Origin of the sequence: Cyclobacterium salsum (assembly GCF_010119245.1) — a bacterium.
Classification (GTDB): domain Bacteria; phylum Bacteroidota; class Bacteroidia; order Cytophagales; family Cyclobacteriaceae; genus Cyclobacterium; species Cyclobacterium salsum.
Window position 1 is genome coordinate 1 of the sequence record NZ_WNKG01000013.1, and the last position, 57,671, is coordinate 57,671.

The window sequence follows — 57,671 nt, forward strand, 5'->3', positions numbered from 1 at the left end:
GGTCAGGTTAGCGGACAACAGGTTCTCTGCTCCTATGGCCCGTGTCGTTTCCGTTTCGATGGCCGCTTCCAGTACGCCTTCTGCAGCCAGAGCTCGGTCAATTTCTTCATTCAATGCGGTCTGATTGCCAGCCGAAGAAGCGTCCACGTAATCCTTTACCGCTTTGGCACTGGTGTATTTGGTGTCCGATTCGCCGTCGGTGGTAATGTCGGTGCTTTTGTTGGAAAGATCTTCTTTTTCGGCTTCCACGGCCAGGGCACGGGCGGTTTCAGTGGCAATGGAGGTTTCCAGACTAGCATCATTGGCGATTCTTTCAGCCGTTTCGGTGGTCAGATCGGCATTAATCGTTGCCTCTGCTCCCTCTGCACGAGTTGTTTCGGAAGCAATCGCTGTTTCCAGAGCCGTATCTGCGGCTTGTCTTTCGGTAACTTCAGTATCCAGATCGGCCAAAATACCGGCTTCTGCCAATTCAGCCCGGTCGCTTTCGGTGGTAATGGCCAGCTCCAAATTGGTATCGACTGTCTGCCGGGCGCTGCTTTCGCTGGCCAGGTCAGCGGACAACTGATTCTCTACTCCTTCCGCACGGCTCGTTTCCGTTGCGATGGCGGCTTCCAGTACGCCCTCTGCAGTAATGGCACGATCAATTTCTTCATTTAGTGCGGTCTGATTGCCGGATGCCGATGCGTCCACGTAATCCTTTACCGCTTTGGCACTGGTGTATTTGGTATCCGATTCGCCGTCGGTGGTAATGTCGGTGCTTTTGTTGGAAAGGTCTTCTTTTTCGGCTTCCGCAGCCTGGGCACGGGCGGTTTCGGTGGCAATGGCAGTTTCCAGGGTAGCGTCACTGGCGGTTCTTTCGGTCGTTTCAGTATCCAGCGCGGTTGAAAGCGTGATATCTGCAGATTTTCGTTCGGCCGTTTCATTGGTCAGCGCCGTTTCCAAGGTGGCATCTCCGGATACTCGTGCCGCCGTTTCGGTGGTTAGGTCGGCCATAATAGTTGCTTCGGCTCCTTCCGCACGGGAGGTTTCTGTCGCAATCGCTGTTTCCAGTGCAGTATCTGCGGCTTGTCTTTCGGTCGACTCGGTGGCCAGGTCGGCTACAATACCGGCTTCTGCCAACTCAGCCCGGTCGGTTTCAGCTGTAATAGCTAGTTCTAAATTGGCATCGGCTGCCTGCCTGGCGCTGCTTTCGCTGGCCAGGTCAGCGGACAACTGATTTTCTGCTCCTTCCGCACGGCTCGTTTCCGTTGCGATGGCTGTTTCCAGTATTCCTTCCGCAGTAATGGCACGATCAATTTCTTCATTCAATGCGGTCTGATTGCCAGCCGAAGAAGCGTCCACGTAATCCTTTACTGCTTTCGCACTGGTGTATTTGGTATCCGATTCGCCGTCGGTGGTAATGTCTGTGGACTTATTGGCGAGGTCTTCTTTTAATGCTTCTACTGCCTGGGCACGGGCAGTTTCGGTTGCGATGGCCGTTTCCAGGGTAGCGTCACTGGCGGTTCTTTCGGTCGTTTCAGTGGTCAGCGCGGTTTCTAAGGTGGCATCTGCGGATACTCGTGCCGCCGTTTCCGTGGTCAGATCGGAAATGATCGTTGCTTCGGCTCCTTCCGCACGGGAGGTTTCTGTCGCAATCGCTGTTTCCAGCGCGGTATCTGCCACTTGTCTTTCGGTAACTTCAGTATCCAGATCGGCCAAAATACCGGCTTCTGCAGCCTCAGCCCGGTCGGTTTCGGCGGTTATGGCCGCGTCCAAACTGGTATCGGCTGCCTGCCTGGCACTGCTTTCGCTGGCCAGGTCAGTGGACAACTGGTTCTCTGCTCCCATGGCCCGGATCGTTTCCGTTTCGATGGCCGCTTCCAGTACGCCTTCTGCAGCCAGAGCTCGGTCAATTTCTTCATTCAATGCGGTCTGATTGCCAGCCGAAGAAGCGTCCACGTAATCCTTTACCGCTTTGGCACTGGTGTATTTGGTGTCCGATTCGCCGTCGGTGGTAATGTCGGTGCTTTTGTTGGAAAGATCTTCTTTTTCGGCTTCCACGGCCAGGGCACGGGCGGTTTCAGTGGCAATGGCAGTTTCCAGGGTAGCGTCACTGGCGGTTCTTTCGGTCGTTTCAGTATCCAGCGCGGTTGAAAGCGTGATATCTGCAGATTTTCGTTCGGCCGTTTCTTGAGTTAAATCATTAATAGCTACCTTATCATTAAGGAGAGAAGCTATTTTAGGTAAGGTTACGTAGGGTAATAACATGGATGCCGTGTCTTCCACGGTCAAATAGTCCGGAACATTTTCCAAATCTTCAAATTGCCCGGAAAGGGCAATGGCAGCCAAATCAGGTTTGTTTAGAATGGCAGCAGCACCGGCATTGGCCTCCCAATCGGGATTTACATTTTCTCCTGCTTTTAATAATACCCAGGATACCCCATCAAAATAATAGAAACCGGATTCCTTATCCGTTTGAAATATCAATAAACCCGTTGCCGGACTTAGCAATCCATTTCGTTGAGCTTCGATTAAGCGGGGAATAAGCAAGCCCTTTTCAGTGGATTGAATTTCCAAAGCGGCAGAGGTATGAGGATTTTCTGTACCAATCCCAACCTGGGCAAAGCCGAATTGCAAATTCGTTGCCAGTAGAAAAAATGCCAATAAAATTCGTTTCATTTTATCCGTATTTAATAGCGTTATTAAAAAGTGATTGCCCACAAACTAAAAATGAAAGCTTGCACTCATGTACAAATGAGATGATTTAAATATCCCTAAGCAAAAAAGAAATGTCTCAACTTGTCAATATGAAACAACAAGACAATAAGTAGCTTTTTAAAGGAAGTATAATACAAAAATCCGACTTTAAAATATTTGTAGAATAAAGTTTTTTCCGGGTAACTTTATTATTGAGTAGGGAAAAGAACTATTTTTTTGAATTCGTTTTTTGAATATGGGTTAATTAACTGTCAAAAGATAGTATGGTAGATCTCCTTATTGATCAAAAAAACCTAACGATTGTAGCACACACTAATTCCGACCCAGCAACGGAAAAGTGAAAGTGGCGATTCTGAATGGCCCTAATTTCGTAGGTTTTTACCCTTCCATTAATGACTACTATCGCTTCAATGCTTCGAATAAAATTTCCACCGGATGCAGGGCTTTTCTTCCCGTGCCATCTGCAATTTGATGCCGGCAACTGGTACCCGGGGCAGCGATCAGGGTGTCTTCCCCCGTGTCCCGTACTGCCGGAAACAACACCATTTCACCTATCTGCATGCTTAGTTTATAATGCTCTTTTTCGTACCCGAAAGACCCGGCCATTCCGCAACAGCCGGACGGGATGATATTTACCTGATAGTTGACAGGCAGTTCGAGTATCTTTTTTGAGTAATTGACCGATGAAAGTGCCTTTTGATGGCAATGCCCATGCAGATGAACTTGTTTGGATTCCGAGGTAAAATCTTCGGGACGAATATTTCCAGCAATGATTTCCTTGGCCAAAAACTCATCCACCATTTCACAGTGAAATTTAAGCGATTTGGCTTTTTCCCGAAGACTTTTAGTTACCAGCCGGGGATATTCATCCCGGAAACTCAAAATCGCTGAGGGCTCCAAGCCGATCAGGGGACTATCGGCACTAACTAGTTTGGAAAACATCGAGACATTCCTTTCGGCCATTTTCTGGGCGTAATCCAGCAACCCTTTGGAAATGGCTCCCCTGCCACTTTCTGCGTGATCTACCAGTTTCACCTCATAGCCCAAATGTCGTAATAAGGTAATGGCCTTAATTCCGGTAGCCGTATCGTTATGATTGGTAAACTCATCACAGAAAAAATACAGGGATTTGATAATAGGTTTACCGGATAACTTGCGGTATTCCTTTTTATACCAATTTCTTAGCGACTGTTGGCTGATGGTCGGCAGGTTGCGCTCGGAAGCCACCCCTAGAAATTTCTTCAGTCCTCCTCCAAAAATGGCATTGGTCAGGAAGAAATTTGAAATTCCCGGAATGTTGCTTCCCAGGCCATTCAATTTATTGATATACGCAAAAGCCCTGGACCGCAAGGGCACCCCGTTTGCTTTTTGGTATTGGTATTGAAACTCCGCTTTTAAGGTAGACATATCCACATTTGAAGGACATTCTGAGGTACAGCCCTTGCAGGAAAGACAGAGGTCCATGACCTCTTTAATTTCCGGGTGATCAAAGGGGTTTTTCTTATGGCTGTTGGTCAAAAATTCACGTAAGGTATTGGCCCGGCCCCGGGTGGTGTCTTTTTCATAGCGGGTAGCCTGGTAACTGGGGCACATGGTGCCTCCTCCGGAATTAGGTAATTTCCGGCAATCCCCCGAACCATTGCATTTTTCTGCCATGCGCAAAATACCTCCCACGTTACTGAAATCAAACTTTGTAGGAAAATCCGGTGTTTTCATTTCCGGTTCGTAGCGCAGGGAAGTATTCATAGGTGGCGCGTCCACGATCTTTCCGGGATTAAAAATTCCCTTGGGATCCCAGGTAGCCTTTACTCTTTTAAACAGGTCGTAATTTTCCTGTCCGACCATCATGGGAATAAAAGCAGCTCTAACCCTGCCATCACCATGTTCACCGCTCAGCGATCCACGGTATTTTTTGACCAGTTTGGCACTTGCTTCGCTAATTTGATAAAATTCTTCCACATCTTTGGCCTTCTTTAGGTCGAGAATGGGTCGAAGATGGATCTCTCCGGCACCGGCATGGGCATAATATACCGGCTCCTGCCCAAATTCCTTGATGATCTCTGCAAACTCATCAATGTAATCTGCCAGGTCTTCGATAGCCACCGCCGTGTCCTCAATACAGGCAACCGCCTTTTTGTCTCCCGGAATATTGGCTAGTAAGCCCAGGCCGGCACTTCTAAGCTGCCACGCGCTGTCGGTCCGGTCCGGACCTATTACCGGAAAGGCATATCCCAACCCGGCTTGTTTTAAGGCTTCCACAAACACAAGTCCTTTTGCCCTGGCTTCTTCGATATCTTGTCCCCTGAATTCCACCATCAATATGGCTTTGGGGTCGCCTTCGACAAAATCCCGATTCCTGCTTTGCTCCACGTTTTCTTTGGTACAGTCCAGGATAATTTTATCCATCAACTCCACCGCCGTTGGGCTTTTTTTCATCGCCACCTGTGCGGCTTTCATGCTCTCATGGATGCTTTCAAAATGAGCCGCCACGACGATGTCAAACGGTTCAGGCAACCGGTCCAGGTGGATCTTGATTTCAGTAATGATGGCCAATGTTCCTTCCGAGCCGCAAAGCAACTTGCAAAAATCAAAAGGATTACGGGAGTCTGAAAAAAGCTGGGTTTCCAGCAGGTAATCCACTGCATACCCGGTATTTCTACGATGGATACTGGCCTTGGGAAAGTGCTCCCGAATATTCTTCTGGGTCTCAGGCTTCTCAAGTTCCTCCCGAATATGCCGGTACAAGGCTCCCTCCATGTCATCCTGCTTGCACTTTAACTCAAAATCCGAGGGGGTCATGGATTTAAATACCGCCTCACTTCCATCACTGAGTAATACCTTAAGCTCCAGTACATGCTCCCGGGTGCTACCATAGACGATAGAGGTTGTCCCACAACTGTTGTTCCCCACCATTCCCCCTATCATGGCCCGGGTAGCCGTGCTGGTAATGGGGCTAAAAAAATACCCATGCTCTTTGAGGTAATTATTCAATTCGTTCCGTACCACGCCGGGCTGTACACGAATCCACCCCTCCTTTTTATTGAATTCGATGGCTTGATTCATGTATTTGGAAACATCTACTACGATCCCTTCTCCCACGCACTGACCGGCCAAAGAGGTGCCCGCCGTCCGGGGGATCAGGGAAGTTCCCTGCTCAGAGGCAAAGCGAATCAATTTTTTTATGTCACTGGTATTTTTGGGCAAAGCAACTGCCAGGGGTAAGGAACGGTACACAGAAGCATCCGTGGCATATAACGTTTTCATCAAACTGTCAAAATGCAGTTCTCCGTCCAGTTCCCTGGCCAATTCATTCAATAGCGAGGTAAAATCCTTTTTCGTACTACTCATGGCTCAAAAATAGAACAGATAAGGCTAGGAATGAATAGCTGCCTTGGATTTTATTTCAGAATGAATGGCTGCCAAACCGATTATGGTTCTTATTTTTGAAATAGTAAGCAACCATCTAAACCCAGGACCACCTGATATGCTACTAAGCGAACCAATAGATCAATTTCAAACAGACCATCTACGAAAAAAGGGCTTGCTCCATCCGGATGAAGAAATTCTCGGAAGCGAGAAAGCCGGGGAGGGAAACATGAACGTGACGCTGTTGGTAAAAACCGATAAGCGGACCCTGGTTTTGAAACAATCCAGGCCCTTTGTTGCTAAATATCCCCAGGTACCCGCACCCCAAGAGCGAACCGGAATAGAATTCAGGTATTACCAATGTCTGGCCGATAATCAGGTGTTGGAACATTATTCACCGAGGGTCTTAGGGTTTGACAGGGAGCACTGGATTTTGGCCATGGAGTATGTAGAACAGGGGACAGACTTTCTGGGCATCTATCAAAATCCCGCTATGTTCACCGAGGAGTTGGTTGAAGAACTACTTCATTATTTGAAGGAGCTGCACGGTTTGCCAAAACCAGACTTTCCCGGTAACATGGCCATGCGAAACTTAAACCAACAACATATTTTTGAACTGCCATTTCAGAAAGAAAACGGTTTTGATCTGAATGCTATCCAACCTGGCTTGGAGGAATTATCCCTTCTGGTAAAAAAGGATGCTTCCCTGATCACAAAAATCAGTTCCCTGGGTAAGCGGTACCTTTCGCCAGGTAATCACCTGCTCCACGGAGATTTTTATCCCGGAAGCTGGCTCAACAGCCCCAAGGGATTAAAAATCATCGATACGGAATTTGCCTTTTTAGGTGACCCTGAATTTGACCTGGCTATCCTGCTGGCGCATCTGAAAATGGCCAGGGTACCCGAAACCACCGTGGAACAAATTCTCCAACAATACTCGCTGGAAAAAACGTTGCTGGCCGCCTTCACCGGCGTGGAAATTCTCCGCAGGCTTTTTGGCCTGGCCCAATTGCCGCTGAATTTATCCCTGAAAGAAAAAGAAACCTTAGCTAAACACGCCATCCAACTTATCCTCCATGAACAATTTTAATCCAACTTTTTGTCTTTTTTTGATACTATTGATTCAAGCTTGTGCATCTGCTCCGGAAGAAAAAAAGCCTGATCGTGAAAACGATGTATTATCCATCAACCGGGAAGAGCTGGCGGATAAAGTGAAGGGAATGCTGGTGGGCAGTGCCATTGGCGATGCGATGGGTGCCCCGACGGAAATGTGGAGCCGGGAGGCGATCCAAATGGAGTACGGATGGGTAGAAAACCTGGACTCCATGGTACGGGAAGTATCTCCGGAAGGTATCTGGAAAGTAAATTTACCGGCAGGAGGCACCACAGACGATACCCGATGGAAAAAATTAATGTTCGAGTACCTGGAAGAGCAGGATGAATTTGACCTGAACCCCCGGGAATTTTCCTTGCATATCGTCCGTGAATACGAGCAGTACTTTCAGGATTTCAAATCCCTGAAACCCGAAGAAATGGAAGCCTTGGAATTTGCCAATTTAAGGGTCTTATGGTTGCAGGAATGGTATAAGGTGTCCCTACCGATAGGAGAAAATGATTTAATGGCCTACCAGCGGGCACTTGGGAAATTTTACGGGGGAGAAATGGTGTGCGCCGGGTTACTCTATTCCCCGGCCATCGGTATCCGGTATCCCGGGCAACCTGAAAAAGCCTATGAACAGGCCTATCACTTAAGCCTGTACGATATTGGGTATGCCAAGGACATCAGTGCCCTTTCGGCCGCTATGACCGCGTCCGCCATGACCGCTAATGGCGATAAAATGAAATTGCTGGATGTGCTTCGTTCGGTAGACCCGGAATCTTTCTTTAAAAGTCGTCTGGTCGGAAGAAGCAGTTACCGGGCATTGCAAACAGCCCTTTCCATCGCCGAGGAAGTAAATACGGGCAGATCGACGGAAAAGGAATTCTCCGCTGCCGGTTCATCAACGGAAAACGCCATGAAAAGGGCTTTCACATTACTGGACCAGCACCTACAAGACATGCCTTTTCATGCCGGAGAAATCCACCTGCAGGTGTTAACGGCCATGTTGGTTTCCGATTTCGACTTTCAGGACAGTTTGACCTTTCTGGTAAACTATGGAAGGGATAACGATACCACGGCAGCCATTTTGGGAGCGATTCTGGGTGCCTTCCATGGCTACGAGAAGCTTCCTGATGCCATGAAAAATCAGGTGCTGACAGTCAATAAAAACGTGCTGGATATTGATCTAAATGAACTTGCGAAAAAACAAACCGCCCATATCCAGTCCCTTTACGCCTGGCCCGATTAGCATCTCGAAATTAGCTGGTGCTGCCAATCTCCATTCGCTAAAAACTTGTAGCCGCTGGGTTGCCTGTGTCCTACCGAAATCAGCAAGAAAGCAGCCATTCCTTCCTAAAAACCTGTCTTTGCGTTAACCAGACAAACGCATTACCCTCTATCAACTCGATTATAAGTTACATCGAAAAAAGATGTTTTTTCATCTATTACAGAATTAAGATCATTCATAACAAATATTTGTTTTAATAACATAAGGATTAAAATCCTTGATAAAAGAATAAAAATTAATTAGTATGTCATTAACGCTCAAATTCATAGATAAAAATAGTTCTGGTTTTTTTTCCACCGTAAAAGAACGGGTGGAACAATACTTCGAAACCAATGCCCTGTCAAAACGGGCAAACCGGTCCATGGTACTTAAAACCATCACCTATTTAGTCTCATTCGCTGTTTTATATTTCACCATTTTACTGGAAGTATTTCCTACCTGGGTTTCCCTTCTGTTAGCCATTGGGTTGGGAATGAACATGGCATTTATTGGATTTAATATTTGCCATGATGCCCTTCACGGTTCCTATTCATCCAAGCCATGGGTCAATAAAACTCTCGGCTTCCTTTTTAACGTCATCGGTGCCAACGTTTATATTTGGAAAATCACCCACAATAAAATCCATCATACCTACACCAATATAGTGGGCCACGATGGTGACCTCGAGATCGCTCCTGGTGTGGTAAGGGTGTCTGCAAGGGAAACACATCGCCCCATACATCGCTATCAACACATCTACGCCTTTTTCTTATATTCGCTGGCATCCGTGTCCTGGTTTTTTAAGAAAGACTATAAAAAGTTTTTCCAGAAAAAAATCGGCCAACATGAGAACAACCATCCCCGGATAGAATACATCAAGCTATTTTCTTACAAACTGATGTATTACAGCCTTTTCATCATCATTCCCTTGCTGGTAATGAGCATTACCTGGTGGCAATTCCTTATTGGCTTTTTGGCACTAAATCTGGCTATGGGCTTGGTAATAGGCCTGGTATTCCAACTGGCGCATCTAGTGGAACAAACGTCCCTACCGAATCCTGGTAAAAATGAAAATATAGAAGAAGCCTGGGCAGAACATCAGATGAAAACCACCGCTAATTTTGCAAGAAACAGTCGGTTAACCACCTTTCTATGCGGAGGTCTGAACCTACAGGTGGAACATCACCTTTTTCCAAAAATCTGCCACATCCATTACCCTCAAATCTCGGGAATCGTTAAAGATACTTCTCTTGAGTTTGGATTACCCTACCATGAAAATAAGAGCTTCGCTTCAGCCTTGAAATCACATTACAACTTTCTGAAAAAAGCGGGAAGAAAGTGATCGTATTTGAGTGGAGCAGGCTTACACCCAATTGGTGTTCTTATAATAGGGAGTCTTGCTAAATAAGTATATTTCAATACTCCGTTTGCTAACTCTCATGGCCTGATTTGGTTAGGAAGTAGTATACTTCTAAAGAGACCCAAATGGAAAGTAACCTGATAACCACCGCTTTTTTACCCTTAGCCCTGGCATTTATTATGCTGGGGATGGGTCTAAGCTTAAACCTTGGCGATTTTAAAAACATTTTTAGATATCCCAAGGCCATGGTGTTGGGATTGTTTTGTCAGTTGGTACTATTACCGGTACTCGGTTTTTTTTTGATCTTGGGTTTCGGACTGGAAGGAACGATGGCGGTGGGGATTATGATCATCGCTTGCTGCCCCGGTGGGCCCACTTCCAACATGATCACCCACTTAAGTAAAGGAGACACGGCTCTGTCCATTAGCCTGACCGCTATGAGTTCGGTGATAACCATTTTCACCATTCCTCTGTTGGTTAATTTTTCCATTGTTTATTTTGGGGAAGAAGGGAGTGTTTCGCTCCCCTTTATCCCTACCGTACTTCGGATTACTGGAGTAACCTTGGTTCCTGTCGCCATTGGCATGTGGCTAAAACACCGTTTTGCGGCAATGGCACAAAAGGCGGACCGGCCCGTTCGAATTGCTTCCATCTTATTTTTCGTTCTGGTCGTGGGAGGAGCTATCTTAAATGAAAAGGATCAAATAGTTAACTTCTTTGCCGTAGCTGGGCCGGTAACTTTATTGCTGAATGTACTCACGTTTGGACTATCCCTACTATTTTCCCGACTTTTGACACTTCCAGTGCCGCAACAATTGGCGATCAGCATCGAATCCGGCATTCAAAACGGAACCTTAGGTATCATGATTGCTGCTACCTTACTGCAGAATTCAGCCATGGCCATACCGGTAGTTATATATAGCTTGATCATGTTCGTGGCCTCTATCCTGATTGTGTCCATCGCTGGAAGAATGGACAAGGTCCGATTGGTAAAAGCGAAAGGGTAATACCCGTCTTTTCAAGACTTTAAAAAAAATAAATCTTTCTCCTGCGAAACGGTTCCAATGCTGGCGCAATGAAGTTTACCCCTTTTCCATTTATAACCCAAACTGCCTAAGGTGGTGGTCCACATGCAGCCAGACCACCTTCCCCCATTCCTGGGTATTTAGAGGACCAAAAAAAGGATGAGGTGCCGTAAAGCCCTGACCTGGTTCCGCAAATTGCTGTAAACAGGAGACAAAAAGTAATTTCTCCTCCTCAAATACCTCAGGGTCTATTTTCCCTTTGGTTTCAAATGGGGCTGCCGTTTTGACATTTTTAGGAAACCAGGGTAAAATATGGAGGATTAAAAATTTTAAGGCTTTTTGCTTGAAACTTCCTGGTAGAACCGGTTTGTTCCAGGAAAGAATTCTTTGGTTTGCTACATTACAATGGTGCAGCATTTCGGTGGCATTCATCCTACCCCAGGAGGGTTTGGTTTGAGAAGTCAGGGGAGCTACCCGCGCCATTAATCCGGCCACTGCTGAACTATCCAGGACGCTTCGTTGCATGGCTACACCAAAACATCCTTAATTACCCGACCGTGCACATCGGTCAACCTAAAATCCCTGCCTCCAAAGTGATAGGTCAATTGCTTGTGGTCTACTCCTAATAAATGAAGAATGGTCGCGTGCAGGTCGTGAATGCTGACCGGATTTTCTTCCACACGGTACCCGTACTCATCGGTCCTGCCATAGATGGTCCCGCCTTTGATGCCAGCACCAGCCATCCACATACTAAAAGCGGAGGGGTTGTGATCTCGTCCGTCTTTACCTTGAGCAAAGGGAGTTCTGCCAAATTCTCCCGACCAAACGACCAGGGTCTCCTCTAACAATCCCCTGGATTTCAAATCCTTTAAGAGTCCGGCAATGGGTTGATCCACCGCGTGGGCATTTCGTTCATGTCCATCCTTTAGCCCATGATGCTGATCCCAGCGGTCGATGCCTTTCTGATAGGGACAGGTAAGCTCCACAAACCGCACGCCTCTTTCTACCAGCCTCCTGGCCATCAGACATTGTGCCCCATAACTTCGGGTATTGGGATCTTCGTCAAACAAACCGTATAGCTGTTGCGTGGCTCTGGTTTCGGAAGCAAACTCACTGAGCTCTGGTACGGAGGATTGCATGCGGTAGGCCAATTCGTAATTCTTGATCGCCGCTTCAACCTCATCCGATTTTGCCTGGCCCTTTTCATCCATTTTTTGGATAAACGCCAATTTATCCTGCTGGAAAGCTGCCATGCTGCTATCGGGTTGAATATTGGCAACAGGTTTTTCACCTGTTTTCATTATGGAAGCCTGGTAATCGGCAGGTAAAAATCCATTTTTGAAATTATCCACGCCTCCGGGAGGAACCAATCCGCCATCCAAGACCACATAGCCGGGCAAATTGCTATTTTCAGTACCCAACCCATAATTGATCCAGGCCCCCATACTAGGTCTGCCCTGAAGGCCGCTTCCGGTATGTAAAAAATAATTGGCATTGGTATGCTCCGGAAAATTAGAAACCATGGACCGAATCAGTGCTAAATCATCCACACAGCTAGCAATGTGAGGAAATAGTTCACTCACGGCCATCCCCGACTCCCCGTATCGCTTGAATTCCCAGGGGCTCTGCAAAATTTTGCCATTGTCGTTAAATTGCGTCGCATCAATTTTAAAGGTGGGATCCATCCCGTTTTCTTTAGCCAACCGGGGCTTTGGATCAAAGGAATCTACCTGGGAAACCCCACCGTCCATATACAAAAAGATGACATTTTTGGCTTTGGGAAGGTAGTGAGGCGTGGTGGCCAACTGCGAAAGAAAATCAACGGATTGCTTATCCCGGGATTTGCAGGAAGAACCCAACATGCCCATAAAGGCCAGGGAACCAAATCCGCACCGAGTAATATTCAACATTTCCCGGCGGCTAAGCCGCTGATTCAATAGGGGTTTGTGATGATGCATGGGGCTACAATAAATAAATAAACGATTTCATGTTAAATAGGGCATGGCAATATTCTTTCCAAGCCTGGAGGGCAATGGCCTCAGGGTCGGAATCACCGGTTGTTTCTTTATGGATGGGGACCGAAGCCAGAAACTTCTTCCCTGCCTTGATTTCAGATGCCGAAGGAGGTCTGGAAAAAGCTCGTAAATAAGCTTCCCGAATCCTCTCTTCGGTGGATTGCCCCTTACCAGCAAGAATTCGCGCTGCCATTAGGCCAGCCTGTTCGGCTACAAAGGGATCATTCATCAGAAAGAGTGACTGCGCCGGCACATTTGTCACATCCCGTTTACCGAATGTATTAAAGGGTGTGGGCCGGTCAAAGGTGGTCATCATCCGGTCCAGAAAATTTCTACGAACTTCCAGGTAGATGGAACGCCGGCCATTTCCATCCAGCGGTCCTGACTGCCCGGGTCTTCCCCTACCCTGCATAAAATCTGTCAGGTGTACAGGAACCGGCGCTCCGAACAAGGTGCTGTCCAATGCTCCTGATGCAACCAACATGGCATCCCGGATCGCTTCTGCTTCTATCCTTCGAATAGGATAATGGGATATATACTTATTTTCGGGATCCTTTTCACCATTTACTGAGGTCGTGCTTCGGCGAAAAGCATCCGTCATGACCATCGCCTTAATCATGGATTTTAAAGACCAGCCTTCCTCCCTGAATGTAATGGCCAGGTAATCCAGCAGTTCCGGATGACTGGGGAGCTTCCCTTGCAAACCAAAATTATCAACCGTTTCCACAAGGCCTTTTCCATAAACATGGTACCACAGCCGATTGACCATTACCCGGGCGGTAAGTGGATTGTCCGGATGCAGGATTGTTTCCACCATTTCCCTTCTCCCGCTCCCAGCATCGCGAAAGGGATCCTGTGCGTCCAGAATTTCCGGAAGAAAAGCCCTGGGAACTGCCTGCTCTTCAGTTTCCATATGATTTCCGCGGATAAAAATCGGGCTTTCACGTGCAAAACCTTCCGAGACTCCCTGAATAAACACCGTATCCTTGATCGGTGCCAACAGCAGATCCATTCCCAAACGCGTTTTCCTACTTTCCGGAAAACGACGCACAAGCTTACCCGAAGTTAGCTGTTGATTGAGGTAGTCCACATCAGCAGCCGTAGGGTGCCCTTCCTCCCAACGGTAGACTGCCTGCGAAAGGGAATTCACCGGGGAATAACGAGACCTTTCTTCCGGATAAAACCAATCTCTGTCAAATGCAGTCGCATAAGCCACTTCAATATAGGCATCCGGATCCTGCCGGTACGTATGCCGCACATAGGAACCCGGCAGGAACTCCAGGTAAACCTCATGTCCCATCCAGTCACTTACGTCAAAAATATAGTTTTCCCAATCGGACTCATTTACTTTCTGGTCCAAACCTCCGTAAATGGGGTAACTGATCAATTGAAAATTGTCCATGATTACCCGGATACTGCCCCCCTTTCCACGGGCACGAACACCCAGATAGGCATGATCAATTTTAAAGTCAGGTGACCGAAGGGCACCGTAAATTCCCTTTCCCAAAATCCTGCTAGAGGCCATCCCCGTTTTCAGGCCGGTAAGCTCACCTGTTTTTATGTCAAAATCAGGTTCTCCCAGCGTAGTACCCACTCCAAATGCTCCTCCATCGGTCTTCCATCCCTGAAAATCCGGTCCCCTGAAATCCCCTAAAACGATACCGGAATTTCCGTCTTTTGTTGCCTTAACGGGTTGCGATTGGTTAACCAGCAAAACCGGCACCGAGTCGGTGGTAGGTTTTTCCCAGGCCCCTCCCACCATTTCCTTAAGTTGCTCCTTGAGTTGCAGCACCTCCTGCAATGCCTCCTCCTTTTTTTTGAAATTGCCTGCAGGGATGGGGCTAAAACGGGTACTACCCAATACACCGTATAACGCATAGTAATCAGCGGTGGGAATGGGGTCAAATTTATGATCGTGGCATTTGGCACATCCGATCGTAAGCCCCTGAAAACTTTTGCCAATCACATCGGCCATGTTATCTATCCGGTCAGCTTCATCCTTTTTAGTATCCACGGGACTATGCGTCCCCTCTGTCATGGTTAAAAACAGGGTGCCCAGAATGGATTCATTTTGCCCGGTTTCCGGATGAAGCCTGGGGGCTACCATTAGGTCTCCCGAAAGCTGTTCCCGGACCAACTGATCGTAGGGGATGTCTGCATTTAAGGCCCGAATCATGTAATCTCTAAACCGCCAGGCCCCTTGAATCTCATAATCAAACTCATGTCCCTTGGTTTCGGCATACCGCACCACATCCAACCAATGACTGGCCCATTTTTCTCCAAATGCCGGGTCGTTCAGGTAATTGTCCACCAGCAATTCATAAGCTCCCGGTTGATCAGCTTCCAAATAAGCATCTATCTCTTTCTGTCCGGGAGGCAAGCCCGTTAATACATAGGATAGGCGACGTATCAACTGGTACTTTTCTGCCGGTTCAGCCTGCGAAAGCCGCTGCTCCGTCATTTTTTCATCCAGAAAGGCATCAATTTGTTCGGGAATGCTTGACTTGAGGTTTGCGTTGGAAATTTTTGGAGGTAAAAATGCCCAGTGAGGTTGGAATTCCGCACCCTGGTTAATCCATTTTTTTATTAAGCTTATTTCTAAATCAGTCAACTCCAGATTGGACGCAGGCGGAGGCATTTTCAGCTCGGGATCAGAATTGGTAATCCGATGGAATACTGCACTTTTGGACAGGGAACCTGGGACGATGGCAGTCACACCGCTTTCCAGCAGCCGGGTGGCACCTGCTGCCAGATCCAGTCGTAAACCAGCCTCACGGCTGCTGGGATCAGGGCCATGACAGAGGTAGCATTTTTGTACCAGGATTGGTTTGATATGGTAGTTAAAATCAACCCGCTCCGGTAAGCTTGCCCTTTCCTTTGTTTCACAGGAAAGCAGAACTTGTCCGCTAATGATCGCTATTAGGAAAAGTTTTAGGGTCAAAACCTTTCTCATAGCCTTGCCATAGGATCTTATTACATTTTTCACCAATACACCTGTTTTCAGTCAATTTACTTATTAATCCAGGAAATTCAATGGCTGGCTACTAATTTATACAAATAATTGAGGTAAAGACGCGCCAAAAAGGATACTAATGCCTGGAGAACCACTAAAAAATATTGAGCTATTAGTATACTATTATTTCTATTTTAATTTATTTAAAATAAATTATCAAATTTATAAAATCAAATTAAACTATGAATAAATCAATTTATAATCTTAAAATAGGTTTAATTCAATATGATATTACTTATTTGAAAAACAGCGAATCTCAAAAATCAATACCAAATTTTGAATTTCAAGAGAAAAGGTTCATTCGTATTAAAACCTAAATTTTTATTATAAATTTTAAAAAATTTTATTTGGTAAATAATAAATATACTAAATTTTTAATATATAATTTTTCCAAATATTAATTCTTTATACGTATGAAATCGATTGCATGTTATTTTAAATATTCCTATGTTGGACCCGTATTGGTGAAAGGAAGACCTGATTCGTCACCGGTATAGGGAAGTAAAGTGCTTTCCATGTATTAATAATTAAAACCCAAATAAAATGAAAAAAATCTTACTAGCGTATGATTTAAAAGGAGCTAGCCGGATGGGCTACTTTCTTTGGATCAGCCTGTGGATGATTTCGACCGGTTTTGCAAATGCAACGGTGGACCATCCCAACAGGGTATATCCCACAGGCCTGTCCTCCCTTGAGGCAACCGTAGAAGCTGAAGACGTCACCGTCACAGGTATTGTCACTGATGAATCCGGAGAAGGAATTCCGGGTGTTACCGTTTTCATTGCCGGTACTGGGACGGGAACGGTCACAGACATTGATGGAAGCTATTCCATATCAGTAGCTGAAGATGCGGAATTGACCTATTCTTATGTGGGATTTATTTCCCAAACGATTGCGGTAGGAAACCAATCCGAAATCAACGTCACCCTACTTATGGATACTGCTTCTCTGGAAGAAGTAGTTGTCATTGGTTATGGTACGGCAAGAAAAAGAGACTTGACAGGAGCCGTTTCTTCGGTAACTGCCACTCGGCTGGAAAATGAAAACCCCAATTCCGTACAGGATGTACTCCGTGGAAACATTGCCGGTTTGAATGTAGGACTGAACACTTCCGCCAAAGGTGGTGGTAGCCTGGAAGTTAGAGGTAGAACCTCACTGAATGCCGGTTCCAGCCCCCTGATCGTATTGGATGGCGCTATTTATTACGGCCAGCTCGCTGATATCAACCCCAATGATATTGAAAGCATCGACGTATTGAAAGATGCCAGTTCCGCTGCCGTGTTCGGGGCAAAAGCTGCCAACGGTGTCGTGTTGGTCAACACGAAAAAAGGAGCCTTGGGCAAGCCACAGATAAAAATAAACACCAACTGGGGTGTGGCGAGCATGGCCAAGGACGAGCCCGTGTACGGACCGCAAGGCTTTTTGTCCTGGAGAGAAGATGTAATGGAAAGTATCAATGCAGGCGGTTTTGAACCCTACCGCTTTTCAAACCCCAACACCCTTCCTTCAGATATCTCCCTGGAAACCTGGCTGGATTACGATGGATCCGACGGAGACCCGGAAACGGTTTGGTTGCAGCGCCTAAACATGCAACCGCTGGAAATCGCCAATTACAAGGCAGGAGAGAGCGTCAACTGGTACAATATGATGTTTCAGAATGGCTTGCGACAAGACCATACCGTAAGCCTTTCCGGTAGAAACGAGGATTTTAGATACTATTGGTCCATGGGATACCTGGATAACGAAGGCCTGGTCGTCGGAGATAAATTTACCACCATCCGAAGCCGGTTCAACATAGAAGGCAATGTCAACGAATGGTTGACGGTAGGGATGAACACCCAATTTGCGGACAGGGATGAAAGTCAGATCCCTGTAGCCTGGGGAAACATGGTCAATTTATCTCCCTGGGGAGAACCGTTCCTGGAAGATGGGGTAAGCCTCCGTTTCAGACCCAATGAGGAGGTGAGTGGTGGTCGCCATCCTTATTATACGCCCCAATTTACCGATCGCCTTCAAAAAGAGACCACTATCAACTCTACTTTGTATGCGTCCATTGAACTCCCTTTTGGTATCAATTTCAGAACCAATTTTACCCCCCGGTATGAGTTTTACGAGCGGTACAATCACGAAATGGCTGCCCATCAGGATTTTGAAAACATGGGAGGAAGGGCCAGCAGGCAACAAAGGAAAGTATATTTCTGGCAAGTGGATAATATCCTGAGCTGGAATAAAAACTTCAACAACATCCATAATTTTGATGTGACCTTATTGGCAAATGCGGAAAAATTCCAGAGTTGGGACAACAGCATACAAAATGTGGGATTTGAGCCACATGACCGCCTGGGATACCATAACATCGGAGCCGGAATCAACCCCATCATTTCAAGCAATGACCAGCAACATACTGCAGATGCCTTGATGGGAAGGTTGATCTATACCCTTTCTGACAAATACATCACCACCATCTCCGTAAGGAGGGATGGCTATTCTGCTTTTGGACAGAGTAACCCCAGGGCTACCTTTACCTCAGCGGCTTTTGGCTGGGTATTTACGGATGAAGACTTCGTCAACATCCCCTGGCTGGATTATGGTAAATTAAGGGCTTCCTGGGGGGTGAACGGCAACAGAGACATTGGACGATATGCCGCCCTATCCGATCTGCAAACCGGGAAATATTTCTACCAAAGACCCAGTGGAGAGTTGTACTTTGTTAGTCAGTTGTATGTCAACACCATGCAAAACGAAAATCTTCGATGGGAAAAAACCACTTCCACCAACCTGGGACTTGACTTCTCCTTGTTTAACAGCATACTGGACGGTACCATAGAAGTGTACGACATGTCTACTACGGATCTCCTGGTGGAAAGAAGCCTTCCGGATATTCTGGGATTCAATTTTGTGTATGACAACCTGGGTGAAGTGAGAAACCGGGGAGTAGAAGTCAGCTTAAATAGCCTGTTACTCAATCGTTCCAACCTTACCTGGAGAACCAGCCTGAATTTCCAAATGAACCGCAACCGAATTGTAAGCCTTTATGGCGATTTGGATGAAGAGGGTAATGAACTGGATGATATCGGCAACCGCTGGTTTATAGACCGAGCCATAGATGCCGTATGGAATTACAAAACAGACGGTATCTGGCAAACTCCCGAAGCCGATGAGGCCAGTGATTACGGGGTAAAACCAGGCGATTTTAAAATCGAAGATGTCAACGAAGACGGCTTGTACACCAATGCCGACCGGCAGTTTCTGGGATTCTCAGAGCCCAGGTCCCGATGGAGTTTGAGAAATGAATTTAAAGTTTGGAAAAATTTCGATGTGTCTTTTATGATGTATGCCTATTTGGGTCATATCGGAACCTTCAACCAGCGAAAGAACCGACAGGGCTTTTTGGATCGTTCCAATTCCTATATCCTCCCTTATTGGACAGCGGAAAATCCAAGTAATGAGTGGGCCAGGTTGTACTCCAGCGAAGGAGGAGCCGGAGGCTTCAATGTGTATCAAAGCAGGTCCTTCGTACGATTGGAAAATATTTCCATGGCCTATACCGTTCCACAAACCATTTTGGAAAGAGCAAAAATTGAAAATTTGAGGCTCTACATGAATGTTCGAAACGTAGGCTTCTATGCTCCGGAAATGAACTTCTGGGACCCTGAGTCTGGAGGACCAACGCCTAGAATTTTTACACTGGGACTCGATTTGACGCTTTAATGGTTGACTATTTAAAAGAATTAATCATGAAAATTAACATAAAAAGATCTTCATTTTACCTGGGCCTGTTGGCATCAGGTATGATGCTAACGACGACAGGATGCGATGAATCCTGGCTGGAACCCAAACCGCTTTCTTTCTACGCGCCGGAAAACACCTTCAACGCCGCCAGTGGGCTCTGGGGTGCCCTGGTGGCTTGTGAGCGAAACATGCGCCACGAGTATACCGGTGATGGACCTCCTATATTAACCGAACATATATTCACTGAAGTGGCTATAGAAGGTACGACGGATAAATCCGGACCGGCGCAGGACATGAACCTGCTGATTACCCCTGATGCCAACCTGAACAGTACCAACACCAATAAAATTGGCTGGTATTGGTATGAAGGTTTTAAGGGTATCAAATATGCCAATACGGTGATCTCCCGAATCGATGATCCCACAGACTACGAATCAGAAGCAGAGCGTAACCACATTCTCGGGACGGCTTACTTTCACCGGGCCTTGCGCTACTACCGGCTGACCAATCAATTCGGCGATGTTCCTTTAATTCTGGAGGAGATCCTCGAACCCAGACTTGATTTTTATTCCACGGACCGGGAAGTCATTCTCCGGAAGATGAAGGAAGACCTGGAATGGGCCGAACCCTGGGTTCCGGAAGTAATGGACCGGGGACAGGTTCCTAAGGGTGCCATTCAACATCTGCTGACCAAAGTAAACCTTGCCCTGGGAGAATTTGATGATGCCATTGCTTCCGCCAGTCGCTTGATTGACGGAGGCACCCATGCCCTGATGACAGAAAGATTTGGTTCTACCGGTAACGATCCCGACAGAAACCTGATATGGGACTTGCACCGGCCTGAAAACAAATCATCAAATGCCAATACAGAGGCCATACTGATGGTAATGGACCGGTTGGATACGGATGGAAATTCCGGAGGGATGTCATCCATGCGCCAGGCTGTTCCCTTCTGGATCACCAATATTAATACGCCGAATGGAAACAGAGGAACCATTGATCAACCAGGCATCGACATCGACCATGTTACCAGATATGGAAGGGGAATTGGTCGTCTTAGAGGCACCTGGTACCACCAAAGCATGATCTGGGACGATGAAAATGACCTGCGGCATGCCCCCGGAAATTGGATGGACATGACCGACCTGGTCTACAACAATCCCGATTTAATTGGGCTAGATGATGAATATTATGGTCAACCCCTTCAATTCCGAAATGATGAAGGAACGGTATTGGTAGTCGACACCATCCGTAGCTGGTTCTCCTGGCCACACTATAAATTATATATACCTGATCCACAAAATATCAGGCCAAGTGGTGGTCACAGTGACTGGTACATATTCCGACTCGCAGAAACGTATCTTCTCCGGGCTGAAGCCCATGTATGGAAGGGGGATTTGGCCAATGCTGCAGCAGATGTAAATGCGGTTAGGACACGCGCCGAAGCCGCCCCGTATGGTCCTGAAGAGATGAACATAGGGACTATTCTCGATGAAAGAGCTAGAGAACTTTACTATGAAGAACCCAGAAAAACGGAACTGACCCGAATGGCTTTTATTTTTGCCAATACCGGTATTCAGGCTTACAATGGAAAAACCTATTCCATAGATAACTTCTCCGAAGAAAATTTTCTGTATGACAGGATCATGGAATTTACGGATTATTACAACAAAGGTGTTTTTACGCGTCATGGTGATACCTATACCTATAGCCCTTACCATGTGCTATGGCCGATTCCTGCCGATGCCATCAATACCAATACAAAAGGTATCATCAACCAAAATCAAGGCTATTCAGGCTTTGAAAACAATGTGCCCCCCTTAACTACGGTGGATGGTAACCATACCAGCCCTATGGAATAAAATCACCCCCTTTATCATTATAAAAGCCCGGAAATTTCTTCCGGGCTTTTTTTTCTAGGTCCCGGAATTAGGCTTCACCGTTATCATAAACATTTGTCGGGTTCCATTTGCTGTCATACCAGGGACAAGGAGCCTGTTATTGCTTCGGTTCCACCGGGGCGCAGGATCGATGCGAATATCGCCACTATACGCCCCCTTGCTGATCCCCTCAGATCTGGCCCAGGCACCGTCACTGCGCCGTAACACAGTATAATAAGTAAGGGTATCTTTTGAATAGCCGTTGACAAACCAATTGCCATCAGGTGAAAGCGAAATATCTCCTTCCGGATTAGGGAACAAGTTGGAATCACCCAGGTATCCGACAATTTCCATTTTTTCCACGTCGTACATTACCTGTCTTTTCGTACCGGTCTCGTCCGGTGCACTTCCCATGAGTATCGTTCCCTCTCCCCATTCGGGATGTCCACCAATGAAAATGTCGTGGCGAGTCAACCCGGTCCCGTCTGCACGGATCGTGAACGGTACGTTGACACGCTCCCCTTCGTCTCTATTTCCACTCCAACCGGCACGAGCAAAGAAATAAATCAGTTCAGAATCCCTGTCCCAAAGGGTATGATTGATAAACAATCCGGTGTGTTGCAAGTCTGGTTGGGATTCTTTGATTTTTTGATCCAATTGAAAAAAGGAAACCAACAGTCGTTTTTCGCCGGTTGCGGCATTTACGATAAAAATACCGTCGTTTTTTGGTGCCAGGTCATCCTTTGACCAATCCACTGCACCGGAATAACCAGTTACCCGACGCAGCCGGGACATCCTACCATAATTGAGCCCCAACCAGAACGAGCCGTCCGGTGCCACGCCGCCATTTCCGATTGGCGTATCTTTGTACCGAAATTCCTGAACCCTTTTCTTTTCATCCAGGTCGTAAATCACCGTAAACACCTCACCCGTCGCCGTATCTTTGTCATTAAAAAAAAACTGACTTTCGGGATGATTCGGGTTCCAATAGAACATCGTCCCCTGCTGAGGATTCCAGGCATGGGTTTTGTCCAGGTAAATCAACTGGTCATTTGCCTGTCTGTCCCGTACAAAAATCGTTGCGGCTTCATCGGAATGGGGCATGCGGTGAATGGAATCGATTTCCATTCCGAGAACATACTGTTCCGAGGCATTCCAGGGGGTCGTCAGGCATTGCCCGATATAGCCAAAAAAATGATGTTTCGAACCGGAGGTGAGTTGGGTTACCTCCAACGTAAAACTTGTAGCAACCGGTTCTTTTTTCTGTTGGCAGGCCTGGAGAAGGAGAAGAAATATTCCGCTGGCAAACAAGCCAATACGTATTCGGTTCGGGTAAAACGCGGGTTCAGGATGTCTTTTCATGGTTATCTGGTTTTCCTTCCAATATCGGATTTTTTCAGAAAAAAAGGAAAAATCGGAAAAGGCGCATCCTTCCATTCTGCATGCGAACAATAACGATCGTTTCGCTGACGGTTCGACACCGATAGCCCTGGGTAAATGGTTGACATCGAAGAAAAAATTGGCCTTCCCTGTTCATTAACCAAACCCCTCCAATCTTTATCAGGAAAGGACCTTTGATTCCGGAAACAAAAAAACCGCTGGAAACAATGTTCGCAGCGGTTTATGATGAATAAGGGTAAAATTATAATCCAAACAATCCCGGAAGCCAGAGTGTCAACTCCGGAATTAAGGTAATCACGATCAATCCCAGGATCATGGCCAGGAAAAACGGAAGTAAGGGCAAAAATACCTTGGCAATGGTGGTTTTGGCTACTCCCACACCGATAAACAATACCGATCCTACCGGCGGGGTACAGATTCCAATACATAAATTCAGTACCATTATGATTCCAAAATGGACCGGGTCAATACCTATGGTCACCACTGCCGGAAGGAAAATAGGCGTAAAAATCAATACAGCCGGCGTCATGTCCATGAATGTTCCTACAAATAAGAGGATCAAATTAATCATGATCAAAATAACAAATTTGTTATCGCTAAGTGCCAGCAAGGATGAGCTTATAGATTGCGGTATGTTTTCGCTAGACATCGCCCAGGACATGCTCATGGAGGTTGCGATAAGTAACATCACGATGGCCGTAGTTTCTGAAGATTTTAACAAAACTCCCGGTAGGTCTTTTACTTTGATCTCCCCATATATAAAGGAAAGCACCAAGGTATAGATTACCGCTATTGCCGAAGCTTCGGTAGCCGTAAACACCCCTATTACTATTCCTCCAATAACCACCACCAATAACATCAAACTTGGAAACGCAGCCAAAAACTTGGTACCAAGCTCTTTTAAGGTAGTCACCTCTCCTGGCTTGAGATTGTGTTTTTTAATAAAAATAGCTGCCGTTATCATCAGAAACATTCCTACCAACAAGCCGGGAATGTATCCGGCTACGAAGAGTGCAGCTATCGAAACCCCCCCACTCGCCAGGGAATATACGATGAGTACATTGGAAGGAGGAATAATTAATCCCGTCGTAGAGGATGTGATATTGACAGAAGCCCCGAGTTCTCTGGGATAGCCTTCCTTTTCCATGCGAGGACCAAGAATACCACCGATGGCTGATGCGGCAGCGGCTGCGGAACCTGCAATGGCACCGAATAGCATGGCTGCAATTACATTTACATAGAGCAAGCCTCCCGGTAACCTCCCGGTCATGGCTTTTGCCAGATTAATCAGACGGTTGGCAATTCCGCCTTTGTTCATGATTTCTCCTGCCAGAATAAAAAACGGGATGGCTAATAAGGCGAAACTATCCAGTCCCACTCCCATCCGTTGGGCGATGGTGGTTGCTGAGGGAACCGTAGCAATGGTTACGGTAAGCGTGAGAAAACTGGAAAATCCCAGTGCCCAGGCCACCGGCACTCCGATGCCCATAAGAATGATAAAACTGCTTACCAGAATGAGTATGCTTAAATATTCTTCCATTTCGATTTAATTTTGGGAGTCTTGTTTGAACAACAATGATTTCAGGTTTACAAACTGATAAAAAAGCACCAGCAAACCACTAAATGGTATCATCATATAGACATAAGCCAGCGGCAATTGTAAGGTAGCTGACTTTTGTTCCAGGGTATAAGTAATGTAAACCAGGTTAATTCCTCCTATTATCATCACAGGAATAACAAACAGCACAATGACAATACTGATCACGGCCAGCAATTTCCTTTTTGCCTCACCTTTAAGTTTGGTGGGCAATATATCAATGGCCAGGTGATTGTCCTGACCGGCTACATAGGCTGCTCCCAGCATGCCCAACCAGACCAGCAGGTATCTGGAAAGCTCATCCGTAAAAGAACTGGGAGCCTGAAGTACGTATCGGGAAAAAACCTGCCAACTTACATTAAGCACCATGAAAGCCATAATGATCATCAGCATGATTCCGATTACTTTATCCAATTGTAATTTTATAGCACGCATAACTTAATAATTTCTGATTTCCTCGACCAATGAATACATTTCAGGATTCTCGGTTTTCATCAATTCGTACACTTTTTCAGCCTCTTTTCTAAAAGGTTCCTTATCCGGATAGGTTATCTCAACCCCGGCTTCTTCCAGGATGCGCATGGATTCTGCCACCGATTCTTCCCAGAGTTTGAATTGGTAAACGGCAGACTCATCGGCAGCCTCCTGCAACCAAATCCTTTCCTCCTCAGATAAAATGTCCCAAACCTTCGTACTCACAATCATCATATCCGGAATGGCCGTATGTTCGTTCAGCGAATAATAGTTACATACCTCATAGTGTCTTGAAGTAACCAGACTGGGAGGATTATTTTCTGCGCCATCCACGATTCCCTGTTGCAAGGCCGTATACAATTCACCGAAGGAAACGGGCGTAGGGGATCCGCCAAAACTCTGTACCATATTGACGGCAGTAGGACTTTCCATTACACGGATTTTGAGCCCCTGGATATCTTCCGGCTTTTCTACCGGGGTATTGATGGTGTAAAAACTTCTTTTGCCGGCATCGTAAAAACAAAGCCCCTTCAGCCAGTATTTTTCCCCGGCCGCCAGCAACTGCTCCCCAATGGGGCCTTCCAGAACCCTGGCCTGATGTTCATCGTCCCTGAACAAATAGGGCTGTCCCAGGATCTTTATTTCAGGAGCAAAGCCCTCCATGGCTGCGGTGGATACCTTGGTCATGGACAAACTGCCGATTTGCAACAGCTCGACCAATTCCCTTTCCGTACCCAATTGCTGGTTAGGGTACACCTGTACGATCATTTTTCCATCCGATTTTTCCTCGGCCTTTTCTGCCAGGTAAAGCATGGCTTCGTGAACCGGATGGCTGGTATCCAGCCCATGTCCCAATTTTAATATGCGGACACCTCCGGGTTTTGAACAACCGATCAAAATAGCCGCTATAAACAGCAGGCCCAGGTAATTTAGGGATCTAATCCGTGTGGTTTTAAACATGTGTACGATGGTATTATTTTGGTTAATAGTAATTGACTCATCAAATAGTACGCTCTTTCGCAGATCATCGAAGCAATCTGCCAATATTTTCTCCGGAAACCAACTGATTTACCTCCTCCACGGTAACAAAATTCGCATCTCCGGGCACAGAATGCTTTAAAACAGATGCCGCTACTGCAAACTCCAGGGCTTCTGGCTCGGTTTTATGTAACAATCCATAAATTAATCCGGCCATAAAAGCATCCCCTCCTCCGATGCGGTCCACAATGGCCGGCATGTCGTATACCCTGGATCTAATCAGCTTTTCTCCATTCCATAATATCCCGCCCAACCGGTTATGCGAAGCGGAAACCGAATCCCGCTCCGTCGTGGATACCAGTTGGATGGAAGGACTTTGTGCTTTTGCTTTTTCACAGGCCGCCACAAAATTACTTTCGTGAATGTCCATGCAATTTGCAAAATCCGATAATCCCGCGATAATAACCTGGCTGTAGGAAATCAACTCCGGCAGGATATCCAGCGGTTGCTTGCCGTATCGCCATAAATTTCTTCGGTAATTAATATCTCCACTTACCGTTACTCCGTATCTTTTTGCCGCTTTCAGCATCCGAAGACAGAGGGAGGCGGCAGAAGCGGATAGGGCTGGGGTAATTCCTGACCAATGAAACCAATCCACGCCTTTAAACACCTGCTCCCAATCCAGGTCATGCCCGTCATAATGGGAAAAAACAGAATCAAACCGATCGTAAATGATTTTTGAAGATCGCTGCATGGCACCGTTTTCCAAAAAATACAAGCCCATCCTTCCCTCTCCGATGTGGATAAATGAGGTATCTATTCCACCTGTTTTGAGGTAACGAAGGGCGGCGCTACCCAGATCGTTGGACGGCAAGGCACTGATAAGGGCCACGTTCTGTTCCCAATAGGCCAGCGAAACGCCCACATTAGCTTCCGAACCACCCACCTCAGCATTGTAGTTGCCCGCCTGTATAAACCGTTCGTGCCCTGGCGTGGAAAGCCGCATCATTACCTCCCCTAATGTGAGTATTCGTTTACGCATTCGTTTTTTTGATACCGGATGTTAAACTGTCAAATTTAACGGTGATTTAAAAAAAAAGAAGCCCTTCGGCTCTTTTCTTTTAATTTATTTCTAAATTGTGCAATCGATTGCTCAAGATAATCAAATATTTGAAATGATACATAGAGTTTTACGAATTCATCCCGATGATAATGTTTTGGTTGCGTTAACCGATCTCAAAGCGGGTGAAAAAATACTTTTTGAAGGCCTGGAAATCAATTTGGTTAGCAGCGTGCCAGCCAAACATAAATTTACCATGGAATCCATGGAGGAAGGTGCCATTATTTATATGTATGGTATCATCGTCGGAAAAACCACGAGGCTCCTGAAAAAGGGAGAGGTTATTACCACGGAAAATATCGTTCACCAAACCGCGCCTTTTACGGGCAAGCGGACATCCTTCTCTTGGAATCCTCCGGAAGTCAATCGCTGGAAAAACCGGACCTTTGATGGGTTTCATCGCCCGGATGGGCAGGTGGGCACGGCCAATTACTGGCTGGTGGTACCCCTGGTTTTTTGCGAAAATCGCAACGTGGACATCATGAAGCAGGCCTTCGTGGAGGAACTGGGTTTTGCCAGGCCCAACCCCTATAAATCCCTGGTCCGGGAGTTGAAAGAGCGTTACCTGCAGGGAGACAAGGACCGTTTACAGCAGGTAGGCGTGGAAACGCTAGAACAGCCGGGGGAAGAAAAGTTATTTAAAAATATCGACGGTATCAAATTTTTGACCCATAACGGAGGTTGCGGAGGCACCCGGCAAGACTCGGAAGCCTTATGTGCCCTGATAGCGGGTTACATTAATAATCCCAATGTAGCCGGAGCTACCATTTTGAGCCTGGGTTGCCAAAATGCTCAACCGGCCATATTACGAGAAAAACTGGCTCAAATCGACCCCGACTATAAAAAGCCGGTGATCATGTTGGAACAGCAGGAAGAAGGTACTGAAAACCACATGCTTAACAAAGCCATTCAATCCACCTTTTTGGCCTTAACAGAAGCGGATCAACTGCAGCGGAAAGCAGCACCACTAAGCCAATTGACCATTGGCCTGGAATGCGGCGGTTCGGATGGCTTCTCCGGTATTTCCGCCAATCCCAGCCTGGGACAGGTCTCCGATATGCTGGCCGCCCTGGGGGGAAAAACCATTCTTTCCGAATTTCCGGAACTTTGCGGGGTGGAGCAAGAGCTGATCAACCGCTGTACTACGGATGCCAATGCCGACAAATTTGTTCGTCTTATGCGGGCCTATGCCGCTTCAGCAGAAGCCGTAGGTTCGGGTTTCGACATGAACCCCAGCCCGGGAAATATCAAAGATGGGCTAATTACCGATGCCATTAAATCGGCTGGTGCTGCCAAAAAAGGCGGTACCTCCCCCATTGTAGATATCCTGGATTATACCGAACTTGCCACGAAACCTGGCTTGAGTTTATTGTGCTCTCCGGGGAATGACGTGGAAAGTACCACTGCCATGGCGGGCTCTGGTGCCAATATCATCCTGTTCACCACCGGCCTGGGTACACCTACCGGCAATCCCGTTACACCGGTAATCAAAGTATCCTCTAACCACAAGTTGGCTAACAAAATGCCGGATATCATCGATGTGGATACCGGAGGCATTATTTCCGGTGAAAAAACCATCGAAGAAATGGGAGATGAACTTTTGGAGCACATCATCCAGGTGGCCAGCGGCAACATCAAAGCCAAAGCCGATATACTCAACCAGGATGATTTCATTCCCTGGAAAAGGGGAGTTTCTCTTTAATTAAACGATTAAAACGTATTTATTTATGTCTCAATTATTTTCAGTAAAAAACAAAGTCATTATTATTAGCGGCGGAACCGGCGTGTTGGGCAAAGCCATGGCCAAACATTTGGCAAAGGAAGGCGCACAAATGATCATTTTGGGGAGAAACACTAAAAAGGTAGAAGACCTCGTACAGGAAATTAAGGACGAGGGAGGTTTTGCTTTCCCTGCCGTTGCCGATGTAACCAAGGAAGATGAAATCACGGCGGTCAAAAAAGAGTTGGAAGCATCCTTTGACCAGATCGACGGCCTAATCAATGCTGCCGGAGGTAACATGCCCGGAGCTACCGTAATGCCCGACCAATTTTTCACGGACCTCTCTTCGGAGGCGGTTAAAAACATTATGGACTTAAATTACATGGGTACCTTTTTGCCCACCAAGGTATTTCTACCCCTACTGATTAAAACCAAAAAAGCTTCCATCATCAATATTTCTTCCATGGCGGCCAGCCGCCCCATGACCCGGGTAATGGGCTACGCTTCCGCCAAAGCGGCTATTGACAACATGACCAAATGGATGTCGGTCGAATTTGCCAAAAAATACGGAGAAGGCATTCGGGTCAATGCAGTGGCTCCGGGCTTCTTTTTGACGGCACAAAATGAGCGCTTGCTGACCAATGAAGATGGCAGTCTGACCGAAAGAGGAAACCTAATCAAGGACCACACCCCGATGGCCAGATTTGGGAAACCGGAAGAACTATTTGGAGCCGTACAATGGCTCAGCAGTGAAGCATCAAAATTTGTGACAGGAACCATAATCGAAGTAGATGGAGGCTTCAGCGCATTTTCAGGAGTATGAGTAAAGTCAATAACCCAATAATGATGGAACAAACCATGCGCTGGTATGGTCCCAATGATCCGGTCAGTCTGGCCGATATCCGGCAATCCGGTGCTACTGGGATTGTAACCGCCCTGCATCAGGTTCCCAACGGCGAAGTTTGGTCCCGGGAAGCCATTCGGGAACGGAAAAATATAATAGAAGAAGCCGGACTAACCTGGTCTGTGGTAGAAAGTGTTCCCGTACACGAAAACATTAAAACCCGATCGGGAAATTACCAGCAAAACATCAAAAACTATCAGGAAAGCATCCGCAACCTGGGGGCAGAAGGCATACATACCGTATGTTACAATTTCATGCCAATCCTGGACTGGACCCGTACCAATCTGGCCTATACGCTTCCCAATGGTGCCAAAGCCCTTCGCTTTGAAATGAAAGCCATTGCCGCCTTTGATGTGTACCTGCTGAAACGGCCCGGTGCGGAAAAAGATTATTCTCAGGAGATACTGACCAAGGCCAAAGCACATGTGGAGGCACTTTCTGACGAAGGAAAAGACAAACTGGTCGACACCATTATTGCGGGTTTACCCGGAGCAGAGGGAGGCTACACCGTAGCTGACTTTCAACAAGCGCTGGACACCTATAAGGGGATTGGTGCCGAAAAATTGGGAGAAAATCTAAACCTGTTTTTGGAAGCAATCATTCCGGTAGCCGAAGAAAGCAAGGTGTACCTGTGCATCCATCCGGATGACCCCCCCTTTCCTATCTTTGGCCTGCCGCGGGTCGTCAGTACGGCCAGCGATTACGACCGGATCCTTAAAGGAAACAACAGTGCATACAATGGATTTACCTTTTGTACCGGTTCCCTTGGGGTAAGGGCAGACAATGACCTGCCCGCCATGGTTCGTACGTATGGCGATCACATTCATTTCATTCATTTACGGAGCACGCAGCGGGATCAGGAGGGAAATTTCCACGAGGCCAACCACCTGGAAGGAGACGTTCCCATGGCAAAGGTCGTAGAAGCACTTATCGAACTCCAGCAAAAGCGGGGCAAACCCCTGCCCATGCGACCCGATCACGGTCACCAGATGTTGGATGATTTGGATAAGGTAACCAATCCCGGCTATTCCGCTATTGGAAGGCTAAAAGGACTGGCCGAAATCCGTGGTTTGGAATTAGGAATCGCAAGGAGTATTTTTGATAAATAAAAACAGAAAAATATTAAGTCATAACATATACTAACCCGATAATAATTATGAGTAAAGAGCAAGCTGGCAGGAGGGAATTTCTGAAAAAATCTGCCATGACTACCATGGGCATATCCGCGTTGGGAGCAGTAGGATTTTCCGCCAAAAGTTACGGGAAAATTCTGGGTGCAAACGATCGATTAAACATCGCCATTGCCGGATTGGGACGAAGATTAGGTGCCTTTTACAATCCGATTGGATTAAAATCCAGTAATGTGAATTTGATGTACCTCTGTGATGTCATGCAATCACAGCGGGAAAGGGCTGCCAAAAACTTTGAAAAACACATTGATTACAAGCCAAAGCTGGAAAACAGCATCCTGAAGGTGATCGAAGACCAGGAAGTAGATGCCCTGATCAATGCTACTCCAGATCACTGGCATGCGCCGGGAACCTGGCTGGCCCTGGAGGCTGGCAAACACGTGTATGTAGAGAAACCTTGTAGCCATAATCCTTACGAAGGAGAACTACTGGTCGCCTACCAGAAACAATATGGAAAAGTGGTGCAGATGGGTAATCAACAACGCTCTGCCCCTGAAAGCATCGAAATCATCAAGGCCATACATGAGGGTGCCATAGGAGATGTGTATAAAGCCACGGCCTTTTACAATTCCGCCAGAGGCGAAGTACCCAACCAAACAAAAGCAGCCCCGCCGCAAGGTTTGGATTGGGAACTGTTTCAAGGGCCTGCCCCCAGAAGGGAGTACACCGACGACACCTGGAATTACAACTGGCACTGGTATGGCTGGGATTATGGTACTGCCGAAACCGGCAACAACGCCACCCACGAACTGGATGTAGCCCGATGGGCCCTGCAAGTTGACTTCCCGGAAAAGGTAATGGTCGATTCAGGTAAATACCACTGGCCGAACGATGGCTGGGAAATGTACGATACCATGGATGCCGTATTTAAATTCTCCGACAACCGCACCATTCAGTGGGACGGCAAAAGCCGCAACGGACACAACACCTACGGACCCGGAAGAGGTACCGTCATCTATGGGACGGATGGTTCGGTATATGTAGACCGCGGCGGATACAAACAATTTGACCGTAGCGGAAAAGTGGTCAAAACCAACGAATCCGGTGGTAGTGAGGCCGGCACGGCACTTGGCGGTGGCGGCGACATGTCCACCCTGCACGTGGTCAATTTCTTTGAAGCCATCCGTGGAAAACAGGAACAAAACAGCCCCATCGACGAAGGAGCCAAAAGTGTGTTGCTGTGTCACCTGGCGAATATTGCCTCGCGAACCGGCGAAGTTCTGGAATGTGATTCCTCCAACGGCCACATCAGAAACAGTAGAACGGCAAGTGCTCTTTGGAAGAGAGAATATGAAAAAGGCTGGGAACCGAAGTTAAAAGCGTAACCTCCTTATTACTACACCTTATAAAAACCACCAATCATCCCCGGTAAAGCCGGGGATTTTTTTTACTAAGACTTTTTAATGCCGTGGATGACAGTACCTGCAAAGTACCGGAACCAACTCGGCTACTCTTTCCTGGTATCGGAACTCCTACGGTATCAGCCAACCATACCAGCGAAAAAACGCATCAGCAAAATTACCAGCAAGGAACACATGCAGTCCAGGCAAGGAAATAGCAACCATTTCAACGCAAAGGGACAGCACGCGGTCCAAGTTTTTGCAGGTACCGACCGTAGCGGTTCATCACCCAAAGATGCAGGCGGGCCTGGGTTGAGACGTACAGGTACCAGGGTATTTTGGGAACAAATTCGTGAATAGCCGTGATGATGTACTTACCTCCCAGCACTTCCCGGAATTCCAACCAACCGTAATCCGAACGGCCGACCAGCCAGCCCCCACTGATGTAAAACAATTGCCGCTTTTTCTCGCTTCGGTCTTTGATCCAGCTTAGTTGCAACATGGGAACATTGATAAAAAAAAGGTAAAAACTGACCACACCTTCCCGATTTTCCCGGGCATTGATAATCGATTTGAAAAACGTTGGCAGCCAAACTTTGTAACGATTAGCAGCCCAATAGGCACTTTTACCAAAGGTATTGGAAAGCCGCTGTATGCTTCTTACGGTATTTTCCCGACGACCCAGGGGCATAAATGTCGGCAAACGCGGTTCCCGTCCGGAACGCAATGCGATTTTAACCGACTCCTCATACGACTGGTACGCGATGGGAGATTCCCGAAAGGCCAATTCATCCGAAACGGTCATGGTATGTTTGAGGCTTTCAACCAGTGGGGATACCAACTGCGCCGGACTCTCGCCAAAATAGCCCACCCAAAGTTTGGAGAGGCCCGGGGAAAAAAACGGCACAGAAAAAATATACCGCTTTTTGCCCATCACTGCGGCGGTTTTCAGCATCATCTCCTGGTAAGACATGACTTCCGGGGAGCCAATTTCAATGGCCTTTCCAAATACATTCGGATTTCCCAGGCAGCCGTCAATGATGGTCAGCGTATCCTGCAGGGAGATGGGTTGGGTTTTGGATTCCGTCCATTTCGGACAGATCATTACCGGTAATTTTTCGACCAGGTTTTTGATCATTTGGAAGGAAGATCCACCGGGACCCACGATGATACTCGCCCGGAGGGCCGTGAGGGCAGCAGTGCCAGAAGCCAGCGTTTTTTCTACTTCCAAGCGGCTCCTAAGGTGCCGGGACCAGGTGCTCTCCGGTTCGTTTTTTGGCAGAATGCCTCCCAAATAAACCACTTGCTCGACCCCATTGGCCGAAGCTGCCCGGGCAAAATTGTCGGCCAGCAAAAGGTCCGTATCCTCAAAGCTCCCCTGATTCAAACGGGTGGACGCATTCATGGAATGAACCAGATACAGCGCATAATCAACTCCCTCCAGGGCCGTTTGCGTAGAACTGATCGAATACAATTCCACCTGCCGCCATTCGATTTCGGGATAGGGATTGTCCTGTACCTCCCTCCTGCTCAAACCAATAATATGGTACTTGTCCTTAAATCGCTCCATAAACCAACGACCGATATACCCCGTCGCACCGGCGATGGCCAGCACCTTTTTTTTCCCGTTTTCCATTGACTACCTAACTGGCGTTCACCCAAATTGTTGATGAAGAATTAAGGTAATGCGATAAATGTATTTTATTGCTACCGGGATTTATTTATCTTAAAAATTCGATTTCATCTATCTTATAACTGATTCCCTACTAAAATGAGCCGGTTCTTCTTGATTGCCCTACTATGTTTGACATGCAGCTCCCTCCCTGCCCAAAATCAAATTCAGACCCAAGCTAAAAATCCCCATTATTTCTCTTGGGGAAGCACGCCGGTATTTTTAATCGGGGCGGCTGGTTTCCACAGCTGGGCACCCGTCAGTCGTCCTGGAACCGTCCAGATAGAGCAACAATTGGAAAGAATGGGCAATTTGATCGATGAAATCAACAGCCCCCACATCATGGGGTTGGTCCGTTGGCTGCCCTATGACCCCATGAACCACCTGCATGACGGTACCGTAAAGCGCGTGCTGCAACCATGGAAACAGGAAGCTGACGGCAGGTACGATTTGAGTCAATTTTCTCCGGAATGGGAAACCCGACTGAAAAAATTGTTGGAAAGTGCCCTGGAAAAAAGAATCATCGTCGTTCTCGAACTGTGGGATGACTGGTCCGTCACCCGTGGTCCGGAAGGGGCCTATGATCCCGGGGACAATTTTGGATGGAACGGACACCCATTTAACCCCAACAACAACATTAACTACGATGAGCAAAGCTTACCTGCCAGTACCCTGCCCTGTGCCGCGCCCTTTTATCAGACCCTGCCATCAAAATCCAACAATCAGGAGGTATTTCACTATCAAAAATTATACATTGACCGGCTTTTAGGCATCATCGAAAGCTATCCCCATATCCTGCTAAATGTGAATAATGAAAGCAGGGCAGATCTGGAGTGGAGCCGCTTTTGGGCAGATTATGTAAAAGCCAGGTTTCCTATGGTCGGAGACATGCCCTCTACCAATAGGAAGGATGGCGGAGGAGAATGTCAGGATGACTTCAACCCTATGACCCTGGCATTGGATGACCGATTTAGATTTGTGGATATTTCCCAGGGGGTTTCGGGGCATGAATTCAATAGTCCTCAAGCCCAGGCCATCGATGGAGGAAAGCGAATCAGGGAGTACCGGGAAGCCATGAAGGCAAACGGTCAGGTCAAGCCACTGCTGGTCTCCAAGGATTACACCCGGGATGAAAATGGCGGAGACATCGTCATTTGGAGTAGATTTATCAACGGTACTGCCAGTACCCGCTTTCACCGGCCGGCAGCCGAAACCCCGGCTTCCGTAGTGGACTACCAGCATGCGGCCATGCTGCGCCTGGGCAAATTTGTATCCGGACTGCCATTCTGGGAGTTATCCCCCCATCCCGAGCTCCTTTCCTCCTTACCCGATGGGATGGCTGCCAACGTACTCAGTAATGGGGTGGACGTTCTGGCGATTCAATTGCTGGATGGTAAAGCGAATGCCATCATGGACCTGGAGCTTCCCGAGGGTCGCTGGAAAATTTCATGGATCAATCCGGCAACCGGTTTGCAACTTAAGGAAGAAACCATCCATCATTCCACCAAACGGCTGTCAGTCCGGATACCTGCCGATTCACCTCATTTGATCGTGCATATGGAAAAGGTTAATTAATAAAATCCTTTAGAGATTCGGAAAAAAATAAGAGATGAGTGGGAATAGTATTATCACGGGTAACTTTACTCTTTTATTGCTTTGGTTTTCTTAGCGTATTTTTAATCCTCAGAACCACCAGTCTCACAGATCAAAGACAAGAAATCCAAGTTCATCCCAAAAATTCTGACATACCCAAAGCTTCCCGTCTTTGGCGAAGTATCTGTAATAAATGTTGGGTACCTCTTCCAATTCCGCCTCCGATACAAGATTAAATTCGGAGTCCAAGACTGACAAAAACACCCTAGGCCTGACGTTCTCTGCGGTTCCATCAGGTCCATTTCCGTGGATCCACTTAGTGGATAACCGAAAATAGCGCCTATTTACTTTGTCCCATACCGGGGATTCATAATGGACTTGTTCCCCAAGCTTTCTTTCCTCCTTACTAATTTGCTCCCGAGTTCCATTTAAAATTTCCGGCAATTTAGCTCTTTTAGGCGTCAGTTTTGGTTCGTAGTCGACGACTTTTATCAGCTCACCCCTTAGATTAAAGAGGATTATTTCATTAGAATATTGGTGGGTTATATAAATATAGTTCTCATCGGCATTGAGATATACCCATGGGGGACGGGGAACAATGCCAGCTTTGAAAAAATAATCAGTAAAGGAATTCTTTGGATCTAAATCGATATTTTTAACCCTATTGTCCAGGACTGATAAGATTCCCAAAAAAGCCGTCTTTTCCATAAAATCGAGATTGGTCCCCACCACCCGCCAATCCCCGGTGTTCACTACTAACTCCATTCTCGGCGGTACAGCACCAAATGGGTCTCCTGCGGAATCCTTTGCTGTAAGCCAATTGACCTTTTGCACTACACGTCCATTTTTATCAATCACTGAGGAGAAGGGTATGGATTTTAGAAACAGCAGGTTCTCCTTCAAAGACTGCAAACCAAAGATATGCTGGCCTACCCCATTGGGTCCTTCAACTTCCAAGGGAAAGGATCTCACAAAGGCTTTCCGATCGAGGTCGATTTCGTCAATGGAATGATCATGGTGATTATACAAAAAAAAGGATTTTTCATCATCATCCAGGTCGGAAGCATTCATATACCCTGAAACACCCAATATTTGTTCTTTTGAGTCTATGAGAACTGTATCTACTAAATACTCAATGACCTGACTACCTTGTTCGGTACTCCTCTCCTGGCAAGAAAAGGACAGGTAAAATAGTACTGAAAATAGGAAATACTTCCAATTCCTGAATTTATGTAATTCAGCCAATTGACACCTAACATGTACTTTCTTCTTAATACACTCCAACCAACCTAAATTTACCTTTGGCATTTCTTCCCTTGTTTAAGTGATTTCCATCTCAAGTACTCTTATTTAAAATGCTTCCATTTTACAGCCTTTCATTTATTGGGTACCTCCTTTGACGGATTAATTTTAAGCAGTACTCCCCTTTTCCCCCAAAGCATCAGGAAAATGGGTGCGCTGGCTGAAGATGTTTTCGGGTCGTTTACCTTCGTCATCAGGAATAATTATGAATAAATTCATAACCCTAAGGCCCTGCACAACCATTTCAGAGATTTAAAAGCTTTCCCTTCACTACTTTCCTGGACCTGACGGCAGGTAAACAAAGAACGTTTTGCTCCATCCAACAACCATAAAGATAGTTTATTCTTTTTAAGTTGAAAAATATACGTGAAAATTAATCCGCCAATAGGTATGAAAAAGGAGCGTATTTTGCTGACGACTGATGACGAATACCGCCTAATCTAAAAAGTCTGTCGTTGGTTCAATGCTATCTCTTTCAAAATTCGACAATATTTTACGCAATCAGATATTCCGGTAGTCTTCTTATTGTAACAATCAACTTTTTGACCTATATTCACCCATAGGTGAAGTGCAATTTAGGTACCCTTTTAATTAGAAAAACGTTCATCCAGAATGAAGGATGATTCAACGCTAAATCAATGGAAATCAAATTGAACATAGGATATGAACAGCTGATTGCCATTATCAGCCAATTACCTGTTGACGAGGTGATTAAACTAAAAGCAGAAATTGAGAAAATCTCCCTTGAAAAAAATATTGACACTTCTGATGGATTAGAAAGCCTAATCGCCAATGGCCCGGTTATGAGCGATGAAAAATACTGGGAATTTAAAAATAATAGAAAAAAATTTAGCCAATGGCGGGAGAAGTGATATTGTTGGATACTTCTATCCTAATCGATTATTTCAGAAAAAAGAACAAAAGGAATTCAGAATTTTTTCAATTAGTTGAAACAAAGAAATATTTTTTTGCTGTTTCAGCCATCACTGAATATGAAGTATATATGGGTGCTACTCATGATCAGAAGAGCTTTTGGGATCTGCTCTTCAGTAATATGAGGATATTGGAATTTAATAGTCAATGTGCAAAAGAAGCGGTGAGAATTCAAAAGAACTTAAAACAAAACAATATGATGATAGCTATTCCCGATTTATTAATCGGAGCAACTGCCAAAAATAATGGATTAAAAATTGCGACAAAAAATACGGATCATTTCAGAAGAATAACGGGTTTATCTATCCATGAATAGAATGTCACAGGTTGAAATCAAAGGACCATCCAGTTTCTTATTTAGATTGAATCTACTCAATAACACATTATCTATCGATTTCAAAAGTATAAAATATCTCATGGTTAGCCTCTATATCAGAAAATATAGGACTTTTTCTACCAATAAATACCCCCTTGTCAGAAACCGATTTAAATCCGTCCAAAATAAAATAAGGTATCGCTATATCTTTTTGAACAATTTTCAAATTTTTATCAAGAACCATTAAATACATCGGATTACTTTCGATTGATTCTTTTGTAATTTTAAAATGTAACTCACCATCAAACCTAGTTTCTGAGATTCCTTTAGCATACATAACAAAAATATTTCTATCGTTGCTTAAAATTCCCCAGATCATCCCAGGCTTCATTTCACGGTAATTGTTATCAAAGTCAAACGATTTTTCATCAGACGAAGAAACAATCTCCACAAAGTCATAAATATCGAGGTCTATAGTTTCACTGAGGTATAATTCTTCGTTTTGATAGTTATAAACATAAAGCCGTGGGTCATTGCTGTAAGCAAGCATTAACTTACCTCTAAAATAGTTAAGAATAGGGAAAACATATCCATGGAATTTTCCATCACTATATTTGCTTTTTGCGGGAATTTTGGGCATCGGTTTCGGTTCGGAAATTGCCTCAGGATCAATTAATAGAAGTGTTGGTTTTATTATGCCATTTGAGAATGAACTATCAGGATATGCATGGAGATGTCCCAAAACTTTATTTTCCTCTGTATTGAAAAGTTGTTTTTGAACTATTGAAGAGCCTCGCGGAAAAAGAGAAGAAAATTTATTTTTTATTAATTGATTGCCCCCTCTATCATAAATAGCAAATATTGATGGGCTTGCTCCAAGGATAATTTCATTACTTTTTGTAAAACTTAACGAGAAAATATTGTTAACCGCATCAGGAGAGTCCTTTCTGTTTTCAAAAGAATTAACAATAATTCCATCATTATTAAAAATGACAACTTCATCAGTCTTTTTATTCAACGCTAGAAATTCCGAAAAATTTTCCGAGGCATCCATAAGAGTCAGCTCCTCCAAATAATTTACTAAAATTGAATCCTTTAGTTGGAGAGATGTGATGCCAGCTAGACTATTATTGTTATCTCCTTTTTTAGAATGTGAACATGAAACAATTAGGATAAACAGCACTACTATACTACTCTCCGAAATTAAATGAACACTATTTTTCATGAAATATTGAATAAAATTAGATTCAACAATTTTGAAGGATGAATTCTATGAAAATGTTGTTATTAAAAACATCTCGCACCACCCAACAAACATAAAGATAGTTTTTTCTATTCTAGTTGAAAAATATCCATTGAAAATTATTCTGCCAATAGGCATGAAAAAGGATGACATTTTGCTGACGACTGATGCCGAATACCGCCTAATCTGAAAAATCTGTCGTTGGTTCAATGCTCATTTTGGTGGGAGGTTGGTTATCCTTTCATTTTTTCCGGGGACTGTCGTCCAGCTTCCTCTCTAACTCTTCCCTTGTATATACGCTGCCTGCCCGGATATCTTCTTCGGCTTTTAATGCCCTGGAGGTCAGCTTCTCTTTAAGGACCGGATCTAAACTGGACTTAATAAGTAAGGTTTTAATCGCCTCTAACACATGAAGGTCATTTTCCTTTTCGATCAGCGTCCTTAATTCCTGTTTTATGTCTATTGCTCCCATAATAATTACTCCTTCCTTTACCTTCTCCCATGAAGAAAACTTCATATCCCCGGTTTCATACTTTCCAAGCCTGCTATCCAGCTCCTTATTTTGTTCCGCACTTAATTCAAAAGAACTTTCCTGCGCTTCCTTTAGACCTTGAAGTTTTTCAAGAACAGATATGTCCTGAAGCTCAGTAAGCCAATGGATAAGATCGATTTTAACAGATTTTACGTCCATACCAATCGTCATTTTACACAGTAAAGTTAACGATTTATTTATGGATTTGATTCATCCCGGCGGGCAGTGGTGCTGCACCGCCCTTTTCCGTTCCTCCATGTTCTCCAAAAAAATCGCAGACCAGCATTTTCTCCCTATCTTTACCCTTCAAACCAATAATCCGGAATTTCATGAGTGGCATATTATTCAAAACAACAGTTATACTCCTATTCATCACCTCCCCTATCCTGGCCCAGGAAGAAACCGACTGGCAGGTAGCGGCACCCGAAGGAGATTGGGAATTTGAAAACGTAACCTTTACTACCGACGAAGGCACCTGGATGAACCTGGATGTCAGCCCTGACGGGAACACCATCGTTTTCGACCTGTTGGGAGATATCTACTCCATGCCGATCTCCGGAGGAACCGCAACTGTCCTGAGATCCGGCCTGCCGTTTGAGGTGCAGCCGCGCTTCAGCCCGGACGGGAAATGGATTTCCTTTACCTCTGATGCCGGAGGAGGTGACAATGTTTGGATCATGAAGCCCGATGGCAGCGATGCCCGTCAGGTCACCAAAGAGTCCTTTCGCCTGCTCAATAATGCGGTGTGGATGCCGGATGGCAACTACCTGGTGGCTCGAAAACACTTTACCTCCGGCCGGTCGCTGGGTGCCGGAGAAATGTGGCAGTACCATATTTCCGGCGGAGAAGGGTTACAGCTCACAGAAAGAAAAAACGATCAGCAGGATGTCAACGAACCCAGCGTATCCCCCGATGGCAGGTACCTGTATTTCAGTGAAGACATGGCCCCTGGGGGCAGCTTTGAATACAACCGGGATCCCAATGGACAGATTTATGTGATCAAACGCTACGATTTTGAAACAGGGGAAACGGAAACGCTCACCGGAGGACCCGGAGGTGCGGCCCGGCCTCAGGTTTCTCCGGATGGAAAAAAACTGGCCTTTGTAAAGCGAGTCAGAACCAAATCGGTGCTCTACATCCACGACCTGGAAACGGGCGAAGAATGGCCGGTCTATGATGAACTAAACAAAGATCAACAAACCGCCTGGGCTATTTTTGGGGTATACCCCGGATTCGCCTGGATGCCGGACAACCGGCAGATACTTATCTGGGCCAAAGGGAAAATCCAGAAAATCAACACCGAAAACCTGGACCAAAGCAACATTCCTTTTACGGTAGAAGTTGCTATTCCCGTAGCCGAACGGGTTCATTTCAGCCATCCCATCGCTAAAGAGACCTTCACCCCCCGCATGATCCGGGATGCGGTCACTTCGCCGGATGGCCAGCAACTGGTATTCCGGGCATTGGGCTATCTCTGGATCAAAGACCTGCCAAATGGAAAACCGAGAAGAATTACGGAGGGTATGGACTTTGAGGCGGAACCTGCCTTTTCCCCGAATGGGGATAAACTCCTTTTTGTAACCTGGAATGACCTGAACAAAGGAGCCATTAAAGAAGTGAATTTGCGAAATAATACCGTTTCAACCCTCAGCCAGGAAAAAGGAATCTACAGAAATCCCTCCTATTCTCCGGATGGGACCCGGATCCTTTACCGCAAAGAATCGGGCAACCTGGATCAGGGCCGCACCTTTACTAAAAATCCCGGCATCTACCTGATGGATCGGCAATCCCGGGAAACCAAAAAGTTGGTCGAAGATGGCGATTTCCCGGTATTTACCCGGGAAGGCAATCGGGTATTTTTTCAGACCGGCGGAAAGTTCTTCGGAAACCTGACCAAAAGCCTGAAATCCGTAGACCTTAACGGACAGGACGAGCGCACGCACATTGAATCCAAATACGCCAACCGCCTGGTGCCCAGCCCGGACAATCAATGGGTAGCCTTTATCCACTTGCACAAAGCCTACCTGGCACCCCTGGTACTCAATGGCCAAACGGTCAACCTGGATGATAAAACCAAATCCCTGCCGGTGGCCCAACTATCCGAAGATGCGGGCCTGAACCTGCACTGGTCTCCAGACAGTGAGACTATTTTTTGGACGCTGGGTGATGCCTATCACAGCAAGCGACTGGACGAAAACTTTGATTTTCTGGGCCAATCAGATAGGAAAGAGGAAAAAACCGAAAACGAACCGATAAAAATTGAATTGGAGGCTGCGGTCGATCGGCCGGAAGGAATCATTGCCTTTACCGGTGCCACCCTGATCACCATGGAAGGAAATGAAGTAATCGAAAACGGCACGGTCATCGTCGAGGGTTCCACTATCAAAGAAGTAGGTTCCTCCGCTGCCGTTTCCATCCCCGATGGAGCAGTTGTGTACGATATGGCCGGAAAAACCATCATGCCGGGCATCGTGGATGCCCACGCCCATATCGGAGCTTTTCGGGATGGGCTTACCGTGCAGCAAAACTGGCAATTGTACGCCAACCTGGCCTATGGCGTGACCACCGCCCACGACCCATCGGCCAATACCGAAACGGTCTTTACCCTTTCCGAAATGGTGCAAAGCGGTGCGCTGGTAGGGCCCCGGATTTTCAGCACGGGTTTTATTCTCTATGGCGCGGATGGTGATTTCAAAGCAGTCATCAACAAGCTGGAAGATGCCCGATTTTCGGTACGCCGCACAAAGGCTTTCGGCGCCACGGCTGTAAAATCCTATAACCAGCCCCGAAGGGATCAGCGGCAACAGGTACTGCAAGCTGCCCGGGAATTGGGGGTAAACGTGGTACCCGAGGGTGGTTCCACCTTTTTCCACAACCTTTCCATGATTCAGGACGGCCACACGGGCATCGAACACAACATCCCCATCGCGCCGGTGTACAAAGACGTGTTGGAGCTCTGGGGCCAAACGGAGGTGGGCTACACCCCCACGCTGATTGTCAACTACGGCGGCATCAACGCAGAGTATTACTGGTATCAGAAAACAAATGTTTGGGAAAACGAAAAATTACTGCGTTTCAGTCCCCGGGGAATGATCGATGCGCGGTCCCGTCACCGAACCATGGTCCCGGAGGAAACCTACGAAAACAGCCATATCCTCACTTCCCGGCAGGTCACCGATCTGGCGAATAAAGGCGTCACCGTAAATCTGGGTGGTCACGGACAACTGCAAGGCCTGGGTGCCCACTGGGAATTGTGGAGCCTGGCGCAGGGGGGCATGTCCAACCACGAGGCGTTGAAAGCGGCCACCATCAACGGTGCCCGGTATATCGGGATGGATGCGGACCTGGGATCACTCAAGCCCGGTAAACTGGCCGATTTGATCGTTCTGGAAGAAAATCCGCTAGCGGATATCCGCCACTCGGAAAGCATCACCCATACCATGATCAATGGTCGCTTGTATGAAACCGAGAACATGAACGAGATCGGCCACCGAAACCGGAAGCGGCCGCCCTTTTACTGGGAAAATCGCCTGTTTCAGGAAGCCTTTCCCTGGCACGAGAGCATCCAAACGTACATGCACAGCGGCTGCGGCTGCGGCGTTGGCAGGCACTAAGACTCCTTTCGGTCTACAAAAAAATAGGGATCCTTCTTTAATTGGAGGGTCCCTTTTTCCCAAAGGCTCCGGGCATCCATCAGTACCGAATCGGCCAGCAACACCTTTCCTTTTTGGCAGGAATCCGATCCCAACAGCCCTTCCATCCGCTCGTACCGCTGCTCGAATCCGGCAAAATCATGCGTAAAATACGATTTTGACATCTCCCTTCCGGTTTGATCTTTTAAGGTATAATGGACCTGGGCACCCAATAGATAAGGTGGCTTGATCCCTTCTTCCACCGCATGCATGGAGGTATTGGGCCGGGACCCGCAGCCCAGAAACAGGATTTTCCCATGCACTTCAGGAAGTTTGGCAAAGGGTGAATGCGCACCGCAGGGTGTATCGTCCAGCAGGTGCTCCGAGAGAAAATAGTCGCTTAATTTTCCGATCGCACAGACCGAATGCGTGGGATGCATGCTTCGTTGTACCCCTGGAAAGGTGCGGAAAAACTCCGGTAAGCCACCAACACAAACGGGTGTTTTCGCCAGATCAAAGATGGGATTTTCCGGAGTAACCGTTTGATAGGATAATGCAGGCATCAACAAGGTTCCCCCGGGCCCTAGCTGATCCAATAGGGCCGAAACGACGATTTTGGCCCTTTCTGGAAACCTTCCTAAGGAATTCAAAGAGGCATGAACCAGCACCTGATCCCCCTCGCCTATCCCAAGCTGGCTCAGATCTTTCTGAATACACTGTTTCCAATTCATGTGTTTATGATTTTTTCTTAATGGTCATAACTTGAGCCGTACCAAAGATCGGGATAGCCCGTTCCGATCCTGAACAGGAAACACCTACCGATGACATATTTTTACCACCCCCTGTCTCCCCCTCCTGAAAACAGGAGGGGGCTGGGGGGAGGTGATTTGATGCCATTCTTTAATTTTTTTAATATGTTGATTTTTAAATAGTTAAAAATAAATACCGTCATCCCGATTTCTGCGTTTTTTAAATATTAAGTCTCCCATTGACATCTGATAGGTAACTATTACACGCTGCGAGCGCTGCGGATTCGCCGCGACCGCTGCGTGAAATCAAATGTCATTTCCTTTTATTTTAAAACGCCATGTGTCGCTTGAGTTATCCCTGCCCTACTCAGACAGATCCAATTTCATGCCACTGAAAATTCAGTAGGTCTATTTTTTTAACCTTAATTGCTTAAAAGAACGCGTAAGATCCAGCAGGGATTGTTCCACGCCCATTCGTTCCAGGGAAGAGGCACCCACAAAACCGTGCACATCGGTGGCTTCCAGCACCTGGCGCACGTCCTCTGGGGTATTGATCGGGCCGCCATGAGTTAGGAAAAAAAGGTCCGGATTAATGGATTGGCAGGCATCCATTATTTCACGGGTTTTGTCAATCGCCTCCTCCATGGTGCAGGAAGCACCGGTAACCCCCACGGAACCCCCGACGGTGGTCCCTACATGAGCAATGATGGCATCTGCCCCGGCTTCAGCCATTTTTATCGCCTCTTCCGGTTTGGCCACGTAAACAATGGAAAACAGGTCCATTTTGTCTGCTATACGCACCATTTCGACCTCTTTGTCAAAACTCATTCCGGTCTCCTCCAATATCTGACGGAAATTTCCATCCACGATGCAGTGGGTGGGGAAATTATTGATTCCCGAGAAGCCCATGTCTTTCACTTTGAGTAAATGATGCCAGATCCTTCGTCGGGGATCCGATCCGTGAACGCCACAAATCACGGGTACCTCTTCCACCACGGGCAAGACCTCAAACTCACCGATCTCCATGGCTACCGCATTGGCATCTCCATAGGCCATCAGGCCAGCCGTAGACCCGTGGCCGGACATGCGAAAGCGGCCCGAATTGTAGATGATGATCAAGTCAGCTCCTCCTTTTTCAATAAATTTAGCGCTGATACCTGTCCCTGCACCGGCAGCGATTATGGCCTTGCTATCAGCGATTGTTTTCTTTAACCGTTCCCTTACTTCTTGTCGGGTGTACGGATTTCCTTTACCTGTCCACGGGTTAGGCATATCTTGCTTGGTTTGGTGTTTCAGCGGCAAGATATTTCAAAACAGGCAGCTATTCAAATACCATACATCCAAATACCATATGCCACCTTGCTTTTCGCTCGGTAAAAATGAGCGAAACAGGTGTATAACCTAACCTTAACCGATTGATTAATAGTTAATTGTTGGTGTTTTTCCCGTTTTTAACTAAATTGACTCAGTCAAATCGCTACTAAAACCCAACTAATTATGTCTTCTCTGCAACCGATATCCTTCTGTAAACCGACCACTCCTTTTCTATTAATTACGGCCATTTTAGTACCATTCCTATTGTTAAATACAGCCTGTTCTTCGGACTCAGATGTAGCCTCTAATGCAATTTCTGGTACCGTTACCGGACCCGATGGCCCTGAAGCCGGGGTTTGGGTCATTGCCGAAACCCATGACCTTCCTACCCGCTATGCCAAAATTGTCGTCACTAATGAGGAGGGCCGTTATTTAATTCCAGAATTACCCGATGCGGAATTTGATATATGGGTACGGGGATACGGATTGGTGGATTCTCCAAAGGAAAAAGCATCTCCCGGGCAAAATCGAAACCTAAAGGCTGTTGAAGCAGCCAATCCCGAGGAAGCTGCCGAATATTACCCTGCCGGGTACTGGTTTTCTCTATTGGAAGTTCCCGATAAAAGTCATTTCCCGGGAACAGGTGCAGACGGAAACGGAATAGCACCCAGTATTAAAAACCAGGCCCAATACCTTCGAAATATTAAAAATGGCAATTGTCTGGCCTGTCATCAGTTGGGAAGTAAAGGAACCCGTGAGTTTCACCCTTCATTCAGAGAAATAGAAAGCTCCGAGGCAGCCTGGGAGCGAAGGTTGCAATCCGGTCAGGCAGGTGGTAGCATGACATCCTCGCTTCACCAATTGGGCAAGGAAGGCTTTTTAAAAATGTTTGCCGACTGGACGGACAGAATAGCCGCCGGAGCAACTCCTGAAATGCCTGAGAGGCCGAAAGGGATAGAAAGAAATGTAGTCATCACCCAATGGGATTGGGCAGATCCCAAGGCCTACCTGCACGACCTGGTTTCCACTGACCGAAGAAATCCAACCGTAAATGCCAACGGGCTGATTTATGGAGCATTGGAAGCAAGTGCCGATTACCTTCCCGTACTGGACCCCGTCAAGCATACCACATCCAAAGTACCCCTAACTGTGAGGGATCCAAACACCCCTGTTGCCTCCGGTCCGGAAATGCCTGCTGCATCTCCTTATTGGGGGGAGGAGGCCATTTGGAACAGTAAAGCCAATGTTCACAATCCCATGTTGGATGAGGAAGGCCGGGTATGGATTACAGCGGCCGTTCGTCCCTTCGACAATCCGGAAGAGTTTAAAGCGAATTCAGATCATCCTTCTGCCCGGGTTTTTCCGCTCAGCAGGTCGAGCAGGCATCTTGGTATGTACGATCCTGAAACCGGAGAATATAACCACATCAGCACGGGATTTAGTACCCATCACCTGATGTTCGCCGAAGACGAAAACAACACCCTTTGGACCAGTGGTGGCGGCCAGGTAGTGGGTTGGTTAAACACTAAAAAATACCTGGAAACCGGGGATGAAATCGCCTCGCAGGGATGGACTCCCCTGATACTTGACACCAATGGCAACGGCAAAAGAGATTCCTATGTGGAACCCAATGAGCCGGTAAATCCGGAAAAAGACAAGCGCATCACCAACGGGCTGTATGCCGTAGCTCCTGCGGCAGATGGATCGGTATGGGGTTCTTCCCTGGGTTATCCCGGCGCGGTGGTCCGCATTGTTCCAGGAGATAATCCTGCCGAGACTGCTCTGACCGAGTATTACGAATTGCCTCTGGACGAAGCGGGAGAACCACTGGAAGGCTGGTCTCCTCGGGGAATGGACATCGACCGGAACGGAGTAGCCTGGGTGGCCCTGGCAAGCGGTCATATGGCCAGTTTTGACCGAAGCAAATGCGAAGGGCCCTTGAATGGCCCTGATGCAACGGGACAGCATTGTCCGGAAGGCTGGACCTTTTACCCGGAACCCCTGCCCCAGATGAAAGGTGTGGAGTATCCGGGAAGCGCTGAATCCAGCTATTATACCTGGGTTGATCAATTTAACACCTTGGGCCTGGGAGAAAACATACCCATCAATACCGGAAACGAGTCAGAAGGATTGCTGGTATTAAAAGACGGGGAGTGGATCGTTCTTCGGGTTCCCTATCCCATGGGGTTTTATACCAAATGGATGGATGGACGAATCGATGATCCCAATGCAGGCTGGAAAGGCAGGGGAATATGGGCTACCATCAGCACCCGCGCTCCTTTCCATATGGAAGGCGGAAAAGGAACGACCAGTAAAGTATACCATTTTCAAATACGACCTGATCCGCTGGCAGATTGAGTACAACTAAACCTGGCAGGTTTTTTTCTTACTCTAGGTCTCTATTCATCAATCCTTCTTTTTTCATTTCTATCATATTTTCTACGTGCTCCCAGTCGTCAAAGAAGTTCAGGTAATATTCCCTGTTCAGCCTACAGGGCTGCGCGGGATTTTCGTAGGCATGCCAACTCGACCATTTCCATTTAGGATGATTTTTAACGAAGCCATGTTTAACGGGATTAAAATGAATGTAAAGAAAGGTCTCCTGCCATTGTTGTTCGGAGAGGATGGGTTTTTTTTTGAATCCCCGGATAAATAGATTTCCCTTCCTATTGAATCTCTTATTGATCGCCTTGGTGTAGGAATTAAAAAAATCTGCAAATGCCTTTATAGCTGGATTTTTAGATGGATGGCTGGTCAGACCTGTCAGGTTTTGGAAACCTGACAGGTCTTCACATACGCCTATCAGAAGATGAAAATGATTGGGCATCAGGCAATAGGCATAGGTATCTACCACCTTGTCGAGGTATTTAGTATATTGCTGAAGGAAAAATCGATAATTCTCCTGCTCTTTGAAAAGGTTCTCCGCCCCGTTGGCGTGGTTAAAAATATGGTAAGACTGGCGGGTTCCATCGCTATTTAATTCGAAAATATTCGCATGTTAGCTTTTCTAGCGTTTCAGCTTTCCCAAAGTTTTGGAACTTTGGGAAAGCTATTTCTTTCGAAAAGCTCGATGAATCATTCATAATCGGCTTCGGTCAGACTTTCCAAAACCGACTGTTGCCATGCCCTGAGTTGTTCTTCCATATTCCCCGCAACTTCCGTTTGGCTGTCAATCAAATTCTTTTCTTCGGCCGGATCGGAATGGATATCAAACAGTTCCTTTTCGGCATCCTCTCCTGTTCCCCCGTGAATTACCAGCTTATATTGGTTGTCCAGCAAAGCTCTGGGACCTGAAAAGTCTTCCTCTTGAATATCTTTTTGATGGTAATTTTTAAAGTTTCTGGTGGCAATGCCATTCATCAGCTTGACCAGAGGGGTGGTGCCTTTTTGAAGTTCCGGATCGATATAGTCTTCCAAGCCCTCTCCCCCATTTCTGGGTCGGCCGTTCCAGAATCCGATGGGTTCCGGTCGTTGGTGCATCCTGTTTTCCAGCATGGGCAATAAACTGATACCATCTATGGGTCGCTCAGGCAAGTCCCCTCCAACAATATCCAATAAAGTCGGCAGTACATCAGAAGACACCGCATGGGTATCATTGATCATGGGCTGATTGATTTTAGCGGGCCATTCCAGTACCGCAGGTACCCGGATACCCCCCTCATAGACATTTCCCTTCTGCCCCCGGAAGGGAACGGTGGCATTTCCCTCCTGTGGGGTACCATTGTCCCCAAAATACCAAAGCAGGGTATTGTCTCGTTGGCCCTTTTCTTCCAGGTAATCCCTCAATTGCCCAATGGAACGGTCCATAGCCGTAATTTCGGCAAAACGCTCCTGAAGCACCTCCCGTTGCAGGCGTTCTACCCGGGATCCTGTTTCGTTGGATGTCAGCTTCACCATCCGGTCTCCAAAATCCTCCGGAAGGTCCTCATACAGGGCCAGGTCCTCGGGCAAACCACTATACGGCTCATGGGGAGAGCCGTACCAGATAACCACAAAGAAAGGCTTGTCTTCTTCCATGGCTTTGTCCATAAATTTCCGGGCTTCACGGATTAGAATTTCAGAACTCTCCCCCTCAAAGATGACGGGCTCTGCCCCATTGACCGAAAGCGGCGGGTCCATTTCAAAAAAATTGTCATGAGACAGGTATTCTTCAAAACCAAAGGCTGCGGGATTGGTAGGGGATTCGGATTTTACCGGGCCCAGATGCCATTTCCCGTAATGAGCCGTGGCATAGCCGCTATCTTTCATCAGGCTGGCAATGCTGATTTCTTCCGGTCGGATGGAATATCCCGGAGTGAAGGTACCGTATCGATTGGGATGCCTGCCCGTGATGATGCTTCCCCTGGTGGGCGAGCAAACCGGAGAGGCAGAATAGAAGCGATCCATTCGTAGTCCTGTGGCGGCCATTTCGTCCAGCACGGGCGTGTGGAGATAAGGGTGTCCGTTATACCCGGTTTCATCCCAGCCATGGTCGTCCCCCATAAGTAAAACCACGTTGGGCATGGAAGAATTGATTTGCTCCTGGCTTTCTGGTTGGCAGGAAATCAACATGGGGAGGACAAATATCAGGAATAAATAGCTTAGGTTTTGGGTGATTTTCTTCATCAAATGCTTATCTTTTTTAGCGTTGAAAATTACGTTTCTTTTGCTCTCTTTCCAAATAGCTGCTAATTTCCGCTTCTGTTAGCCGATAGGGTTCCTCCATTTTTCGAACCAAATCGGGATTTGTTTCAGCTAAATCCTTCGTTTCGGCCTGATCTTCTTTAAGGTTAAACAACATCCACGGATCTTCGGGCTTCTCCCTCAAAATTTTATAATCCCCCCATATCAGCGCTTCATGGGATTGGTATTTAAAGAATAGGGAAGCATGGGGAGAATGAACGGTCTGGCCTGTAAGTACCGGAATGGGGTTTTTGCCATCAATAAACCGATCCTGCGGCAGTTCTGCTGCTGCAAGGTCTGCCACCCCGACAAAAAGGTCCGGTGACCAAAGCCTAGTGCTTATGATGGAGTTCGCTTTAATTTTTCCCGGCCACTTTGCCAGCGCAGGGACATGGATCCCTCCCTCCCAAAGCGTGACCCCTGCACCCTTAAATGGCGCATTGGATTGAATATCCAGGTAAGGATAAAAGGCTCCATTGTCTGAGTAGAAAAACACGAACGTGTTGTCCGAAATACCCAATTCATCCAACCGCTCCATTAGCCTGCCGATTGCCCTATCAATGGCAGTGACCACGGCCTGAAACCTTTTTTTGGGATCTTCTACCTCAGGGCCAAAATCATAGGGCTCAAAAGCATCATCGGGTGCTTTCCAACTATTAGGCTCTCCGGGATCAACGTTCCTGTCTCCGGGATGGTGGGGCGCATCGAAAGGAAGGTAAACCATCCAGGGGATTTCCTGGGAAGATTTTTCTGTGATAAAATCCATGGCGGCATTGGCGAACAAATCCGTGCTGTATTCCCCATGCCGGTTGATGGCAGTGGTATTGTGATACAGGTCTTTGCGACCGGCATATACATGAGTAAAATGATCGGCGTTTCCGGAGGCAATGCCCAGAAATTCATCAAACCCTCGTTCGGTAGGCCTGGACCCAGGGGCAAAACCAATGTTCCATTTCCCAAAAGCGGCAGTTGCATAGCCGTGCGGACTATTCTTCACAAACTGAGGTAAAATGATTTCCGAGTGTGGAAGGCCAATACCGTAATTGCCCTCAAGACCTACCAACTGTGTGGATAGCTGGTTTCGTTGGGGAATCCTGCCGGTAAGCAATGCCGCCCGTGAAGCCGTACAGGTTGGAGATGCCGTGTAAAAATTCGTCAACAGTGCCCCCTGGCTCGCCAACAAATTCAGATTCGGGGTGATTATAGTAGAAGCATCGTTAAAGGGTTTGAGATCTCCGTACCCAACGTTGTCTACCGTGATGATAAGAATATTTGGTGGCGGGTCAGTAGAGTCACCAACGCTTTCCAGCAAGGCACCTGCTACCTGGCCAGGCAGCATTACCAAGGGTAACATCAGCCCGAATAGCAGGCTGGATATTCTTTCTTTTGGTTTGTAAATTCCTAACATATCATTTGTTTCAGGTCAAGATAGTGGTTTTTTTCAGCTTGTCCAGGCAGATGTAAGGGACCAGGATGTGGCAAAAAAACCATTGAGTCAACTCAGCATAAACTACAGGTAATCTATCATTTAACAAAGCCCATTTTATGTTTCTTTTAGCCTTTTTCCGGTAGGTCGTTTTTCCGGATCTCACGCAGTTTTTGGCGGAGGATATCCTGCATGCGTGCCACCGTTTTCTGGTAGGCGGGAAGCTGAGCCAGATTGTTATACTGCTTGGGGTCCTGTTCTATATCAAACAGCTCCATTCCGTCCTCCCCTTCTTCTCCGTATTGGATAAAGGCCCATTTTTCATTTCGGATCAGAAAAGTATGGGTGCCCCTCCAAACATTGACAGAGAAAGCAAAATCCCTGGTATGATAGCTTGGATCATCCAAGGTCGGGGCGAAACTAATACCCTGAATTTCGTCCGCTGGTTCTATATCTGCAAGTTCGGCTATGGTCGGATACAGATCAATCAGTTCGACGAAGGAATGACAGACCTGTGCTTCTTTCCCGGGAACTTTGACAATCAAGGGAACCCGGGAAGACTCTTCTTTTAAACTGACTTTCATCCAAAAATCATGTTCTCCCAGGTGAAAGCCATGATCCGAAGTAAAGATGACAATCGTATTTTCCTCCAGGCCTTCTTCTTCCAGGGTTTGTAGTATTTTACCGACCTGTGCGTCCATATAGGTGACAGAGGCATAGTAAGCTCCAATCGCTTTTTTCTGTTGCTCCTCAGTCATTTTCGCATTCAGGGTGGTAACGTAATTTATCCCCTTCTCAGGAATATCATCCCAATCTCCCAGCACCTTTGGTGGAAGCACTACTTGCTCATAAGGATACCGCTCAAAGTAATTTCTAGGAGCCACAAAGGGCACATGGGGCCGCACCAAGCCTACGGCCAGAAAAAAGGGCTCGTCTTTGAATTTACGTATCAGTTCGGAGGCTTTTTGAGCGGTTTTCCCATCGGAGTGGACCAGGTCATCTCCATCGGCTTTGACAATGGTCATCACGTTTCCACCCTTTCTAGGCAATAAGCCATAGGGGTTGTTTTGAACCAGTTCCGCCTCTCCTTCGGCGGTCCATTCCGGCCCCTGGCTATTATACCTTTCGTTCCAGGAAGCCTCATCATCTGTGCCATTGGAGCCCTTTTCGATATCGCCCGGCACTCCCATGTGAAAAATTTTGCTTACCCGGGCAGTGTGCCAGCCGTTTTCCTTGAAAAGTTGAGGCCACATCTTTTTGTCCGGGCCAATATTTTCCCGGCCACTGACGTATCCGAAAGTGCCGGTCGCATGCGGATAGTATCCCGACATCATGGAAGCGCGTGAGGGCCCGCAAACCGGGTATTGACAATATGCCCGGGTATAGCGGGTACCTTCGCTAGCTAGCCGGTCAATATTGGGTGTATATCCCGCACTGTTTTCATAGGAAGAAACGGCAGTAGTGGTCAGGTCATCGGAAATGATAAACAAAATATTGGGTTTTTCGCTGGTCTGTGCAAAGGTGGAAAAACAGCCCATCAGGAGTAGCCCAACTAGTAATTGCTTTTTGAACATGGATTTATTATTTAGGGATTGTCAATGGCAAAAAAGACAAAAAATCCCTCCGAAAAAAGCCGGAGGGATTTTTAAATCAATAGCCTGCATTTTGTGTCAGATTGGTATTCAGTTCCCGCTCTCGCTGAGGAATGGGCCAAAGGTAATCCCTGACCGGATCAAAGGAACGGTCAAAGCCATCGAGCCGTATTTGTTTCCATTCCCCATCTTCTTCATAAAACCGGCCCATGGGCACTCCAGGCATGACCTGTTCTGCCAGCTGCCACCTGCGGAGGTCAAACAATCGGAATCCTTCGTATGCCAGTTCTACCGACCTTTCCATCCGGATAAGTTCTCTTAACTCATCAGCCGTAGAAGCTATTTCAGGCGTGATGGCTGGCAAATCTACACTTTCGCGCTGTCTGACTTCGTTGATCGCATCATAGACCGTCTGGTCTATTTCTCCAAGCTCAGTCTTTGCTTCTGCATAAGTCAATAATACCTCGGCATAGCGCATCAACATGATATTTAATCCGGAGTTGGAAGGATTCGTATAATCCTCCTCGTCTACATACTTTCGGATATTGTATCCGGTAGCGGTAGAATAAACGGTAATCTGAACCGCATCCGATCCATCTGTATTCGGAGTAGAACCATATATGCCTCCATCCGGAAGCGGTGTTCGCCCGGAAATGAAAACGGATTGATATAGTCTGGGATCTCTGTTTTCCAAAGGATTTTGGGGATCGTAGCCACTTTGGGGATCGGAGATGGGCAGGCCATTCGCCATGGGATAGCGATCGATCATGGCCTGCGTTGGGACATATAGGCTTCCTGAACTACCGGGAATCTGGCTCCAGGGGGCAGCCGTTGCGTAAATATTATGCGAGTTCACATCGGCTGCAAACTCCCTGGCTAATAGCACTTCCTGGTTATTTTCCCCTTCATATTGAAATAGCTCAAAATAGTCCGGATACAAGGCATATTCCTGACTATCCATGATGGTTTTAGCTGCCGCTGCAGCCTCAGTAAACCTGCCTGCATACAGCATGGCTCTAGCCTGAAGTCCCAATGCTGCTCCCTTTCCTATCCTGCTATCATTCTGGTAGGGAAGCCAGTCTGCTGCCTGGCTCAATTCCTCCGCCACAAAATCCCAAATTTCATTTACTGGAGTACGGGTTACCGACCTACCGGTCTCTATGTCAATCCCGGAAGTTATCAAAGGAACATCCCCAAATAGCATGGCCAACTTGATATAATGGTACGCCCGCAGCGTCATTACTTCACCCTTCAGCCGATTGATCGCCGCCTGGTCCCCGGCTTCTACCTGATCAATGTTATCCATAAAGTCATTTGCTCTACGGATAGCCCGATAAGCATTTTGCCATTCGCTGAAATACCTACCGGAGGCAATGGTTCCAAAACCACGCTGCAAGTCCACATTGGCATTAAAGGGGTGATTGGTCAATAAATGATCCGTCAGGCCATCATAGGAGAAGATGCTGGTCCCATCCAGTGTGGGATAGACCGCATTGGCTGCAAATTCAGCATCCCCCAGGGTTTGCCAGAATATTTCTTTTGAAATTCTATCGTTCGGTATGGTTTCCAACAAATCGGCTTGGCAACCCATCCATGCTAGTGTCAGCAAGGAAATCCATATTTTTATATCGCTATATTTTTTCATCTCTAATCTTGTTTAAAATCGAACATTGGCACCTAAAGAATACATGCTCACCTGTGGATAATATTGGCCCCTGCCGGAAGGAATTTCCGGATCCAGGTCCCAGCGATTAAGTTCTGAAAAAGTCAATAAATTGGTAGCTCCCAAAAACAACCGAATACGCTCTACGGAAAGCTTGTCTATAATCATAGCGGGCAAATTGTATCCCAACACGATGTTTTTCAACCTCAGGTAGGAGGCATCGATCAGCTGCGTATCAGAGGTTTGAAAGTTTCTACCGTCGCCTTTGATGGGCCGGGGAAATTCCGCGTTAGTATTTTCCGGTGTCCAGTAATTGTCCGTATAAATCGCATGGGTAAAGGTTTCATACGTTGCAATTTGCTGGAAGGCACCGTCCAGTCTGGTTTTATGCCCTGCTGCGCCCTGAAACTGAACAAATAAATCAAAGTTGCCATAGGTGAAATTACCGTTAAGCCCAAAATCAAATCTAGGAAAAGACAATCCAAGATACTGGTGGTCTTCTTCATTGATGATACCATCTTCGTTCATGTCCAGGTACTTGACATCCCCCGGGGCGGAATTAGGTCGGAGCGTGGGGTAATTGTCTGCCGCTTCCTGGGTTTGAAACACACCTTCTGTCAGGTAACCCCAGTGAGAATTGATCGGCAATCCTTCTTCAATGATAAAGCGTGGGCCTGTAGTGCCTCCGGAAATATAGGGCCCTGAATCTACCAGGTCCATGACTTCATTGGTATTGTCACTGAAATTGAAACCTAAGTCGTAGGTCAATTTTTGCCCTCCCCTCAGGTTTAAGCCGATCTCATAACCTTCATTTTTAACCTTGCCGGCATTCTGCACGGGTGCTCCCAAGCCTATCAAAGCCGGTATGGGCAGTTGCAAAAGGATCCCATCGGTAAGTTTATTGTAATAATCGAAGGTCACCGACAGCCGGTCATCAAAGAGCCCCATATCGAAACCGATATTGGTTTGATAGGTGGTTTCCCAAGTAAGGTTCTGGTTGGCCAGATTGGACTGGGCAAAACCCTGCGCGGCGGATTCATCAAAGGAGTAATTGATGGCACTCAGCGTTTCAAAAAACGTATATAAATCTACCGCCTGATTTCCTGTGGCTCCCCTGGATCCACGTAATTTAAATTCGTTTACGGTCTCTTTCAGGTCCAGCCAGAAATTTTCCTCTGACAGCCTCCAACCAGCTGAAAAGGAGGGGAAGAAGCTGTAGCGGTTGTCTTCACTAAATCGGGAGGAACCATCGTACCGGCCATTGAGTTCAAGGAAATATTTATTTCCAAAATTGTAATTGAACCTGGCAAAATAGGACCTCAAGCCCCATTCGGCATCAAAACCATTGGCATCCCGGTTTTCATCCGAACCCTGACTGAGGGACTGCACGTCATTATTGTAAAATTCCTGTCGGAAACCACTCACCTGATTGCTCTTGTTGTCAATGGTAGAATAACCCAGTAAGCCTGTAAACTTGTGGGCTCCAATTTCCTTCTGATAGGTAAGGAGACTATTCAGGGTGTATTCTGTCAGGTACCTTCTGAATTCAGTAAGGCGGTTGACCTGTCGCTGAGCCACTCTGCCATTGAGTGGGTCCCGATTAAAATACCTGTTGGAAAATGTTTTGATCTGGGAATGATCATTCCGCATGGCATACTGGGTGGAGAAAGTCAGGCCGGGCAAAATATCGTAATCAAACTTTACACTTCCGGTAATATAGTCGTTGATCGTTCGGCTGTCGCCTGTTAGTTCCGCAAAAATGAGTGGGTTATTGACCTGAGGTCCGAGCCCATACTCCCCGGTTTCGTACCGGGGCCAGGAAAACTTACTGGCATGCAACATGTACTGAAATACCCGTGCTTCCCCATCACCAGAGGTGGACAAGCCGGCAGGCTGTAAAGACTCTTTCGTCCGGTAGTTTAAATCCCCGGAAAACCGAATTTTTTCTGAAGCTTTTAAATCCAGATTGATCCTGAACTCATTCAGCTTGTCGCTGAAATTTGGAGCTACCCCGTCAATACTTTGGCGACGCAGGCTAAAACGACCACTAAAAGACTCCCCTCCACCGCTTACCGAAAGGGTATGGTTTTGCTGTGGTGCTACCTTCAACATGCCCAAATCATCTCTTCGCCAGTAGGGATAAGGAAGTGGAAATTCCGGGCTGGGTGCATTGGCTACATACTCCTGAATATCCGCATCGGTATAAGGCAATGCTCGTCCTGCATTGGCATGTGCCACGTTTTCCAGCCGAAGGTAACTTCCCACATCCATATGTTCGGGACGGTTGGTTACATCCTGCAAAGCGTAATAGCCGTCATATCCCACCCTGATTTCTCCTTTTTTTCCTCTTCTGGTCGTGACCAAAATTACTCCGTTGGCTGCCCTAGAGCCATAGATAGCGGCCGAAGAGGCATCTTTCAGGACCGTAACCGATTCTATATCATTCGGATTGATATCGTTGATCCTTTGTTCGATGCCATCTACTATAATCAGAGGATTATTGTTTCCAAGGGTCGTGATCCCCCTGATACGGATATTGATATTATTGTTGCCGGGTCTTCCCCCTTGGTCTACCACGGTTACTCCCGGGGCAAAGCCCTGCAGGGATTGCTGGAAATCTGCCACTGGACGTCTTTCCAGGACCTCGCCGGAAACTTCTGCCAGGGAATTGGTTACCGACAATTTTTCCTGAACCCCGTATCCAACCACGACGACCTCATCCAGTGAGGTTTGATCTTCCCTAAGGGTTATTTCCAAACTGGTTTGGTTACCGGGCTCCACCCGCTGCGATTCGTAACCGATAAAGGAGATCAATATCACCCCTCCCTCCGGCACATCCAATTGGAAGGTCCCGTCTATATCGG

The 57,671-nt window shown here is 46.8% G+C and carries 37 protein-coding genes and 1 pseudogene (1 of these 38 running past the window's edge); 15 read left to right on the top strand and 23 right to left on the bottom strand.

All coding sequences use genetic code 11. The features are described 5' to 3' along the window. A pseudogene (locus GJS45_RS20020) lies at positions 1-2,658 on the bottom strand (hypothetical protein); the annotation flags it as partial. A 438-nt stretch (positions 2,659-3,096) separates the two neighbouring features. Then, entirely contained in the window at positions 3,097-6,045 is a 2,949-nt protein-coding gene (locus tag GJS45_RS20025; RefSeq protein ID WP_162343656.1) for an FAD-binding and (Fe-S)-binding domain-containing protein, read from the bottom strand. A 136-nt stretch (positions 6,046-6,181) separates the two neighbouring features. Here GJS45_RS20025 and GJS45_RS20030 point away from each other — a divergent pair, with 136 nt between their 5' ends. From GJS45_RS20030 to GJS45_RS20045, 4 genes are all read left to right on the top strand, one after another. After that, complete coding sequence (locus GJS45_RS20030; protein ID WP_162343657.1) at positions 6,182-7,153, top strand: phosphotransferase; 972 nt, start codon at positions 6,182-6,184, stop codon at positions 7,151-7,153. Next, on the top strand, positions 7,140-8,411 hold the full coding sequence (locus GJS45_RS20035; RefSeq protein ID WP_162343658.1) for an ADP-ribosylglycohydrolase family protein: 1,272 nt from the start codon (positions 7,140-7,142) through the stop codon (positions 8,409-8,411). Before GJS45_RS20030 ends, GJS45_RS20035 begins: the two co-directional genes overlap by 14 nt. 283 nt (positions 8,412-8,694) lie before the next feature. Then, complete coding sequence (locus tag GJS45_RS20040) at positions 8,695-9,771, top strand: fatty acid desaturase family protein (RefSeq protein ID WP_162343659.1); 1,077 nt, start codon at positions 8,695-8,697, stop codon at positions 9,769-9,771. 143 nt (positions 9,772-9,914) lie between these two features. After that, positions 9,915-10,796 carry a bile acid:sodium symporter family protein gene (locus tag GJS45_RS20045; RefSeq protein WP_162343660.1) on the top strand — a complete coding sequence of 294 codons (882 nt, stop codon included), beginning with the start codon at positions 9,915-9,917 and terminating at the stop codon, positions 10,794-10,796. A gap of 90 nt (positions 10,797-10,886) precedes the next feature. Here GJS45_RS20045 and GJS45_RS20050 read toward each other — a convergent pair whose 3' ends face one another. The 3 genes from GJS45_RS20050 to GJS45_RS20060 are packed head-to-tail and all read right to left on the bottom strand — an operon-like array spanning position 10,887 to position 15,815. Next, the gene (locus GJS45_RS20050; protein ID WP_162343661.1) at positions 10,887-11,339 is read right to left on the bottom strand and encodes a DUF1569 domain-containing protein; all 453 of its coding nucleotides are present in this window, start codon (positions 11,337-11,339) and stop codon (positions 10,887-10,889) included. Positions 11,340-11,341: 2 nt separating this feature from the next. Further along, complete coding sequence (locus tag GJS45_RS20055; protein WP_202928133.1) at positions 11,342-12,772, bottom strand: DUF1501 domain-containing protein; 1,431 nt, start codon at positions 12,770-12,772, stop codon at positions 11,342-11,344. Positions 12,773-12,776: 4 nt separating this feature from the next. Beyond that, positions 12,777-15,815 carry a PSD1 and planctomycete cytochrome C domain-containing protein gene (locus GJS45_RS20060; RefSeq protein WP_235954888.1) on the bottom strand — a complete coding sequence of 1,013 codons (3,039 nt, stop codon included), beginning with the start codon at positions 15,813-15,815 and terminating at the stop codon, positions 12,777-12,779. A gap of 570 nt (positions 15,816-16,385) precedes the next feature. Between GJS45_RS20060 and GJS45_RS20065 the strand changes: the two genes are divergently transcribed. Continuing rightward, the gene (locus GJS45_RS20065; RefSeq protein ID WP_235954889.1) at positions 16,386-19,553 is read left to right on the top strand and encodes a SusC/RagA family TonB-linked outer membrane protein; all 3,168 of its coding nucleotides are present in this window, start codon (positions 16,386-16,388) and stop codon (positions 19,551-19,553) included. Positions 19,554-19,579: 26 nt separating this feature from the next. Beyond that, the gene (locus GJS45_RS20070) at positions 19,580-21,436 is read left to right on the top strand and encodes a RagB/SusD family nutrient uptake outer membrane protein (RefSeq protein ID WP_162343662.1); all 1,857 of its coding nucleotides are present in this window, start codon (positions 19,580-19,582) and stop codon (positions 21,434-21,436) included. A gap of 54 nt (positions 21,437-21,490) precedes the next feature. Here GJS45_RS20070 and GJS45_RS20075 read toward each other — a convergent pair whose 3' ends face one another. From GJS45_RS20075 to GJS45_RS20095, 5 genes are all read right to left on the bottom strand, one after another. Next, entirely contained in the window at positions 21,491-22,816 is a 1,326-nt protein-coding gene (locus GJS45_RS20075) for a hypothetical protein (protein ID WP_162343663.1), read from the bottom strand. Between the two features lie 280 nt (positions 22,817-23,096). Continuing rightward, positions 23,097-24,395: a TRAP transporter large permease gene (locus GJS45_RS20080; RefSeq protein WP_162343664.1), complete on the bottom strand. Its 1,299-nt coding sequence runs from the start codon at positions 24,393-24,395 to the stop codon at positions 23,097-23,099. A 6-nt stretch (positions 24,396-24,401) separates the two neighbouring features. Next, positions 24,402-24,887, bottom strand: a complete 486-nt coding sequence (locus tag GJS45_RS20085) for a TRAP transporter small permease (protein ID WP_162343665.1) — start codon at positions 24,885-24,887, stop codon at positions 24,402-24,404. Positions 24,888-24,890: 3 nt separating this feature from the next. Then, positions 24,891-25,886 (bottom strand): TRAP transporter substrate-binding protein, encoded by a 996-nt coding sequence (locus tag GJS45_RS20090; protein WP_162343666.1) that lies wholly within the window; start codon positions 25,884-25,886, stop codon positions 24,891-24,893. 64 nt (positions 25,887-25,950) lie between these two features. Further along, a complete protein-coding gene (locus tag GJS45_RS20095) occupies positions 25,951-26,946 on the bottom strand; it encodes a sugar kinase (RefSeq protein WP_162343667.1) in 996 nt (331 codons plus the stop codon). 133 nt (positions 26,947-27,079) lie between these two features. Between GJS45_RS20095 and GJS45_RS20100 the strand changes: the two genes are divergently transcribed. The 4 genes from GJS45_RS20100 to GJS45_RS20115 are packed head-to-tail and all read left to right on the top strand — an operon-like array spanning position 27,080 to position 32,163. Further along, entirely contained in the window at positions 27,080-28,726 is a 1,647-nt protein-coding gene (locus GJS45_RS20100; protein ID WP_162343668.1) for a UxaA family hydrolase, read from the top strand. A gap of 25 nt (positions 28,727-28,751) precedes the next feature. Then, positions 28,752-29,567, top strand: a complete 816-nt coding sequence (locus tag GJS45_RS20105; protein WP_162343669.1) for an SDR family oxidoreductase — start codon at positions 28,752-28,754, stop codon at positions 29,565-29,567. 23 nt (positions 29,568-29,590) lie between these two features. Then, positions 29,591-30,757: a mannonate dehydratase gene (gene uxuA / locus GJS45_RS20110; protein WP_162343760.1), complete on the top strand. Its 1,167-nt coding sequence runs from the start codon at positions 29,591-29,593 to the stop codon at positions 30,755-30,757. Between the two features lie 47 nt (positions 30,758-30,804). Continuing rightward, positions 30,805-32,163, top strand: coding sequence for a Gfo/Idh/MocA family protein (locus GJS45_RS20115; RefSeq protein WP_162343670.1), 1,359 nt, complete (start codon positions 30,805-30,807; stop codon positions 32,161-32,163). Between the two features lie 241 nt (positions 32,164-32,404). On the opposite strand, the gene GJS45_RS20120 is transcribed toward GJS45_RS20115, so the two are convergent. After that, a complete protein-coding gene (locus GJS45_RS20120) occupies positions 32,405-33,814 on the bottom strand; it encodes an NAD-dependent epimerase/dehydratase family protein (RefSeq protein WP_162343671.1) in 1,410 nt (469 codons plus the stop codon). A gap of 135 nt (positions 33,815-33,949) precedes the next feature. Here GJS45_RS20120 and GJS45_RS20125 point away from each other — a divergent pair, with 135 nt between their 5' ends. Next, a complete protein-coding gene (locus GJS45_RS20125; RefSeq protein ID WP_162343672.1) occupies positions 33,950-35,425 on the top strand; it encodes a hypothetical protein in 1,476 nt (491 codons plus the stop codon). A gap of 123 nt (positions 35,426-35,548) precedes the next feature. Here GJS45_RS20125 and GJS45_RS20130 read toward each other — a convergent pair whose 3' ends face one another. Further along, positions 35,549-36,751 carry a DUF4221 family protein gene (locus tag GJS45_RS20130; protein ID WP_162343673.1) on the bottom strand — a complete coding sequence of 401 codons (1,203 nt, stop codon included), beginning with the start codon at positions 36,749-36,751 and terminating at the stop codon, positions 35,549-35,551. 632 nt (positions 36,752-37,383) lie between these two features. Here GJS45_RS20130 and GJS45_RS20135 point away from each other — a divergent pair. After that, positions 37,384-37,617, top strand: a complete 234-nt coding sequence (locus GJS45_RS20135; RefSeq protein ID WP_162343674.1) for a hypothetical protein — start codon at positions 37,384-37,386, stop codon at positions 37,615-37,617. Further along, the gene (locus GJS45_RS20140) at positions 37,602-37,994 is read left to right on the top strand and encodes a type II toxin-antitoxin system VapC family toxin (RefSeq protein WP_202928134.1); all 393 of its coding nucleotides are present in this window, start codon (positions 37,602-37,604) and stop codon (positions 37,992-37,994) included. Before GJS45_RS20135 ends, GJS45_RS20140 begins: the two co-directional genes overlap by 16 nt. 67 nt (positions 37,995-38,061) lie before the next feature. Here the strand turns inward: GJS45_RS20140 and GJS45_RS20145 are convergent, their stop codons facing one another. The 3 genes from GJS45_RS20145 to GJS45_RS20160 all read right to left on the bottom strand — a co-directional run bounded on the left by GJS45_RS20145 (position 38,062) and on the right by GJS45_RS20160 (position 40,100). Continuing rightward, positions 38,062-39,219, bottom strand: a complete 1,158-nt coding sequence (locus GJS45_RS20145; RefSeq protein WP_162343675.1) for a hypothetical protein — start codon at positions 39,217-39,219, stop codon at positions 38,062-38,064. 259 nt (positions 39,220-39,478) lie between these two features. Further along, a complete protein-coding gene (locus GJS45_RS23865) occupies positions 39,479-39,928 on the bottom strand; it encodes an addiction module protein (protein ID WP_235954890.1) in 450 nt (149 codons plus the stop codon). Positions 39,929-39,962: 34 nt separating this feature from the next. Then, positions 39,963-40,100: a hypothetical protein gene (locus tag GJS45_RS20160; RefSeq protein ID WP_162343676.1), complete on the bottom strand. Its 138-nt coding sequence runs from the start codon at positions 40,098-40,100 to the stop codon at positions 39,963-39,965. On the opposite strand from GJS45_RS20160, the gene GJS45_RS20165 reads away from it, so the two are divergent. Continuing rightward, positions 40,099-43,383 (top strand): amidohydrolase family protein, encoded by a 3,285-nt coding sequence (locus GJS45_RS20165; protein WP_162343677.1) that lies wholly within the window; start codon positions 40,099-40,101, stop codon positions 43,381-43,383. The genes GJS45_RS20160 and GJS45_RS20165 overlap by 2 nt on opposite strands. Here the strand turns inward: GJS45_RS20165 and GJS45_RS20170 are convergent. After that, positions 43,380-44,132: an AAC(3) family N-acetyltransferase gene (locus GJS45_RS20170; RefSeq protein ID WP_162343678.1), complete on the bottom strand. Its 753-nt coding sequence runs from the start codon at positions 44,130-44,132 to the stop codon at positions 43,380-43,382. The two genes, GJS45_RS20165 and GJS45_RS20170, sit on opposite strands and share 4 nt — an antisense overlap. 426 nt (positions 44,133-44,558) lie before the next feature. Beyond that, positions 44,559-45,422, bottom strand: a complete 864-nt coding sequence (locus tag GJS45_RS20175) for a phosphoenolpyruvate hydrolase family protein (RefSeq protein ID WP_162343679.1) — start codon at positions 45,420-45,422, stop codon at positions 44,559-44,561. Between the two features lie 225 nt (positions 45,423-45,647). Here GJS45_RS20175 and GJS45_RS20180 point away from each other — a divergent pair, with 225 nt between their 5' ends. After that, the gene (locus tag GJS45_RS20180) at positions 45,648-47,822 is read left to right on the top strand and encodes a carboxypeptidase-like regulatory domain-containing protein (protein ID WP_162343680.1); all 2,175 of its coding nucleotides are present in this window, start codon (positions 45,648-45,650) and stop codon (positions 47,820-47,822) included. Positions 47,823-47,850: 28 nt separating this feature from the next. Here GJS45_RS20180 and GJS45_RS20185 read toward each other — a convergent pair whose 3' ends face one another. The 6 genes from GJS45_RS20185 to GJS45_RS20210 all read right to left on the bottom strand — a co-directional run. Then, complete coding sequence (locus GJS45_RS20185) at positions 47,851-48,318, bottom strand: transposase (RefSeq protein WP_235954891.1); 468 nt, start codon at positions 48,316-48,318, stop codon at positions 47,851-47,853. A gap of 221 nt (positions 48,319-48,539) precedes the next feature. Continuing rightward, positions 48,540-50,069 (bottom strand): sulfatase family protein, encoded by a 1,530-nt coding sequence (locus GJS45_RS20190; protein ID WP_202928135.1) that lies wholly within the window; start codon positions 50,067-50,069, stop codon positions 48,540-48,542. A 16-nt stretch (positions 50,070-50,085) separates the two neighbouring features. Continuing rightward, on the bottom strand, positions 50,086-51,534 hold the full coding sequence (locus GJS45_RS20195) for a sulfatase-like hydrolase/transferase (protein WP_162343681.1): 1,449 nt from the start codon (positions 51,532-51,534) through the stop codon (positions 50,086-50,088). Between the two features lie 146 nt (positions 51,535-51,680). Further along, positions 51,681-53,126, bottom strand: coding sequence for a sulfatase (locus tag GJS45_RS20200; protein WP_162343682.1), 1,446 nt, complete (start codon positions 53,124-53,126; stop codon positions 51,681-51,683). 76 nt (positions 53,127-53,202) lie between these two features. Further along, positions 53,203-54,789, bottom strand: a complete 1,587-nt coding sequence (locus GJS45_RS20205) for a RagB/SusD family nutrient uptake outer membrane protein (RefSeq protein WP_162343683.1) — start codon at positions 54,787-54,789, stop codon at positions 53,203-53,205. A 12-nt stretch (positions 54,790-54,801) separates the two neighbouring features. Continuing rightward, a protein-coding gene (locus tag GJS45_RS20210) for a SusC/RagA family TonB-linked outer membrane protein (RefSeq protein ID WP_162343684.1) crosses the window boundary here: on the bottom strand, positions 54,802-57,671 show its 3' portion. It continues 493 nt past the right edge of the window; only the last 2,870 of its 3,363 coding nucleotides appear in the window; the start codon falls outside the window, past its right edge — the gene reads right to left on this strand; the stop codon is at positions 54,802-54,804.

Coding starts and splice junctions, on each gene's coding strand:
- GJS45_RS20080 (WP_162343664.1), bottom strand. CDS start 24,395: ATGGAAGAATATTTAAGCATACTCATTCTGGTAAGCAGTTTTATCATT.
- GJS45_RS20115 (WP_162343670.1), top strand. CDS start 30,805: ATGAGTAAAGAGCAAGCTGGCAGGAGGGAATTTCTGAAAAAATCTGCC.
- GJS45_RS20090 (WP_162343666.1), bottom strand. CDS start 25,886: ATGTTTAAAACCACACGGATTAGATCCCTAAATTACCTGGGCCTGCTG.
- GJS45_RS20180 (WP_162343680.1), top strand. CDS start 45,648: ATGTCTTCTCTGCAACCGATATCCTTCTGTAAACCGACCACTCCTTTT.
- GJS45_RS20030 (WP_162343657.1), top strand. CDS start 6,182: ATGCTACTAAGCGAACCAATAGATCAATTTCAAACAGACCATCTACGA.
- GJS45_RS20055 (WP_202928133.1), bottom strand. CDS start 12,772: ATGCATCATCACAAACCCCTATTGAATCAGCGGCTTAGCCGCCGGGAA.
- GJS45_RS20145 (WP_162343675.1), bottom strand. CDS start 39,219: ATGAAAAATAGTGTTCATTTAATTTCGGAGAGTAGTATAGTAGTGCTG.
- GJS45_RS20175 (WP_162343679.1), bottom strand. CDS start 45,422: ATGCCTAACCCGTGGACAGGTAAAGGAAATCCGTACACCCGACAAGAA.
- GJS45_RS20165 (WP_162343677.1), top strand. CDS start 40,099: ATGAGTGGCATATTATTCAAAACAACAGTTATACTCCTATTCATCACC.
- GJS45_RS20025 (WP_162343656.1), bottom strand. CDS start 6,045: ATGAGTAGTACGAAAAAGGATTTTACCTCGCTATTGAATGAATTGGCC.
- GJS45_RS20075 (WP_162343663.1), bottom strand. CDS start 22,816: ATGAAAAGACATCCTGAACCCGCGTTTTACCCGAACCGAATACGTATT.
- GJS45_RS20070 (WP_162343662.1), top strand. CDS start 19,580: ATGAAAATTAACATAAAAAGATCTTCATTTTACCTGGGCCTGTTGGCA.
- GJS45_RS20035 (WP_162343658.1), top strand. CDS start 7,140: ATGAACAATTTTAATCCAACTTTTTGTCTTTTTTTGATACTATTGATT.
- GJS45_RS20095 (WP_162343667.1), bottom strand. CDS start 26,946: ATGCGTAAACGAATACTCACATTAGGGGAGGTAATGATGCGGCTTTCC.
- GJS45_RS20170 (WP_162343678.1), bottom strand. CDS start 44,132: ATGAATTGGAAACAGTGTATTCAGAAAGATCTGAGCCAGCTTGGGATA.
- GJS45_RS20065 (WP_235954889.1), top strand. CDS start 16,386: ATGAAAAAAATCTTACTAGCGTATGATTTAAAAGGAGCTAGCCGGATG.
- uxuA (WP_162343760.1), top strand. CDS start 29,591: ATGGAACAAACCATGCGCTGGTATGGTCCCAATGATCCGGTCAGTCTG.
- GJS45_RS20195 (WP_162343681.1), bottom strand. CDS start 51,534: ATGTTAGGAATTTACAAACCAAAAGAAAGAATATCCAGCCTGCTATTC.
- GJS45_RS20200 (WP_162343682.1), bottom strand. CDS start 53,126: ATGTTCAAAAAGCAATTACTAGTTGGGCTACTCCTGATGGGCTGTTTT.
- GJS45_RS20045 (WP_162343660.1), top strand. CDS start 9,915: ATGGAAAGTAACCTGATAACCACCGCTTTTTTACCCTTAGCCCTGGCA.
- GJS45_RS20120 (WP_162343671.1), bottom strand. CDS start 33,814: ATGGAAAACGGGAAAAAAAAGGTGCTGGCCATCGCCGGTGCGACGGGG.
- GJS45_RS20040 (WP_162343659.1), top strand. CDS start 8,695: ATGTCATTAACGCTCAAATTCATAGATAAAAATAGTTCTGGTTTTTTT.
- GJS45_RS20050 (WP_162343661.1), bottom strand. CDS start 11,339: ATGCAACGAAGCGTCCTGGATAGTTCAGCAGTGGCCGGATTAATGGCG.
- GJS45_RS20205 (WP_162343683.1), bottom strand. CDS start 54,789: ATGAAAAAATATAGCGATATAAAAATATGGATTTCCTTGCTGACACTA.
- GJS45_RS20130 (WP_162343673.1), bottom strand. CDS start 36,751: ATGCCAAAGGTAAATTTAGGTTGGTTGGAGTGTATTAAGAAGAAAGTA.
- GJS45_RS20125 (WP_162343672.1), top strand. CDS start 33,950: ATGAGCCGGTTCTTCTTGATTGCCCTACTATGTTTGACATGCAGCTCC.
- GJS45_RS20140 (WP_202928134.1), top strand. CDS start 37,602: ATGGCGGGAGAAGTGATATTGTTGGATACTTCTATCCTAATCGATTAT.
- GJS45_RS20135 (WP_162343674.1), top strand. CDS start 37,384: ATGGAAATCAAATTGAACATAGGATATGAACAGCTGATTGCCATTATC.
- GJS45_RS20085 (WP_162343665.1), bottom strand. CDS start 24,887: ATGCGTGCTATAAAATTACAATTGGATAAAGTAATCGGAATCATGCTG.
- GJS45_RS20105 (WP_162343669.1), top strand. CDS start 28,752: ATGTCTCAATTATTTTCAGTAAAAAACAAAGTCATTATTATTAGCGGC.
- GJS45_RS20100 (WP_162343668.1), top strand. CDS start 27,080: ATGATACATAGAGTTTTACGAATTCATCCCGATGATAATGTTTTGGTT.
- GJS45_RS23865 (WP_235954890.1), bottom strand. CDS start 39,928: ATGGACGTAAAATCTGTTAAAATCGATCTTATCCATTGGCTTACTGAG.
- GJS45_RS20190 (WP_202928135.1), bottom strand. CDS start 50,069: ATGAAGAAAATCACCCAAAACCTAAGCTATTTATTCCTGATATTTGTC.
- GJS45_RS20160 (WP_162343676.1), bottom strand. CDS start 40,100: ATGAAATTCCGGATTATTGGTTTGAAGGGTAAAGATAGGGAGAAAATG.